This window comes from Nitrospirota bacterium (assembly GCA_015233895.1).
Taxonomy (GTDB): domain Bacteria; phylum Nitrospirota; class Thermodesulfovibrionia; order Thermodesulfovibrionales; family Magnetobacteriaceae; genus Magnetomonas.
This window is the reverse complement of sequence record JADFXG010000001.1, coordinates 230686-288356: the sequence shown is the minus strand read 5'-3', so window position 1 is coordinate 288356 and position 57671 is coordinate 230686. Positions and strand designations below refer to the sequence as shown.

Here is a 57671-nt window from a genome sequence, read left to right as displayed (position 1 = left end):
GCAGTTCATTATGCGCTGGCAGTTGTGATATTAAGTGTATATAGCGCGCGTGTGTGTCCTTACTGTGCAGAGGTTGTCATAGGAAAGCGCCTGGTGTTTTTTGCGGTGTCTTTTGGAATAGCATTTCTTATCAGGACTGTCTTACTAAAACATGGCATCTTAGGCAGCCAGTACATTTCTCAGATAAAACGCCAGATTGTTCTTGACTACGGACTATTCACACTTTCTACGCTCAGCATTGCTTTGTACAACTTCTATGCTTATGCTTTTCCTGCTGTCAGCGGTATAAAAGTTCTTGTTGGCGCATTGGCCCTCGGTTTTTATGCAGCCATTGATCTTGGGCTTGAACGGGAAAGAATTATAAATATGGAGATAAGGCATACCGGAAAGGATATAAAAGTCACCGGAGATTTTATGCAGCTTACCTCAAAAATAATCATCGCTGCCACTTTAAATATGTTATTTATGATGCTTGTTGTCTTTTTGATTATTCACAGGAATTTTGATCTGTTTTCGCACAATGCAGAACCGGTTAATTCCGTTTTTACAAAAGAAGTATTGATTGAAACCGCATTTGTTGTTGTAATCATTCTCATTGAAAACATTAATCTGATAATTTCTCACACAAAGAACCTTAAACTGTTCTTTAAAATTGAAAACAACGTGCTTGAGGCAGTAGCTAACGGCGATTTAAACCAAAAGGTAGCCGTTAGCACAAATGACGAGTTTGGAGTTATGGCCACATATTCCAACAAAATGATAGAAAAACTAAGGGAACGCACAGAGGAATTACAAAAGACCCGTGACGTTACCATATTGTCTTTGGCAAGCCTTGCTGAGACAAGAGACAGTGATACCGGAAAGCACATCCTGCGCACACAAAGATATATCAAAGCAATTGCCATGTATCTGAAAAATAACCACAGATTTTCCGGATACCTCTCAGATGAAATTATTGAACTTCTGTACAAATCCGCTCCCCTTCATGACATAGGAAAGGTGGGAATACGTGATGCAGTGCTTCTTAAAAACGGGAAACTCACCGATGAGGAATTTGAGGAGATGAAAATGCACACGGTCTATGGCAGAGACGCTCTCTTAAAGGCCGAGATGGCAATCGGCTACAATTCCTTTTTGGACATAGCAAAAGAGATAGCCTGCTATCACCATGAAAAATGGGATGGCTCCGGCTATCCTGTGGGTCTTAAAGGAGACAATATACCTATTTGTGGGCGGCTTATGGCGCTTGCTGACGTTTATGACGCCCTCATCACAAAGCGGGTTTATAAAGATGCTTTTTCTCACGATGTTGCCAAAGAGATTATCATAAAAGGACGCGGCAGCCACTTTGACCCCGATGTTACAGATGCTTTCATTGCACTTGAAAAAAAGTTCGTTGCAATTGCAGATAAATTCAAAGACGAACATTAGAAAAGTCAGCCTTCAGGGCAACGCCATTTCCCTTACCTATTTTCTCTCTCCGCTTTGGATTCCATTACAGTCCACGCATAGTTTGAATCAAACACTGTAGCCTCAGGGTTAGGAAGTGTTTTTAGTATTTCAGCTCCGGGTGGCTCAATTATAAGATCTTTCCCCTGATGTAAGAAGTAATCTATTACCTGTCCGGTAAGAGTGTCCATAAGCCAGGCGGTCATTCTGTATCTGTTAGGGAGAAGTTTGGGATTTTCTATCTGGCATAGAAGTTCAACTGCGCCGGGACGCATCTCTAACCCTGCTCTTTCAGAATTAAACGACAGAAAGTCCACTCCGTAGTGGTTTCCTACCTTTACAATGAGATATGATTTGGGAAAACCCGCTGGCAGAGTGCATCTTACAAGGAGATTAATATCGTCTCCAAACTGTACCGACTCCACTGGATTACACTGTGCATCGGTGGGAGTAACTGTGATGGTTTTATCCTGTGGCTCACTGTCTTTTGACGATGTGCCGCTTACAAGGCTGTAGTACAGGTTTATCGCATCATCAGCGCTTGTAAGGGCTGCCGTTTCGCCTTTAGATAACACCAGCACACGGTTACATAGTCTGGCAACTTGTCTTACGTTGTGGCTGATAAACACTACGGTTTTCCCATTTGCTATCAACTCATGCATCTTGGAAATACATTTTACCTGAAACCCGGCATCCCCAACACTTAACACCTCATCAATAAGCAAAATATCGGCATCCACATGGGTGGCAACGGCAAACCCAAGGCGGGCAAACATGCCGCTTGAATAGTGCCTGAGCGGAGTTTCTAAAAATCCGGAAAGTGCGGAAAACTCCACAATGCTGTCAAACCTGCGGTCTATTTCACGTTTTTTCATTCCAAGTATTGCGCCGTTTAGATAAATGTTCTCCCTGCCGGTTAGATCCGGATGAAACCCTGCACCAAGCTCAATAAGCGCTGCAAGCCTCCCCGATACTTTTATTGCCCCCGTGTTAGGCACAAGTATTTTGGCAATCAGTTTTAATAAGGTGCTCTTACCGGCTCCGTTTGGCCCTATTATGCCAAAGGCCTCACCACGTGTGATGTCAAATGATATGTCCTTAAGCGCCCAAAACTCCCCCTGACGCAGTTGGCTGTCCCGCAAAAAGAAACTCTTTAAAGCGCCCGGCAGCAAATCCCTCAGAGAGTTAAATCTCTCACCCTTTTTGAAACTCTTACTCACATTAGAGCATTCTAACGCCGTATCAGACATACTATAAAATCTCCGAAAAAAAGGACTCGGCTTTATGGAAAACCCTTAGGCCTATAAAGAAAATCCCTGCCGACCACAAAACACAATAGCAAAGCCAAAACACATCGGGGCTCTGGTGGTACACGCACACACGGCTTATGCTCTCTAAAATGCTCCCAACCGGATTTAGTAATAAAATGCGTTCCCATTTTCCAAACATGGAGGCATCATAAAACACCGGTGTAAAAAATATCCCAAACGCTAACACCACCTCAACAATGTACTTTACATCTCTGAAAAACAAGTTAGCACACGATAAAAGCAGCCCCGCGCCCACGATAAACATTATATATAATATGAGTAAAACCGGAAACCATAAGGTGTAGATACTTATCCCAACCCCTGTCACTGCAAAAATAAACATAATCACAAATAGTGGAATAAAGAAATCGAAAAGATTAACCAAAACCGAGGACAAGGGTAGTATCTCCCGCGGGAAATATATGTGGACGATGAGCCTTCCGTTTTGAATGAGACTGTTTGTGGCAAACCGGATTGAGTTTATGAATAACGACCAGTGGATGGATTTAATTGCCATAGCAGCAAGCCCCTGAAATTGCAGAGGTTTACCTGTAGTAAGAGAGAAGGCCGCTTTGACGACAAATCCTGAGGCCACAATTACCATAGGCAGAAAAAACGCCCAAAGAAAACCCATCACAGACTGCTTGTACCGGATTTTTATATCTCTCAGCGTAAGCATGTAAAGAAGCTCTCTATATTGAAGTATTTCTTTAAACATTATTACAGTTGAGCAGATAAGTTATTGTGCTTCATGCCTGATACGTGTCGGACAGTTTATTTTCGATTGCGTAACGTACCAGTTCGGCATTATTTTTTAACTGAAGTTTTTCAAGAATATTGCCCCTGTAGGTGTTGATAGTTCTTACACTTAATGACAGCAGCTGTGCAATCTCCCTTGGAGTTTTCCCTGATACTATCATGCCCATTACGTGGAATTCTCTGTTGGTTAAGTATTTATGCAGAGGCTTATCGGTTTTGCTGTCAAGTTCGTATGCAAGTTTTTCAGCAAGAGTTGCAGTTATATATTTGCCGCCGGATGCGATTTTCTTTATAGCCTTAAGCAGTTCCTCCGGCATCGCTTTTTTGGTCAAATAGCCCGAGGCCCCCAGCTTTAGCGATTGTATCGCATACTCCTCCTCCGGGTACATACTGAGCATGAGAACCGGCAGGCCGGGATAGTCATGTTTTATCTGCTCCAGTGTCAGAAGGCCACTCTTGTCGGGCAAAGAAATATCCAAAATTACGATACTGAATTGGAATTTCTTTAATTGTGCGATCGCCTCTTTTGAGGTTTTGGCCTCTATAATTGTCTCTATGGTTGGCTGTCTGTGAAGAATCTTTATAATTCCCTCTCTTACAATAGGATGGTCGTCAACTAACAGAATATTTATCATTGCCCAATTGAGCCCTCGGGAATAAGCAGCTTTACAACCGTTCCCTTATTTGTTTTTCCTTTAATCTCCATTTGCCATCCAAACAAAGCTACACGCTCTCTCATTCCCATAAGTCCAAGGGAATTATGGTCAAATACCTTTTGCCGTTCTATTCCAACACCATCGTCAACTACTTTTACAACAAGCCCGTTATCATTATTATACATGAACACGGTAACTTTATTTGCATTTGCGTGGCGGCATACGTTTGTAAGCGCCTCCTGGTATATACGAAAGAGTGCCGTAGAGGATTCAGCGCCAAAGCTGCCAAGTGAAGATGTGATGTTACTGTTGTATCTGACATCGCACTTAATCCCCGTGCGTTGCGTAAACTTTTTTGCCTGCCAGTCTATGGCTGCAAGAAGGCCGAGCTGGTCTAAAATACTTGGGCGCAGGTCTGTTGCTATGTCGTGCATACGGTCAATTACGGAATCAATTGATTTCTCGATGTCAAGAATTTGGGAAATCATCAGAGAATTATCACCTGAAACATCAGGGACAAGCAGTTCGTCTATGTCTATCTTTAACGACGTAAGGGACTGGCTTATTTCGTCATGGAGTTCTCTGGCAATTCTGGTCCTTTCTTTTTCAATCAGTGACTGGAGGCGGATTGCAAAAGAGCGGAGTTGTTCCTGTGATTTTATCAGTTCATCTTCGATAGTCTTTCTGTAAGCAAGTGCCTCTTGCAGTTGGTAGTTAGTTTCCCGTTGAAAAGTGGAAAGAATGTTGCCGATATTTAATGCCGATATAGCTATAAAAATCCCTCTGATAAACCGCACAGGAAGGTTCGTTACCGAATGAAACCACACGACATTCAAAACACTTGCAGGGAAAAAACTGCCTTTGGGGACAATTAACCCGCACAGTATGCCATAGACAAGGAAAGACAGTGCCAATACCCAAAACTTGTACTTCATATAGGTTGCACCTTTTATTTTCTCATCCTCAGTGTGATAATATATGATAAATCCAGCCCCGGTAAGAACTGAACCAGTTAGCCCCATAAAGTACCTTGACAGAATATTTGAAGTAGTTAAAAAGTTGTCCGATTGAAGTGAAATTACCGCTATCACAAGTAAAACAACTAATACTAACCAGATGTCTAATGAATACTTACGATTGAATTCAGGTTTTATGTTTCGCATACACATTCTTAATCCAAAATCCAGCAGGAAACAGTAGGAAACGATAAGAAACCCCCATCTTGCGTAATCAATCAGTTGAGACCTGCCCTTAATAACAACCCACATGTCAAGCCACTCATTAATACCGTGCAGTACTCCAAATACGCCCAAAAGCCAGATAATTCCACTGATTTTAAAGATGCTGTTTGATTTACTTTGGGTTAAGATGCCATAGCCCATTATAAAAAATGACAGGCCATAGACAAAATAAATTACGTCTAAATCATGTGCAAAATATATCTGTTCCACTACAAAAAGCCCTCCACGATGTAAATTATAACGCTTATACGGGCAAATAGCCATAGGTAATTTACCTATAAAAATTAGGTGTTTTGACTACCTTAAATATATATTATTACGTGTTGATATTGGGCTAATGTTAACCATAAAATAAGTCAGACGCGTGGATATATCCGTCGGATTGGTTTACTAAATACCAAGTTGCGCTCAAAAGAGGAGATTGCCACACACCCTGCGGGGGTTCGCAATGACGGCGTGAGGCTTGTACATGAGCTTCCCTATCTGTCATTACGAGGAGCGTAGCGACGTCGTAATCTCCTCTTTAAATTATAGTTTAGATTGCAACTCGGTATAAGTAGGGCCGTTAATGCAGAGAGAATATTTACTGAAAAGCGCTCTAAAGATGCCGTGTTTCAGAAGCGCTAAAGGAGGTTGGAAATGTCTGTAATAACTATAAGCGGTGCGGCTTACGGTATGAGCAGGAAAATAGCAGAGGGTGTTGCCCTCCAGATGGGATATAAGTGTTTGGGCAGTGAGATAATTACATTAGCCTCGGAGCAGTTCAACTTATCAGAGAGTGAGCTCAGAGAGGCTGTGGAAAATGCCCCTTCTTTTTTGGGAATGTCACTTATTAAACGGGTAAAACTCGCAGCGTATTTACAGTCGGCTTTGGCTAAGTATTTTCTTAAGGACAATATCGTGTATTACGGGCCGGCAGGGGAGGCACTTATCCGAGCAGTGGCACACGTGCTGAAAGTACGAATTCATGCCGACACTGCTATAAGAGTGCAACGAATGCAAACAGTTGAAAACATCACGGAAAATGAAGCCGCAAAAAAACTGCTTAAACTGGACAGGAATCGCCATAAAGTGAATAGTCTTCTATATAAAATCAATGAAAGCGATCAGTCTGTCTACGATTTGGTGGTTGAACTTAAGGAATCAGATACGGAAAGCGTAGTATCCCTGATATCTGATGAAGCACTCCTGCCAAAGTATAAGGCGTCAAACTATTCTGTACACTGTCTTAAAAACATCGAACTGGCCAGTCGTGTTAAGGCCGCACTCATTAATATAGACCACGAGATAGATGTTCGGTCAAATGGCATATTGTATATTCACACTAAGGCAGCTGAAGCAGAGTACAAAAAGCGGGTTAACGATATAAATACAGCGATAGCAGAAATACCCGGCATACACAGAGTTGAAATTACCGTAACCGAGGATGTATTCGCACAGTATGCTTCCAGTATGATTAGGTAATCAAATGTGTTGGCTTTATAAAAAAAGGAGGTAAGGCTTGAAAAAGATTTTAGTAATTGACGACAGTTGGGATATAAATTCCCCCGTGCTGCAATACGCAATAAAAGCATCAAAAGCTGCTGATACCGCAATAATCGGCATATTACCAACCCGGACCGGGGACAGAACGCAATTAAACAAGCTGGAAAGACAACTTAATTCAGTCAAAGAGAGATTTGCACAGGATGGGATAAGTTTCAACTCCTATGTTGTAAGTGTGGAGTCGGAGGTGTTTATAGACAAAGTTAAGGCACTGATGCCGGCAAGTCTTGTACTGGCAGGTGACACCGTTTTTTCAGATGCGCTAAAAAACACCGGAGTGACTTTAAAGACACTAAAAGAAGCACTGTCCTGTCCGGTTACAACTGCCCGCTCGCTAAACGTAGCCCACGCTAAAGCGGATAAACACGGTAGCGTTAACTGGGGCATGTTTGTTGTCTATGCACTGTGTTCGATGGTGATGTACGGTGTACTTTATCCAAGGATTGAGACACTTAACATAAGGTTATTTATGACTATGAGTGTCCCAGGGGCTGTTGCCGTACTGGCTATAGTGGTTGTTCATGCCTGGGTATGGGGAAACACTGTTCATATCCTGCCAAAGATGTTTAACCTTGAAAAATAAATACGGGCTTTATATACACCGTAACAGGAGGAGTTTTTAAATGATAGATCCACATATAATCGAAAGAGCGGGTATGCTGACACAGATTTTAGGTGCTCATCCGTGGTACATGCTGGGTTTGGTTGTGCTTGGCTTTATTGGCGGGACAATTTCAGGGTTTATTGGCTCAGGCGGGGCTTTTTTAATGACCCCGGGAATGATGAATTTAGGCGTACCTGGCGTTATCGCAGTTGCCAGCAATATTGCCCATAAGTTTGGAAAGGCAATGATGGGCTCTAAAAAGCATAGTGAACTGGGTAATGTTGATAAAAAGCTGGGGATTTTCCTGCTCATTACTGCCTCATTAGGAATAAGCCTTGCGGTTTTTGTAAACAAGTTCTTTTTTGTTAAAATGGGAAAAGACGGCTCAGACCTTTATGTTAGTACCTTCTTTGTTGTCGTGCTTAGTATAATCGGCACGTTTATGCTAAAGGACGCTCTGAGGTCAACGAGACAACCTGGCAGCGGGCCATCGGATAAGTTTTTGAAAATATCCAGAAAATTTCAATTTAAACCTATGATACACTTTAAAGTAGCCAATGTGGATATCTCCCTGTATTCTATCCTTGTTGTGGGTTTAGCTACTGGTTATATGGCAGGAACAATAGGTGTGGGAGGGTTTATTGGCGTCCCGGCTATGATTTATCTGTTTGGTGTGCCAACGGCATTGGCAGCAGGCACGGAGCTCTTTCTTGCCGTGTTTACGGGAGGATGGGGTACCTTTAACTATGCCCTCAGTGGGTATGTGGATTTAAGACTGGTGCTTTTGCTGTATGCTGGTTCTTTACCGGGAATATATTTTGGAGCAGTGGCTACAAAAGTGGTAAAAGAACTCTACATCAGGTTGGTTACGGCAGTGCTTATACTTTTATGTGTCGTATCACGGCTGCTTGCAATGCCTGTCAACTGCAAAAATTTAAATTGGATAAACCTCGATGCCTCTACAGTTTCCGCACTTGAGATGGGAAGCAAGATTTTTCTCTTTGGAAGCGGACTTATCGCCACATTTCTAATCCTCTTTTGGACATTCAGGGCAAAAGTAAGGGAAAAAGGTATAGTTGAGGTCAGTTACTCAGCGAGCGTGGAATAAATATGGGCAGACAAGAGGATAAATGCCGCCTTATGGTCATAGACGATGAGAGCATCGTCTGTAAGCGCCTTAAACAGATTATGGAAAAGGCAGGGTTTGAGGTCGCAGTGTTTGGTGATGGTGCACATGCTGTGGAGGAGTTAAACAATAAGCATTATGACATCATACTGACTGACTTTAGGATGGATGGCATGGATGGGATGAAAGTTCTTGTATCGGCAAAGGAAAAGAACCCTGCATCTAAAGTCATTATTCTCACAGGTTTTGCCGAGACTGAAATGGTCAGAGAGGCTTTTAGAAAAGGAGTGTTTGATGTTCTTTCAAAACCCGTTGAGATTGACACAATTAAACAGGTTATCGGCAGGGCAGAAAGGGAACTAAACGAATCAAAAAATGCGGCTGTGGCTGCATTAGGCAGGTAATAAACCAAATGACTAAGGTTATGAAAAAAATCATGGTGGCATTTTCCAGAAAGGAACCCACCTCCGATATGAAACTCTCCCTGAGGGTTGTATATAACCGTTTTCGGCAAATGCTAAACAGCAACAACCATGCGCTTGAGATTATGTCCGATATGGGAAACAAACTCGGCGGTAATTATATCTTTGATATTAACTATATAAAAAAGTCCTATTCCGAGTTTTCCGATACCGTGTTTCAGTCCATCTACAACTTAAACGCTCTTTCTCAGAACAAATACCTATATCTTCACAGGGTGTTTGAAAGGATTAATACCCAGGTTAACAGAATTCTTCAGGATAAGGCGCCGGTGGATTTAAGAGAAACGGTTCTGTTTTACAGAAACATCACATGGGAAATGTCGGATGCGGTAGGAGGGAAAAATGCCGCCCTTGCCGAGCTCGGTAACTACCTTAATCTTAACATTCCGGATGGTTTTGCTATAACAACCGGAGCATTCAGAGAGTTTATGGAGTATAACCATCTTGAGGAAAAAATAGAATCACTGAAAGCAGAATATACATCTGTAAGTAATGGTTTAGATGACGCTTTTTTCGAAAAAGCGCAACAATTGGTTAAGAGCGGCAGGTTACCTGCACATATGGAGGCAGAGCTGGATACGGCTCTGACAAGATTAAGCGGCGGTAGCGGCAAGGTCACTTTTGTAGCAATAAGGAGCAGTGCAGATATGGAGGACTCAGAATTGTCATTTGCCGGAGCGTTTAACACAGTGTTAAACGTGCCTGCTGAGATAGCAAGTCTGGCTGAGGCGTATAAAACTGTAATAGCAAGTTTATATTCTAAAGAGGTACTGGCATACCAAAAACACCATGCACCACAAAGTGACATGATGGCGGCTATGAGTGTAGGCTGTATGAAAATGGTAGAGCCCCACGTAAGCGGAGTTGTATATTCCTCTGACCCTGACAACATTGAAAAAGATATTGTCATTATAAGCGCAAACCGGGGGCTGTGCACGACAGTCACAGACGGCATTGTGGATGCCGATGTGTATATTGTTGAAAAAAATGAGCCTTATAAAATTTTGGAAAGGAAAATCGGCAAAAAAAATGTGATGGCAGTTTGTGACAAAGGCGGAGGCATAAAAAATGTGCCTGTATCCGGGGTTGACTCACAGAGGCCATGTCTCAGTGAAGACAGGATAAAAGCGATTGTGCGCCATGCTGTCATTATAGAAAATTATTTTAAAAAACCTCAGGATATTGAATGGTCAGTTAGCAGCAGTGGTGAGTTAGTGTTTCTACAGTCCAGGCCTCTTAAGATATCCGAAAGCCAGTTGAAAAGGCATGAGGATATTTATACAACCCTGAAAAAATATAATATAATTTTTGAAAATCAAGGCATAATTTCATGCCGCGGCATTGGGGCTGGTAAGGTGTTTGTCTTGAGGCGTATGGAGGACCTTAGAGACTTTAAAAGCGGCTCTGTACTTGTTGCTAAGCATGACTCCTCGCAGTTTATAAAGATAATGCCAAAGGCTGCCGCTATTATTACAGACGTTGGCACCCCAACAAGCCACATGGCAAACATAGCGCGTGAGTTTCATGTGCCTACTATTGTAAACACCGGTACAGCAACCTCTGTGCTGCAAAATGGCCAGGAAATTACCGTTGACGCTGAAGACAATAAGGTGTATGACGGGACAATAAAGGAGCTTATCAGATATAATATCACAGAGGATATTAATTTTGCAGAGGAGAGGGAATTTAAGATTCTGAAAAAAATACTGAGATACATGACTCCTCTTAACCTTACCGACCCTCTTTCTGGTGGCTTCACATCTGAGGGGTGTCAGACATGCCACGACATCCTCAGATTTATTCATGAAAAGGGCGTTGAGGAGCTTACCAATGCAGGCCGTTACAAAGAGATATTACACGACAACGGCGCCGTTAAGCTGGATATACCGATACCAATGGAAATATGTATAGTGGATATTGGCGGCGGGCTCAACGGGGTTAACGGTAAGGCACAGCCTGAGCATATAACGTCTATTCCTTTCAGGGCGATTGCAGAGGGCATGATGTGTCCCAGTGTGTGGCACTCTTCTGCCGATTCAATCGCTGTGCCGGTTGCTGCAAGACGGTACGGCAGGGGGGCTTTGTGCCGCAGCGGAGATAACGTTGCGGTAGTGTCGCAGGAATACGTTAATCTTACACTGAAATTTGGGCATAATTTCACTATGATTGACAGTTACTGTAGTGAAAATATTAAAGAAAGCCATGTCTATTTCAGATTTGTGGGCGGAACTCAAAAAAAATCGCAGTTAGGAGATCTTATAGCCACCGTATTGAGAGAATTAGACATGAGAGTTGATATAAAGGGCTCTGTTATTATAGCCCGCACTGATAACATTTCTCGCCCTGAGATGGAACTTCTGCTTAATTCCTTAGGACGATTAACTGCCTATATTCAACAGTTTGATACCCTTGTCTGTGACGATCAATTAGTACGGCATTACTCCACAAGTTTCCTCCATGGGAGATACCACCTAAGCCAGGCATGATAGGGTATCTTATCGGCAAAGCCGGATCGCTGCTTCGGAGTTTAGGTGGTATAGTTAATAATAAAGATTTTTCAGATGAGCTTCTTATTCCTGACGACGATTATCATAAACTCAGGAGCAGATACTACAGTTATAAGGACCTTCTTTTAAAAAACAACGAGCTTCTAAACACCCTTGCAGTAATTGAAGAGGAAATAGAAAATAAAACAATAACCGTGCTTGCTTTGAAATCATATTTAGCAAGAATCTTTAGCACGTCCTTTAGTTTCATACAGAGTTTGAATGATATGACAGACGACCGTTATATGTTTCTCTTTTCGGTACTTGAACACATTAAGGAAAACACCATGGCTATACTTGAGGATGAACCCATGCAGCAGGCGTGCAACTTTGTTATGCCAATTGAAAAGGTAACGGCAAAAGATATAAAAGACACCGGCGGCAAGGCAGCTAACCTCGGTGAGCTTCTTAACGTATTGAACCTGCCCACTCCACGTGGCTTTTCGATTATGGTATCCGGGTATAAGGAGTTTATGTCTGTAAACGGCCTCAACCGCAAAATCGAATCTCTGCTTGCCCCGCTTTCTATGGACTCATATGAAGAGATTGATTTGGCATCTGAGGAGATAGAGAGATTGATTATGAGTTCCAGTGTGCCTGCGCAGATAGAGGAGCAGATACTGAGTGAGGCAGCAAAGATAGGCAACAATAAGAGGTTTTCTGTTAGATCAAGCGCAGTAGGGGAGGACGGCAAGTCTTCATTTGCAGGGCAGTTTAAGAGCATATTGAATGTGCCTGTGGAGTCTTTGACAGATGCGTATAAGCAGGTCGTAGCCAGTAAGTATGGCAAAACGGCACTCTACTACCGCCTTGCCAAAAACATCATGGACAGAGACATTCCTATGGCGGTGTTAGTCCTTGAGATGGTTAATGCCCGCTCAGCCGGTGTGCTTTACACGCTAAATCCTGGCAGCCCCGATAAGGACGAGGCAATTTTAAGCTCTATATGGGGACAGGGCAGGTATGCAGTGGATGGAACAATCCCCCCTGACGTGTACATCTTAGACCGTAAAACGGACGGTACCATAATCAATAGAATCATAACCAACAAAAGCGTGGAACTGGTGTTGGACGAAAGTAGTAGCGTAAAGGAGGTTCCTGTTCCCGAGGATTTCCGTAAACGTCCTGCTGTGTCTGAGGATGAAATCGAAACTCTGTACGATTTCGGCTGCATAATAGAGAAGCACTTTGAAACTCCTCAGGATATAGAGTGGGCTATTGATGAAAAGGGCAGGGTGGTAATTTTACAGGCGCGCTCCCTGCACGCTAAGAGGGTTTTCTCCCCTGCAAATCCAAGAACTCCCCGTCAGGCGGCAGCATCAGCAAAAAAGGTTATCATAGCAGAGGGGGAGACAGCCAGTCGCGGAGTTGCCTCCGGACCGGTTTACTTCATTGACAGATTCTATCATATTGCAGAGTTTCCTAAAGGGGCAGTAGCTGTGGCAAAGAGTTCCTCTAACGATTATGTGAGACTGATGTCTTTAGCCTCGGCTCTTGTGATAGAGACCGGCAGCCGTACCAGCCACCTGGCAACAGTGGCGCGTGAGTTCGGTATCCCTATGGTAATAAACGTAAGAGACCTTCGAGATAAGCTTAAGGGCGTAAACACTGTAACAGTTGATGCAGACTCAGGGCGTATATATGATGGGCGCACTATAGAGGTTAATACAACAATTGCAGCGGAAAATGCTGTTTCCGATGAATACCTGCAATCAGCATCGGTAATAAAAACTGCGATGCGAAACATCACTCATCTTAATCTTGCCACAATCAGCGAGGCCGATGTTTCAGCAGATGACATCAGCACTGTGCACGACATAATCAGATTTGTACATGAAATATCGGTTAAGGAGATGTTTCGTATAGGGAAACTTACGGAAAGCGGGAGTTCCGCTCAGGAGCTTGTGTCGGCACGGATACCGCTGCGGTTTTATGTTATAGATCTTGACGGCGGAGTGATTGATGAAGCTAAGTTTTTGAAGAGGTTATCTATAGAGCATATAAGTTCAATGCCGTTTAGGGCACTGTGGCGGGGGATGATTCAGGAGGGTGTGCGTTGGTCAGGTCCTGTGGCGATAGATATGGGAGGGCTTGCCTCGGTAATGATGCGCTCTTTTGTAAGCACAGGAGTCACTGAGGAGGGCGGCAAGGTATATGTCATTATTACCGACAGTTATATTAATTTAAGTGTAAAGTTAGCGTATCACTATTCAATAATAGACTCATTTTGCGGAGAGAGTTACATCAACAACTATATCAATTTCCGTTTTAACGGAGGCGGCGCCGGTGTGGACGGAAGAGGCAGGCGAGCGTTATTTATTAAAGAAGTGACGGAGGCATTTGGTTTTAAGGCGGACATTAAGGGAGACCTTGTAATAGCCACACTAAACGGTGCTTCAAAAGAAGAGACGGAGGAAAAACTTGAAATGCTTGGCCGTCTGCTTGGCTGTTCCAGACAGTTGGATATGGCGATAAGCACTATGGAGGCTAAGGACTGGTACGTTAAGGCATTTTTAGAGGGTAATTACTCGTTTACTATGTAATATATTGCTGCAATCTAAACGCCTTTTTTTACGTCTATTTTTTTCTCCTCAAGTTTATTGAGGGCATTTATATATGCCTTAGCAGAGGCAACAACTATATCCGGGTCAGAAGCACTGCCTCTTACCACTCTGCCCCTCTCCTCCAGTGTAACAAAAACCTCACCCAGAGCGTCAGTTCCTCCGGTTATGCTCTTTATCTCAAATTTATTTAATGCGCTTTTTGTATTCGTTAATTCCCCTATTGCTCTGTATGCGGCATCTACAGGGCCGTCCCCTGCGCACTCCTTTTCGCACTCTCTGCCGTTTATTGTAAGGCGTATCAATGCTGTTGGCTTTTTATCCGTCCCGCCTGATACGTAAAGATGCGTAAGACAAAAACCCTTATCCGCTCTGCACGCCTCTTGAGCAACCAAAGCTTCAAGGTCCTCATCAAATATGTGTCTCTTTTGATTGGCAAGCGTTTTAAATCTCTCAAACGCCACGTCCAGGCCCGGCTCGTCTAAAACATAACCCAGCTCCTGCAGGCGGTCTTTGAGGGCATGTCTGCCCGAGAGTTTTCCCAGTATCAGCTTACTCTTAGGAATTCCAACATCCTCAGGCTTTAGCACTTCATAAGTTGACCGCTCTTTTAAAAACCCGTCCTGATGCACACCCGATTCATGGGCAAACGCATTGTCCCCTACTATGGCCTTATTGGGCTGCACCGTCATCCCTGTTATCTTTGACACCAGCCGGCTTGTTTTGTATATCTCACTGGTGACAATTTTAGTGTCAGCGTTAAAAAACCCGGGACGGGTTTTTAGTGCCATCACAATCTCCTCCATGGCGGCGTTTCCAGCTCTCTCTCCTATCCCGTTTATTGTACACTCCACTTGTCCTGCCCCCTTAAGCACAGCAGACAGTGAGTTTGCCACTGCTAATCCCAGATCATTATGGCAGTGTACGGAAATCACTGCTTTATCTATATTTGGTACTTTGTTAAACAGATATTCGATTAACTCACTGTACTCCTCCGGCACTGTGTAACCTACCGTATCCGGTATGTTTACAGTTGTTGCCCCAGCCTTTATAACATCCTCAGTTATCCTACAGAGAAAATCCCAGTCGGAACGGGTTGCATCCTCAGCTGAAAATTCCACATCAGCAGTATATTTCCTTGCGTATTTAACGGCACTTACGGCTGCCTCAAGCACCTCGTTTCTATCCATTTTGAGTTTATACTTAAGGTGTATATCACTTGTGGCAAGGAAAATATGAATTCTGCCGTTATCTCTGCCCTTTATCGCCTCAGCTACCCTGTCAATATCGCCGTTAAGCGCTCTGGCAAGCCCTGCCACAGTTACATCCCGTAAGTCGGCTGATATTTTTTTCACTGCTTCAAAATCACTCTCTGAGGATATGGGAAATCCGGCCTCTATTATATCCACCCGTAAGCGTGCCAGTTGACGCGCTATCTGTGCCTTTTGTTCAACACTCATAGCAGCTCCTGGAGACTGCTCTCCGTCTCTGAGCGTTGTGTCAAATATTTTAATTATTTTGGACATTAGCTGTTTTTTTATCTGTCATTCCCGCCTCCGAGCGGGAATCCAGCCTTTTAATACTTCTGTTAAGGCACATGGATTCCTGCTTTCGCAGGAATGACAAAATAATGATTATCTTTTTGCTCAAGCCGTTGGCTCTGTTGTCTTACCCTTGTCAGGTTTCTTACGGTAAAACAAATACGTATTTTCTATTATCCCCCATGCAAGATAGCTGATTGCAAGGACAAAAAGCGTTATAGGGGGGTGCATGACCACAACAGTAAGAGTGATTATCATGGCAACAAGGAAAAGAAAGGGCTTGCGCTCTCTGAAATTAATCTCCTTTGCCCCATGAAATCTGAGGGTGCTTATCATAAAGAGGGATATTAAAATAGTCAAACCCAATACAAAATAACTTCTGTAAGGATGATTATTAAACATATACTCATAGAAGATCACATACGTTGACAGGATAGTTGCTGCTGCTGGTATGGGCATACCGGTAAAGTGTTTACTTTCAGCCGTAACCATCTGCACGTTATACCGGGCAAGCCTCAGAGCGCCGCAACTAACAAAAAGAAACGACACCGCCCATCCAATCCGTCCAAAAGGTGACAGTGAGCACGTAAATATCATAATGGCAGGAGCCACGCCAAATGCTACGAGGTCTGAGAGTGAGTCAAGCTCTATTCCAAACCGTGATGTGCTGTTAGTCATCCGGGCAGTCCAGCCGTCCAGGCCGTCAAATATGTTTGCTATCAGTATTGCCCAGCCTGCCGTCACAAACTCACCGTTTAATGAAGACACGATAGAGTAAAAACCAAAAAACATCCCTACCAGAGTCAAACCATTGGGTAAAATGTAAACCCCTCTTTTCATAGACTCAGTGCTCTTGCTCCTTCTGTTCTGTCCAGTTGGCTACTACCGTCTCACCGGCTCTAACCATGTCGCCTGTTTTTACTATTATAGCTGTTGAAAGGGGTAAAAACAAATCCACTCTGGAACTAAACTTTATTATACCAAATCTTTCGCCTGTCAAAAGGTGGGTGCCGGGTGTGGCTCTGCACACAGCCCTGCGGGCTACTGAGCCTGCTATCTGCTTTATCAGCATTGTGCCCCTGCTGGTTTCAACTGTGGTCGTTACGTTTTCATTTGTAAGTGATGCCTCATCCATAAAAGCTTTAAAAAAATTCCCGGCATTCCGCTTAACGTTTACCACCGTACCGGTATATGGGATGCGGTTTACGTGGACGTTTAAGGGTGACATAAAGATGCTTAACTTTCTTACATTAGCTTTAAGTGTGGTGTTTTCATAAACTTCTGACACTACGATTACTTTACCGTCTGCCGGAGAGACTATGATATTTTCTCCTTTTGGGACAACTCGTTCCGGGTCCCGGAAAAAATAAAACATAAACACGGTTATATCTATACAAATCAACATCAACACAAGTGAAATCACTATGTGCCTGTTTGCAGTAAACGCAAAAACTGCTGCCACTACAGTAACAACCAAAGCTCCCGCAATAAACGGTATGCCCTCAGGCGCAAATTTCATTATAATTCCTTCAAGTTTATTTATAGAAAAGCTGCATATTTATAATATCGCCGTACTTATTATATTATATAACTGTAGTTAAATGCCAATTTTTGGTTTTAACATAATTTACTAAAAAAAAGTAAGGACTCAATAAAAATGAAATACTCTAAACTACTAATTCCAACGCTTAAGGAAACACCGTCTGAGGCAGAGGCTGTAAGCCACATACTTATGCTTCGCGGCGGATACGTCAGACAGCTTGCTGCAGGGCTTTACGTGTATATGCCCCTGTTTTTACGAGTTATGAAAAAAATCAATAAGATAATCCGGCAGGAGATGGATTCTATTGGGGCTCAGGAGGTTTCCATGCCAGTGCTTCATCCGGCCGAGGTGTGGCAAAAAACAGGACGCTGGTATGACATTAAAGATGAGATGTTTCGCCTGAAGGACAGAACAGGGCGTGACATGTGTCTGGCTATGACGCACGAGGAGATAATGACGTGGCTTGCTAGCAGAGAAATCCGCTCCTATAGGGATCTCCCCCAGATGTGGTATCAGATTCAGACCAAACTCCGCGATGAGGCAAGACCCAAAAGCGGCATACTGCGCACCCGTGAGTTTATAATGAAAGACAGTTACAGTTTTGATGCCGATACGGACGGTTTAAACAAAAGCTATGAGCTTCATGCCGAGGCTTATAAGAGGATTTATGCCCGGTGCGGTTTGAAATTCTATGTGGTGGAATCTGACCCGGGAATGATGGGAGGTGCTACGGCACACGAGTACATGGCGCCGAGTGCGGCAGGTGAGGATGCTGCGGCTATTTGCAGTGCCTGCGGTTATGCCGCAAATGTGGAACTTGCTGAGTCTGTATCGCAATCGGTTGAGTTTGCAGATACTGCATTTGAAGAGGTGTTTACTCCTGAAAAAAGAACAGTGGAGGAGGTCTCAGGTTTCTTAGGGCTTAGAGCATATAATTTTATAAAGACTCTTGTACTGGTTGCTAAAGAGGGCCCGGTGCTTGCGCTAATAAGGGGAGATCAGGAACTTCACGAAAAGAAAACCGAGCGGATAATCGGCGGTTTCCGACCCGCACGAAAAGACGAGATAGAGGGTATTGTCGGAGTTGAGGCGGGGTTTATTGGCCCAATAGGCCATAAAATACGGATAATAGCAGATAACACGCTTAAAAGCGGCATCTATGTAGGCGGAGCTAATAAAAAAGACTACCACGTGCGGGGTGTAAAACCAGGGCTTCACTTTACGGCTGACTACAAAGACATCCACATGGCGCATGAAAATGACGGCTGTCCACTCTGTGGCAAACCACTAACGATAGAGAAGGTTATTGAGATAGGAAATATTTTTAAACTTGGCACTAAATACTCAGAAGCGCTCAGTGCAGTGTATCTTGATAAGGACGGAGTGGAAAAGCCAATAGTTATGGGTAGCTACGGGATAGGTCCGGCACGGATTGCAGCCTCTGCAATTGAGCAAAACCACGACGAAAACGGAATCATCTGGCCTGTCTCTATTGCTCCCTTTAGCGTTGTAATTCTTCCGCTTAATGTAAATGATGCTGCAACCCAAAAAGCGGCTGACGATATTTACAATTTGCTTGCCGCTAACTCAATAGAGGTTTTGATAGATGACAGAGATGAGCGGGCAGGGATAAAGTTTAAGGATGCCGATCTCATAGGAATTCCACTTCAGGTTGTAATCGGCCCTAAGGGACTCAAAGAAAACGTAGTAGAAATAAAAATCAGGAAATCAAAGGAATCCCTGAAAGTGGCTCCAGATAAGGTACTTGAGATAGTTATGGATTTAATAAAAACTCATACCAAGCCGCATTAAATCGTCTAACTTCGTTGGCATGCGTCAAAAGCTCCTCAACGTACTAAAGTACGCCTGCGTCGCTTTCTCCTTGCCGCCTTGTTATACTTCTGAATGCTGCTTGGTACGACATTTAATACTCAATAGTGAGGATTTGTTTTTCTCACATAATAAGCATTATTGTGAAAGCACGTCTTACAGAGGGGTTTTCCGTCTTTTTCAATATGTCTGAGGTCTTGTACAAACTCTCCGCAGAGGGAGCACTCAAGCCTTTTAAGCGGACGTCCCGGCATGTCCTCTGGCGGAATTATTACTGAGACATCCATTACGTCAAAAAGCTCCTCATCTTTCATAATCATGTAAGCCTGAAGTTGGGCTTTATGAATATCAGCTTCATCCGGGAAATACTCCGCCGATTTAAAGCGGGCATCCTCCCTTGCTAAAACTCTTACGGCACGTCCGGTTTTTAAATTAACAAATGTCGCTGCCATTTTGCCGTAGTCCATAAACTTGAGAGTCCGTTTCCCAAGCGTTGCACCCGTTACGGACTGTATTGCATCGGTGGCACAGCGGTCTATTTCCACATAGACGATGAAATCTTTCCTCTGCGCCCCACGAGGGTCATCTATACCAACGGAGTTTAGCCCTAAAACCGACATCCGCACTCCGAGCACCTGGCCAGGACACAGGTGCCCGTGGGTTTTTACCGATTCCTCTAAAAGCGCTTCAAAATTAAAGGTCAAACCCTGATAACCTTTCCTGTTGAGATAGCATAATAGGCTCCCAACACGTTAACTTTTCCCTCTTTAAGTTCCTTAGCGATAACCGGACTTTTAGTGGAAATTTCTTTAGTTACGTTTTTTACATTTTCAATGATGGCGTTATAGAGAACGTCTTCACCTGATTTTGTCTTTTTCTTTGCAGTATGAACAGCGGGCAGGATTTTATCAACAATTGAGCCGATATTTCCATGCACCTTGCCCTTTGCCTGAAGAGCAGCCGTTACTGCTCCACAACCCTCATGCCCCACAACTACAACAATTGGGCTGTGCAAATGTTCAACAGCATACTCTATGCTGCCCAGAGCTATTTTATCTACCACGTTTCCGGCGGTACGTATCACAAATATCTCTCCCAAATCCTCATCAAAGATAATTTCAGGGTCAACCCGTGAATCCGAACACGTCACTACAACGGCAAATGGATGCTGGCCTTTAGAAAGCTCACTTAGCTTAGCGGAGCTTGAGTCATGTTTCTTAAACTCTCCTTTGGTAAATCTCTCGTTACCCTCCATAAGTTTCTTTACATCAGCTTCAAAATCCTCATCTGCAAAAACCAGTTTGGGAATTGAAGCGCAAAAACTAACTGCTGCAACACTAAGCTTAATAAAATCTCTCCTTTCCATTATGAGTCTCCTCCTTTAGTTGTAGTAGCACGACACCACAGCACAATGCTAATTAAATAATTTCAGACTGCTGCAAGTTCAAGTTCAGCCTCAGATGGCACATGTCCTTTCATATCAGTAACCATCGTTAACTCGTCAGCGGAAAATATCTTATCTATATCTAAAATTATAATGAATTCCTCATCCTGTTTACCCATGCCCTCGATATACTCATTGCTTAACTGCGTGCCTATTTTAGGAGGTGGCTCTATTGCCGACTTTTCCAGCTCCATGACCTCCTTAACACTATCAACCATAGCGCCCAGAACTATTTTCTCTCCCTCCATCTCAACCTCTGTTATTACAACACAAGTGTCCACCGCTTTTTTCGTATATGACATCCCAAATTTCTGTTTTAAATCTATAACGGGGACAACACTGCCGCGCAAGTTAATCACTCCGCGCATAAACTCCGGCGTTCTGGGCATCTTAGTAACAGTGGTAAATTCCAGCACTTCACGTATTTTTTCAATGTGAAGGGCAAACACCTCATCATCCAGTTTAAATGTAAGAAATTGCATTATTTCGTTTTCTTCTGCCATTTAACACCTCCGCATTAATATGATTCAAATTCGCTGTCATCTTTGTTATCTGAGGATAACTCAAGCCTTTTCGTTTTTGTTGCAACGGGTCTTGCCTTTTCATGCGTTATGTGCGCTAACTTTGGCGGTTGTTTTTTGGCTTTTGGCGCTGCCGCCGCTCTTCTTTGTTCGCTGGTTCTGAAAAACGCAATTGCAGCCGAAAGCTGCTCTGCCTGAGATGTCAGCTCCTCAGAGGTTGAGGCCATCTCCTCAGAGGCTGAGGCGTTTTGTTGAATTACCTGGTCAAGCTGTGTTATAGCCTTGTTTATCTGATCGGCTCCGACATTTTGCTCATTACTTGCCGCACTGATTTCCTGTACCAACTCTGCCGTCCTTTGAATATCCGGCACTAACTGTTTAAGCATAACTCCTGCTTTTTCTGAGACCGTTACCGTTGTGGATGACAAGGTGCTGATTTCACCGGCTGCTTTCTGGCTGCGTTCAGCAAGTTTTCTTACCTCTGAGGCCACAACTGCAAACCCCTTACCGTGCTCTCCGGCACGGGCTGCTTCAATAGCCGCATTAAGAGCCAAAAGATTGGTTTGTCTTGCGATTTCCTCTATTATGGAGATTTTGCTTGCAATTTCTTTCATTGCATGAACCGCCTCCTCAACAGCCTTTCCACTTTCTTCTGCATCCTTGGATGCCTTTGCAGCCATACGCTCTGTTTGCTGGGAATTATCGGCATTTTGTTTGATGTTGGACGCCATCTCCTGCATTGACGAGGATACCTCCTCAACTGAGGCCGCCTGTTCTGTTGCCCCCTGTGAAATCACCTGAGCCGTGCCGCTAAGCTCCATACTGCCAGTTGACACGTTATCTGCGGATACATTTACCTCTCCCACTATGCTTGTTAATTTTTCAAGCATAGTTTTCATAGCTAAAAATATGCCAGTTTCTTTTTTACCGGACTCTAACCTAATTGTAAGGTCTCCGTTTGCTATGCTTTCCGCTATACTCATAATGTAGTGGGGCTCTCCTCCCAACTGATTCAATAATGTCATAGTTATCCAAAGAGCAATTGCTGTTGCAAGGACTATAGCTATTACAGATAAAGATATGACTAAAGTGCGGGCGGATTTATAGGACTCATCTGCCTGTTTAGCAACAGTATCCAGATGTTCCTCCTGGTGTTTTTTTAACTTTTCAACGGCATCTAAATAGGTAAGCTGCAATGACCTTACCTTAGTTAAGAGTAACTCCTTTGCTTCGGCCTGTTTGCCCTCTGCCGCAAGCTTTAGAAAATCCTCCTGACCAACAACATACACTGCCCTTGCGTCAAGTATGGCCTTTAGTCCAGCCTTGCCCGTTTCACTTTTTACCAGCAGGGTAAGTTTGTCTAAATCTGCAACAATCTTCTTTCTTGCATCCTGCACTTTATCCAGTTCCTTTTGTATCTCCTCCTTCTTTTCCATTATCAGCACATTACGCATATGACGAGCTATCTGAAGGATTTCTATTGTTATTTCGTTGCAATACGCTACCTTAGGATATTCATCTTTAACCACAGCGGACATATCACCGTTAAGTCCGCTAAGCCTGCTTATGCCTACAATTGCTATTATTAAAAGCAAAACTACGACAATCCCAAACGCCAGCCCTAACCGTGTGCCTGTTTTCATGTTTTGAAGCATTTCTCTCCTCCATTTATTTCATTTATTAATACCATAGTATTCCTTTTCCTAAAGTGTTTTGGAAATGCAAAATACTCCTTGGATTATAGACAAATTTATTTATTTTCGCAGGCAAGAATAATGAGGGCATTTATGATTGCAGCAGCAACCGGAGAGCCCCCCTTTTTGCCCAGACAAGTAATAAATGGGTAGTTTTTTTGGGAAAGCATATCTTTTGACTCCTCAGCCTTTACAAACCCTACTGGTACGCCAATAACCAGTGCTGGTGAGAACCTTCCCGCATCTATAATTTCCATAGTTTTTATTAGTGCCGTTGGTGCATTGCCAATGGCAATTATGCCGATGTTTGAAGCACAACCCTCAGACAGAATCAACTCAAAGGCAGCCTCAGCTCTGGTTAATGAAAACTTCATGGCTGTCTCTTCGACCTCTTCATCTGAAATCCTGCACACCACATTACCACCAAATTTACTAAGCGCTTTTTGGTTTATACCGGCTGCAACCATTTTAACATCAACCACAATGTCCAGTCCCCGTCTTATTGCCTCCACACCGCTTTTTACTGCATCAGGATGAAATCTTATTGTATCTTCAAATTGAAAATCACCCGTGGCATGAATTATTCGCTTCACTATTGGCAAATGAAAAGGGTCAAACTCCCTCTTCATCTCTTTACCAATAAGAGCAAAACTGTCCTTTTCTATCATGGGTCCTTTTTTCATCGTTTGTCACCTCAGTTATTTAAAAAACCGCGAAACCTCCGATATTAAATTTGCTACATCAAACTTTATAAGGTAGCCCTCAGCCCCAACAATCTTGGCTTTTTCCTTGTTTTCTGCTCCGCTTAACGATGTGTTTACTATGATTGGAATTTTCTGTAACAACGGGTTGCTCTTGACGTTTTTTGTAAAAGTGAGGCCATCCATCTCTGGCATTTCAACGTCTGAGATTATCAGGTTGATAAAACTCTCGATGGGTTGGTCTCCTATTTTTTTCTGAAAATCAAAAAGAAGGTTGAGAGCCTGCTTACCGTCCACTGCCTCCATTATACTTAAGCCGGTGTTTTCAAGGGTATCTTTTAAAATCCGCCGTGCTACCGATGAATCATCTACTATTAAAACATTGCCGCTTAACTTTTTCTTTTCCATTTTCCGTACATCATCCATTGATATTCCGGCCTTTGGCACCAATGCCCCAATGTCTTGTATAACGCTCTCAAGGTCCAGAATAAGAAGAAGTCCATCGCCCTCATCTATCTTTGTAACTCCGGTTATCTTGCCGCCGTGCTTAGATTGCAAAAGCTGTGGTGGAGGCTTTATCATATCCCACTTAATCCGTCTGATTCTCTCCACATCATGCACTACCATTCCAACCGTTGTTCCAAGCATTTCAAGCACAATCACTTTTGGCCGTATTTCAATATCCGGCAAAACTAACTTCATCCATCGTCCCAAGTCCACAATTGGAATAACCTCTCCTCTGACCTCTGCCATAGAATCAGCGTAATTAGGGGTATCCGGCACCGTTGTTACCTGAGGCATAGGGATTATCTCACGCACCTTTGCTACGTTAACTCCATATATCCTGGTTTCCATCTGTCCGCTTTCACGGTTTGTAAACATTTTAAATACAACCAGCTCCATCTCGTTTGTGCCCACCTTTAGTACTTCAGGTAAAGCACCGATCCCATGCGCCATCAGGCACCTCCTTGCTTACTATGCTGCTTTGCCACAACATAAATACGTTATAACATTCTGATTAAATTGTCAAATATTGTAAAATTATTCCGGTATTTTGTTAAAAAAATAGGCTGCAACAGCTCCAAATGAGACTGGAATCAGCCATGCAGAGAGCAAAGCCGGTAAAATCCCTGAATATCCCAAAGATATTGCCATGGCAAAGAAAATCCAGTATATCAGGCTTATGGCGATAGAAAGCCCCACATTAATTATGTTACCTCCCATCTTAAACCGTGCTGAGATGGCTAAACCCAGAAGCACCATAACCATGCACGTAAACGGATACGAGAGCTTTGCATTTAAGTCAACCAGCACCCGCTGGTTGTTATAACCGGCGGCTTTCAGCCTAAGATTGTATCTGTAGAGGTCTAAAAAGTGCATTTCATCAGAAATCATGACGCTATCGTCATAGATGTTAGTGGTTTTGAAATTTTCAAAATGTAAATCTTTGACTTTTGAAGCACTCATTGTACGGAGGTCATATTTTAACGCATCATCCATAACCCACATGTTATCTTTGAAGTAGCAGCGTTTGGATTTTATTATTTCAACCAGCTTACCGCCATTAGTTACAAACACGCTGACATCATTTAGAGATTTATCCTCCGGCTGATATAAAGCGGCATTAATTATCATATCCTTTTTTTCCATAAACCAGACATCCTCTGTTTTATAAATCAAACGTTGTTTTTTATTTTTAATTTTAAAAAGCAGGTTGTTGGCATAAAAATTAAATTTAGCTGCAATAAGCTCATCAACGGCAAAATCAACAAAAGAAACAAGCAGAGCCAACACAATAACAGGCAGAAACAGCCTCTTTAACCTTCCCCCGGAGGCTTTAACAGCAACGAGTTCACCTAACTTAGACGCCTGGCCAAAGACGATAAGCACAGCCATCAGAACAGCCATAGGGAGCAGATATTTTAAGTACCTTGGCAGTACATAAACCCAGTACAGGGCAAAATCGTTGAAGCCGGGCGAAAACTTGACAAGCTTATCAAGTTTATCAATAACCTCAAACATGGCAATCAAAAAGGAAAGTGCAAGCGAGACTATAAAAATAACCGAGACGGTCTCCTTAACATATTGCCGGATGAGGATTTTCATCGTCTGAGGGCCCTGATAAAGAAGACAGAAGTGAAAATCAGGAGGGCTGTAAGAGGGAGCCATCCGCTTACATAGTGTGGGAGTTTGCCGGTGCGGGCAAGTTTCTCAAAATAAATCAGGCTGCTGTAATACAGCAGAAATACCACCATGGCAAGGCTTAGCTCACCTAGTCTGCCGGTTTTTTTGGAAAGGAACGCAATTGATGGGGCAAGTGCGCTAAGAATAAGCACAATCAGAGGCAGTGCCAGTCTTCTGTGAAACTCTAAAAAAACCTGGACTCTTTCCTCACCCTTAGTCTCCTTAGCTCTCTTTAGAACCTCAAACGGGGTCAGTTCGCTTATCTGGGAGTTGACCTGAGGGGTCATAGTCAGTATCATATTGTAGTTAGCAAAGGTTATTTTTGTTATATCAGTCTCATCAGTAATATACACTTCTCCCTCTTTAAGATTAAACCCTATTTTAGTGCCTGCGTAAACCGATATCTTTCCCTCTTTAGCAAAAATTGTGCAGGGACGGGTGGGGTCTCTCTTATCGTAGATAAAAATCTCGTTAAGTGTGTCTTCAGACGGTTTCTTTTTTACCAGTATAACAACGTCTTTAAAGAGCGAATAGAAATTTCCCTCTCTGATAGCTCTTGGGGATTTTGTGGTAATCAGTTCTGTGATTTTTGTGCGAAGCTCTTTAGCTGTTTCAGGCCCCAGATAAAAGCTGTTAAAGAGGCTTAAAAGAAAACACAGGATACCGAAAGCAAACACTGGTCTTGAAATAGAAACAAAGGACATCCCTGAGGTGCGTAAAATTGTAAGCTCGTTGTCAGACTTAAGCCTCCCGTAGGTAAACAATACTGCTGCCATTAGAGACATAGGGATAGTCAGCAAAAACAGTTGCGGTTGAATCAACACTATAATGCCGGCAAAATCCATCAAAGTTGCTCCCACTCCGGACAGCAGCATACTGAACTTCAGTATCCTCTCCATCATTAGAACCAGATTAAACGCAAGAAGGCTTAACACAAAGTTGTTAAAAATCTCTTTAACTATGTATTTTTCTATGAGTTTGACTTTGAATTCCACAAGTATGATATATTAGCAAAATTTGACTAAAAAAAACGTGACTTTGTCGTAATGTGAATTAACAGTCAAATGAAATTGACACAAAGCCGTAAAATAAGTTAGTCTTTTCCGATGAGTAAAAAACTCTTATTAATAGAGCCGCCTTTTTACAGGCTGTACAAGGATACATACGCACTTGAGATATTTCCTCTTTCTCTTGGCTATCTTTCTGCCACAGTAAAACGTGATACCAACTGGGACGTTATGGCCTATAATGCCGATTTCAACCCAAATGCTGAAATCATGCAGGTCAGTTTTCTGGCTGGCACAGGCTACAGAAATTATTTAAATAACCTAAAAGACACTGAATACAACGTGTGGCAGGAGGTCAAAAAAACAATCTCCTCGTACCGCCCGGATGTGATAGGGATTACTACCAAAAGCCAGAACTTTGCCTCGGCACGCACAGTAGCTAAAATAGCTAAGGACATAAACCCTAAAACCGTGGTAATTGTCGGAGGGCCTCATCCCACAATGGTGGGGAAGGATGTGTTCAAGTGCCAGGATATTGATGCCATTGCTGTTGGCGAGGGAGAAGAGACACTGGTTGATTTTCTGAAAAAATTACAGTCCGGAGAAAGCCTTGACACGGTAAACGGACTAATGTACAGAAAAAACGGGATTATATCGGTGACTCCTCCCAGAGCATACATCCAGGACCTTGACACACTGCCGTTTCCACATCAAAGCGCTAAAGATGTACTTAAAGACTATGACAAGTATCAGCTGTCGGCATTTAAATCTATATTTGCCACACGGGGCTGTCCGAATAACTGTCTGTTTTGCGGCTCTCGCTACCTGTGGAGCACAAAGGTTAGATTTCGGAGCCCAGAAAACGTTGCTGCAGAAATCTCAGAACTCAGAAAACTTGGCCTTAACGTCATCAGATTTGATGACGACACATTCGGTGTCCAACGCAAGTACATATATGAGCTCACTGATGCCATCTCAGCCTGCTGCCCGGACATTAAGTGGGGCTGTGAAATCCATGTCAGGCTTATTGATGATGAAATCGTCTCCAGAATGAAAAAAGCCGGCTGCTTTGTTATTCAAATCGGAATAGAGTCCGGCAATAATGAAATGCTGAAAAAAATCCGGAAAAACATCACCATAGAAGATGCCTATAATGCCTCTAAGCTGATACGGTCGCATGGTATTGAAGTGCAGACATTTTTTATGATAGGTTTCCCGGATGAAACTGAAGAGACTCTGAAAGATACCATTACAGCAATAGAGACAATAGACAGCGATGCCGTCTCTTACAGCATATTCACACCGTATCCCGGCACTGAGCTGTTTACCACCTGTAAGGAGCGCGGCCTTGTGGACGATGACTTTGACGTCTCACTGTATAACCATCAGAGTCCCGCTAACCACTTTTGCTCTCACATATCACATGAGCGGTTTCGGGAACTGGCTCTTGCTGCTGAGAAGATGGTTGACAGACGGAATAATGTTAAGTTGATTAAAAAAGCGCTCTCTGTGGGCACTTTAAAAGCTGTGAAAGACATGGGTTTAAGAGCTGCTGCTTCAAAGGGGTTGTCATTTATCAGAAACTACCTTAACAACCGTTAGAAGGAGTGTCGGCAATTTTAAAAGACACATTCATAAAACGAATCGGTTTCAATGTGCTTACCATATCAGGGGGTGTGGTGGTTGTCTTTCTGACACTGGCGGCTATATTTGCTCCCCTTATATGTCCGTATAATCCTGAGGCGATTGACAGATACCACATCCTGTCTGCTCCGGATATGTCTCATCTTCTTGGCACTGACGATCTTGGCCGTGATGTGTTAAGCAGGATGCTCTATGGCGCCCGGATTTCACTTTCTGTGGGGTTTGTCTCTGTGGGATTAGCCACCTTAACTGGGATAGCGGCAGGTGCGGCAGCCGGATTTTATGGCTCTTTTGTTGACAGGGTAATAATGCGTTTTGTGGATATTATGCTTGCAATCCCTACGTTTTTTTTGATTTTAGCGGTAATTGCCTTTCTTGATTCAACTATATGGAATATAATGGCTGTGATAGGGTTAACGTCGTGGATGGGTGTGGCGCGGCTGGTGAGGGCGGAGTTTTTGTCGCTAAAGAGCCGGGAATTTGTTCTTTCTGCTAAGAGCATAGGAGCGTCTGACCTCAGACTGATAATTAAACACATGTTGCCCAATGCCCTTGCCCCTGTCATTGTCTCAGCGGTGCTTGGCATAGCAGGGGCCATTCTTGTTGAATCTGCCCTTAGCTTTCTTGGTATCGGCGTACAGCCTCCAACTCCAAGCTGGGGTAATATTCTCTCTGCCGGTAAGGATAACCTTGAAATAGCGTGGTGGCTTTCTGTGTTTCCGGGAATGGCTATTTTAATTACCGTTTTAGGATATAACCTGCTTGGCGAGGGTCTGCGTGATGTGCTTGACCCCAGACTGTGGGACGGTCAGAGGTAAATTGAGTAAGGGAAAGGGCTTTGCCCTCTCCCTTAAACCCTCTCCCACAAGGAGGCTAGCCTCCTTGACCTCAGGTTTTTTTATAGCGATTGGATGTTTTAGGATAATGTCTGGTTGGTGCTTGTTGATTTAGAATTTTTTAACCGGCGTTCTGCCGCTTAAAAAGTTTCAATTGCGAGTTTCACCCGCAAAAACAGATTCTATAAATCAATGTTAAACATTAACGAATTATCATTAACCACGCCTGATCCAAAACGGGCGCATGGAAATTTAAAAGCGTTTTTTAAGGAACATCCTCATGTAACAGAATCACTTTCCGATGAAGAGTTACTTAGTACTGCGATGGTCTTTAGTTACAGCCAGTTTCTTTCCGTGTATGCGCTAAAAGAGCCTGAGTCTTTGGTATTTTCTTTGAAAAATGCGGCATGTGATGTAACCAGAGAATATCTGCTGTCGGAGATGGCAGGATTTTTCCCTGACATGGAGATAAATGCAAGGCTTAGAAAATTTAAAAAATGGTATCTACTTTTGATAACGCTCCGCAATGTGACAAACAGAACCGGCACGATAGCCTCTATGAAAGAGTTAAGTGCACTGGCCGATGTGCTTACAGAGACTGCCTTAAAAGTGGTTAAAGAAAATCTGATAAAGCAGCATGGAGAGCCGGAGTCTGATGCGTTTTCAGTGCTTGCTTTGGGAAAACTTGGTGCAAATGAGCTTAATTATAGCTCCGATGTGGATTTTATCTGTGTCTATGGTACAGCCGATGGGTACACTGACGGTGTATTAAATATAAGCGGTATCAAGGCAAACCGGATCAGCAATCATGAGTTTTACAGTAAAGTCGTAGAAGGACTTAGTAAAGCCCTAAATCAAAACACGGCAGACGGGTTTGTATATCGTGTTGACTTGCGGCTGCGGCCACAAGGCAGCAGAGGGGCGCTTGCAATGTCACTGGGCGCATATGAGCAGTACTATGAGTCATGGGGCAGAGAGTGGGAGCGGCTGGCTCTTATCAGGGCAAGGCATGTTGCGGGGGATTTTGCTCTTAGCGCTGATTTTTTTGAAATGGCGCTTCCTTTTGTCTATCGAAAATACATTGATATACGCTCATTTGATGAAATTAAAAAACTCAAAAACAAGATTGACTTCACCTTTGACGAAAAAGACATAAAGAAAGGATATGGAGGCATCCGTGAAATAGAGTTCTTTACACAAGCGCTTCAACTTGTCTATGGCGGACAGTCTCCGATTTTAAGGGAAAGAGGACTTCTCGTTGCTCTTCATAAGTTGACTCAAAAAAACCTGATTGGATATGATGATTACTCAATTTTATGCAATAACTACCTGTATCTGAGAAAACTGGAGCATTGTATTCAGATGTTAGATGATCTTCAGTGCCATTCACTTCCAACCGATAGAGAGCAGCTTGAGGCTTTAGCACGGAAGATGGGATACGTTGGTACAAGAGAATTTCTGGACACACTCAAAAACAATAGGTATCAAGTGCGGCAGATTTACGATTCTCTGTTTGGGACAGCCCAAAAGGCTGTGTCAGATGAGGATTCTGCCACACAGACAGTATTTAACAAACACAAAGCCGGAAAACTTATTGATGAACTAACAGATATGCAAATCCAAAACCCGGAACATATAAACCACAGTATTGCTAAGATACGAGAGACGATGAGTTCCTTTCAAACGCTTCAAAGCAGAAAACTTCAGGACGCTATAATGCCGGTCTTTGCAGAGCTGTCGTTACAATCAGCCAATCCTGAGATGGCATTTAGCAATCTCAGGAGATTTTCAGAAATCCTTGTAGCAACACCGCCGTATCTTGAACTTTTTAATTCAAACCGGTGGCTAATTAATACTCTGGTAGAGATTTTTGCAGTGAGCCCGTATCTGACATCTATTGTAATTGGTGACAGAAAATATCTGGATATGCTTTCATCCGGCACGGAGTTAACAAAACCACTGTCGGTTATGGTTAGGGAGCTATCAGATATGGTTAAGAATACGAGTTCTGTGTCAGAGGCAGTGTCTGCATTTAAGAAAATGGAGGAGCTCCGTATTGGAATTATGTACATGCGAGGAAAGAAAACTCCCGGCAGTACACTTAAGGAACTTAGCCGGGTGGCTGATGCTGTAATGGGAGCAGTTGTAAGAAGCGCTGCGGCTGAGCTAAATCTATGTGTTGCAGGGTTTGGTAAATTTGGCGGCAGGGAACTAACCTTTGGCTCTGACTTAGACATCGTGTTTATAGCAGATGATGCTCAGGATGAACGGATAAATGCGGCATCTCAAAAAATCCTGCGCACACTTACAGCCTATACAAAAGAGGGTTACACTTACAAGGTTGACACAAGGCTGAGAGCAGAGGGTTCAAAGGGACAGCTTGTAAATACTATAAACGGCCTAAAGGACTACTACCTCAATAAGGCGCGTTTTTGGGAGTTACAAGCCCTTGTGAAGGCTCGTCCAATTACTGGAGACTCTAATTTAAGAAGAGAATTTCTAAACATGAAATGGGAGGTTATCCCTCTGCGAGGAGCAGTGATTAGTGCTGTTGAGATAATATCAATGCGGGAGAAAATCAGACGGGAGCTGTTAAAGCCCGATGAGGGGCTTAACATAAAACTTCACAGTGGCGGTATTGAGGACATTGAGTTTCTGAGCCAGTATCTTGTGCTTAAAAACTCATCTAAAGAGCCGTCAATTATAGTGCCGGGGACGGTTATGGCATTAAAAAGGTTAACCCGTCACGGTTTTTTATCTCATGTGGAAACAATAAAGCTAATAGGAAATTACCTTCTATACAGAGAGCTTGAGACGGTTTTGCGGTTGCGTGGCGAAAAAGCGCTTGGGGAAGACACAGCAGCACTGCAGGCAATTTCAGCTGTGCTGGGATTTGTGGATCTTTTGGATTTCAAAAATTCCTTAAATCGAGCGCTTCTTGAAACCTCTGAAATATGCAACAGATACATGGGAGGTTAAGAAGCGCAACTTGGGACTTAATGCCAGTCCTTTATTATAAGGATTAGATTATATACATTAACTATTAACCAATTCCTTAAATGCAGCTTCTTCTTTTATAGAGTTAAAATCTGTTTTATTATTTTTAGCCGCTTCTTTATTTTCTACATTATCAAAAGACATTTTCAATTCATCAAATACTGTTTGAATCATTTGTTTATATGCAGCACCATCTGAATCTTTTAATTTTTCAGCTTGAAGTGAGTAGAGACACGCTTTGTGAAAATGTGCATCAGCAATATTCCTCTTAAATTCTTCTTCTTTTTCAGGAAGTTCGGGTGATTTAGATTTGGCCTTATCAGCATCCATACTCTCTATAAACTTGTTGATAATATCTATAGCTTTTTCATAATTCTTAGCTTGTTTATATAAATTTACCAGTAAAAAATTCATAGATCTATCAATTTTAAGCGATTCGTCCGTTGATAAAACTGTTTCTACTTTGTTTATCGCAAGTGAAATATTAGTAGTTGTTGGTGAGCTTAAAGCGTGGTATCCGAAAGTGCGGGCATCTGAAACGTTAAGTTTAAAATGTAGTTTGTCTTTCTCTGATTTCAGTGTTTCCACATCTTTTATTGCGTCAACTTGTCTCTTTTCAACCTCTTCTATTCTTTTTAATAAAGCGTTGCTAATGGCAGGTAACAGACGATCACTGGCATAACCGCTAACTACAAAAAAACTCAGTAAAAACAACATATTTCCAGTAGTAAATATAGGTTCTTTGGGGAATCTACTTGTTACAAATAAAACCAATAAACCACCAAATGCACCTGCTGCCCCTATAAAACCTCTTACTAACAAATGAATTATGTACATTTTCCTACAAAGCTTTTTGTTGTCGTTAGTTATGACACATGTAGGAGAGTTGCCTTGGGAAACCTCCACACCGCCATTCCCTTTTTGCAAATAAAAACATGAAGGACGCTTATTATTACCAGCATTACTTACTAATTCCAGAAAAAAAGACGCTATTCCACCCATAACCCCACCAAAAAAAACCAGGAATACAATCTTAGCTACATCTCCTAAACCCACACACCTAAGCATAAACAAACATCCCAATGGAAAAAAATTTATATATAAAATCATTTAGATAACACATTTGTCAAGAGCTATTTTAAGCTGATATGTTATATCCTGAAAAGCTCTGTACGCTTGACTTAACAGGTTTATCTCATCTAAAATCAGACACAATAAACCTATGGATCTTCTGATTACAATTAGCTGGAGGTAGTGTAGCACTTGCTTTTTAACTCGTTGCAGTTTCTTGTGTTTTTCCCTGTTGTTACGCTTTTGTATTTCACTCTCCCTCAAAAATACAGAAATCTTATGCTTTTGGCGGCTAGCACAATATTTTATATGGCCTTTGTTCCGGCATACATATTCATACTTGCATCTCTTATCGCTATAGATTTCACCTGCGGGATACTTATAGAAAATTCACCTGTTCAGAAAAAAAGAAGATACCTTATACTAAGCATTGCCGCAACAAGCCTTATGCTGTTTGTATTTAAATATTTCAATTTTTTTGTTAATAACGTATCCTTTGTAACTCATCTGTTTCATGTTGACTGCTCACCTCCGCTTTTAAACATACTGCTGCCACTGGGGCTGTCTTTTCACACGTTTCAGTCATTAAGCTACATAATTGAGGTGTATAGAGGAAATCAAAAAGCTGAAAGGAATCTGCTTATATATGCTCTGTACGTGATGTTTTATCCACAACTGGTAGCAGGCCCAATTGAAAGACCTCAGAATCTCCTGAAACAATTCTATGAAAAGCACACAATAGACTATGTAAGAATCACCAATGGCCTCAAGTTAATGACTTATGGTTTATTTAAAAAAGTTGTTGTGGCTGACAGGCTTGCCGCATTTGTTGACAAAGCTTACCTGTCCCCTCAGCAATATGCCGGAGTGCCTATGATTATTGCCACGGTTTTTTTCGGGGTTCAAATATATTGTGATTTTTCAGGCTATACGGACATAGCGAGAGGCTCGGCAGAGGTAATGGGGTTCAGGCTTAAACACAATTTCAGGCAGCCTTATTTATCGGAATCAATATCTGATTTCTGGAAAAGGTGGCACATCTCACTTACAAGCTGGTTTAAGGACTATGTTTACGTACCTCTTGGAGGCAGCAAAGTGTCAGATATCAGACATTATTTTAATGTGTTTTTGGTATTTCTGGTAAGTGGGCTTTGGCACGGTGCTAACTGGAATTTTATTGTCTGGGGCGTCTTAAACGCTTTCTACTATATTTTTGCATCCCTTACTATTAATTTCAGAAAGAAAATTGTAACTCTCTCCGGTATTTATAAGGCAGAATTTTTTTATCGTTTGATAAGGGTTTTGACAACATTTTCTCTTATAACTTTTTCATGGATATTTTTCAGGGCTAAGAATATATCGGAGGCTTTTCTTATCATCAGGGGGCTTTTTGTTAACATACAAAACATTGTTGATAGCAGCTATTTAACAAGTGTTATCAATGAGATTGGTATTAGTGTAACCAATGTGGTTATTGCTGTGCTTTCTATAGTTTTTGTGACAGGAGTTGACATTGTGCAAAGACATCACGATATAAGAGAGCTGTTTTCAAAGCGGAAACCTGTCCTCAGATGGTCAGTGTATTACGCTGCTGTCTTAAGCATTGTTTTTCTCGGGGTTTTTACAAAACGGCATTTTATTTATTTCTCATTTTAGGCAGCTCAGTTTGGATTCAGATTTGAAGAGATTAATATTAAAAGGTTCATGGTTTATTTTTTCGTCAATTTTTCTATGTGCTCTGACTGTTTTTGTAATCACGTTTTATACTCCATTAGATGACAATGAACAGTTTTTTTCCTATTTAGATTTTTTGGAAAATGGATTTCCAGGATTAATTGAAAAAACTGAAGTCATCTGTTATTTCAAACCAATTTTTGATAAGACACTGGATCAGAGATTATCGCCGGAGTGCTTTGGCCTTGACAAACGGGGTTACCGAAACAGCACTGCTCTGCAAAAAGCTGACATTGTGGCAATAGGTGATTCTCAAACTTTTGGCTACAACGCATCCATTAATAAAACATGGCCGGCACAACTTGCAACTCTAACCGGACAAAGTGTCTATAACATGTCCGTTATGGCATACGGGCCTGTCCACTATCTGGTGTTAATGAATGAAGCGCTGAAACTTTCCCCTAAAACTATAGTAGTTGGAATCTATATGGGCAATAACATGTTAAGCGCCTTCAGGCTTGCATACAATAACGACCTGTACAAATTTTTACGCAAAAAAGAGTACATGGAAACTGGAAAAGATTATTTTGAAGATTTCTCTCATAGGTTTAATGATGTTGTTAAAAAGAGAGATAATTTTTTTATGTTTTATGAAAAAACGCATGTAATGGAATGGTTGAAAAGAAATCTTAACCCTTTAAAACTTTTTCTTACCATTGACCGCTTCAAAGGCAGCGCTTTTGACAGGGGTAAAAACTGGGCTATATCAGACCATAATGAAGGTGCATTTTACGAAAGCAAAACGCTGCGTACGGTGCTTCAGATAAAATCACGCCTGATGTCTATGGATACCGATAATGAATTAGTAGCAAGGGAGGGTCTCAGGATAACAAAAGATGCAATGAAATTGATGAAAGAAAAGGCACAAAAACATAGTGTTAAATTAATTTTCCTGTTAATTCCTACTAAGGAGCTGGTGTATGCCGATCTATGCAAAGTTGACAAAAGGCCGGATAATGATACGTATTTCAGACTGGTGAAAATGGAAACTACTATTACAGGCGATATTTTAGCTTTCTGCAAACAAAATGGCATTCAATGTGTAAACAGCTTCACAAAATTAAGAGAGAGCCTCAGTAAAGGCAATAAAATATACATTGAAAGTGTTGACGGACATCCATCTGAGGAGGGCTATGCAAACGTTGCTGAGACTTTACTGCCATATGTAAGGTGACGCGCCATAAACTAATTCCAATTCTAATTCAATCGTCTAACATTGTTGGCCTGCGTTTACTACTGAATTTAGTCCCTTTTCCTTGCTTTATTTTTTATTTTATCACATCAAAAAATATTCCTTGACATTAAAAAAAACAACGATTTATAATCTACAAGTTATTAGTAAAAGGAATGATGTTGGAGTATGAATTTGGAGGTTGATTGAGTTTTACGACGTTCCCGCTTGGTGGCATACATCCACCTGAGCGTAAAGAGTTGGCATCGGCGGTATCCATAGAAGTAATGCCCCAACCGCAGAGGGTTGTGATACCCCTAAGCCAGCACATAGGGGCACCGTGTAAGGCCTCCGTTGAAGTTGGGCAGGAGGTTAAAGCCGGAGAGGTAATTGGAACCCCTGAGGGTTTTGTTTCAGCACCGGTTCATGCCTCGATAACCGGTAAAGTTACCGCATTTACATCTGTGTTGATGCCAATTGGCCGGATGGTTCAAGCAGTTGTGGTAGAAAGAGCCGCAAACCGCCCTGATGAAGCGTGGCAGCCCGCCGAGGACGATAAGGATTACCTTAAGCGCTCGCCGGATGAGCTGAAAGGAAGAATAAAAGCAGCCGGTATCGTTGGAATGGGCGGTGCTACATTCCCAACGCACGTAAAAATAAGTCCGCCAAAAGAAAAACCCATTGATGCCGTCATTATTAACGGCGCCGAGTGTGAGCCGTATCTTACTGCCGATCACAGGGTCATGCTGGAGTACCCGGAGTCTGTCATAGAGGGTCTTAAGATTTTAATGGCAATCCTTGGCGTTACCAAAGGTTATGTAGGAATTGAATCTAACAAACCCGATGCCATCACTAAAATGCTTGAAGCGGCAAAGGGCTCAAACATAGAGGTACGGACTCTGCAAATTAAGTATCCGCAGGGTGCCGAGAAAATGCTCATTAAATCCATATTAAGCAGAGAGGTACCGGCTGGAGGGCTGCCGATGGATGTCGGCGTTGTTGTCCAGAATGTGGGAACAGCTAATGCCGTCTATGAAGCATGCAGATACGGTAAGCCATTGATTGAAAGGGTCGTGAGTGTTACTGGCGGAGGGATTAAGTCACCTAAGAATTTGAAAGTTAAGGTGGGTACTCCGGTTTCACAGTTGATAGAGACATGTGGCGGGCTTAAACCAACTGCTGGCAAGATTATATCTGGGGGACCTATGATGGGTTTTGCCTTTTACGACCTTAACACGCCGGTAATTAAGGGAACCTCTGGCATTGTCGTGCTTGAACAAAAGGATGCCACAGGGAGCGATAAATTTTATAACTGCATTCGCTGTGGCAGATGTGTTGATGCCTGCCCGATGGGGCTAATGCCTCTGATGTTAAGTCTGTTTTCGGAAAAAGGGCATTATGCTGACGCTAAGGACTATCACCTGTTCGATTGCTTTGAATGCGGCTCTTGTACGTATGTGTGCCCGGCTAAAAGACCAATAGTTCAGCAGATAAAACTTGCTAAGACACAGGTTAAACCTTAAAGATGGGAAAATTATAAGAAAGATAATGGAAGCTGGTAAAGAAAATAAATTAATAGTATCTGTGAGCCCTCACATTAAAAGTAGTGAGAGCGTCGATAAGATCATGTGGACGGTTACGGCAACACTTTTGCCGACATTTGTCATGGGTGTGTATTATTTTGGACCAAAGGCTGTTATTGTAACGCTCCTGTGTATAATCGGTTCACTACTGAGTGAGTATTTTGTCCAAAAACTTGCAGGTAAGGACATATCGTTAAAAGACGGCAGCGCAGTGCTGACAGGTCTCCTTTTAGGAATGAATATGCCCTCAACTCTGCCGTTTTACATACCGCTTCTGAGTTCCTTTGTTGCCGTTGCAATAACTAAGCAGTTGTTTGGAGGGCTTGGCTATAATGTTTTTAATCCGGCTCTTATGGGACGCGCTTTTGCGTTGATTACATGGCCGCGGGCAATGACCACATGGGCACAGCCGATAGCTAATTTTACTGGAATGGACGCTAAGACCACAGCCACTCCTCTGGGGATTCTTAAAGAGCAGGGGCTGGATAAACTATTAGAGGTATTTGGCAGCAAGATGCACCTGTATTCGGAGCTTTTATTAGGCCACAGGGCTGGGTCTCTCGGTGAGACCTCGGTGATAGCGATACTCATAGGTGCAGCGTTTTTACTCCTGAGAGGGTACATTACACTAAGAATACCGGCGGCTTTTTTAGCATCGGTAGCGGCAGGAGCCTGGGTGTTTGGCGGAAAACAGGGGATATTTACTGGTGACCCATTGGTGCATGTTCTTAGCGGAGGCCTTATGCTTGGCGCTTTTTATATGGCAACGGATTATGTCACCTGTCCAACCACTAAGAAGGGGCAAATGCTCTTTGGCGCTGGATGCGGTTTGCTTACTATTTTAATCAGGCTTAAGGCGGGATACCCGGAGGGTGTTATGTTTTCAATCCTAATTATGAATTGTTTCACTCCTCTTATTGACAGGGGTTTTCGTACAGAAGTATTCGGAGCAAAGAAGAAGGCTTAAAACATATGAATACAAAAGAAATAATAAAAATAACGATTAATCTACTGATAATCTACATAGTGGGCGGCGTCCTTCTTGCCGGAGTGTATGCCAAGACCTCGCCTCTGATATTTCAGGCAAATGAAAAAGAGAAAAAAGAAGCCCTCCAACGGATGATGCCTGAGGCCGATAAAATTGAGAAACTTGGCGATTGGCATCCGCATGAAAAACACGCTGAATACTTTGTAGCTAAAAAAGATGGAAAAGTGCTTGGCTACGTTGTTCAGGCATTTGGTAAAGGGTATTCAAGCTACATAAACATTTTGTTTTCAGTTGGAGAGGATTTCGTTATAAAAAATATGGACATACTTAAGCAAGCTGAAACACCAGGCCTTGGTGATGAGGTAAGTACTGAGTCGTTTAAGAAGCAATTTCCCGGTAAGAAATTAGATACATTAAAGGTAGTTAAAGAGGAAACCAAAGAATACGTACAGGCAATAACGGGAGCAACCATATCATCCAGGGCAGTAACAGAGGATGGGGTTAAAAAAGGCCTTGAGTTTTTGCAGGGAGCTCTCAAAGGAGACGGCGGTCATGGAGATGCAAAGCCAACAGAAGAGCACTAATTACTGGAGTCTGCTTTTAATCGGCGTTTTCAAAGAAAATGCCATATTCAGGCTTGCGATAAGCTTGTGCCCTGCAATAGCGGTTACGACGGGGTTAAAAACCGGTACGCTTATGGGCATAGCAGTTGTGTTTGTAACCGTAATGGTTAATATAACTGTCTCGGCTATCAGGGCGTTTATTCATCCTAAAATAAGAATACCGGTTTTTATGTTGATAATTTCAGGCTGGGTCACGGTGGCAGACCTTTCTATGGCAGCTTTTGCACGGGATGCTTACAAGCAGATGGGACTATACATACAGTTGATAGTTGCCTTTGCCTCGATTCTTACCAGGGCTGAGGTGTTTGCCAGCAAACGCAGTGTTGTACCGTCTTTTTTTGACGGTATAGGCAGTGGTGTTGGATTTATGTTTGCCTTGATTTGTATAAGTTTCTTCAGGGAACTCCTTGGCAAGGGGGCTCTTTGGGGAATTGATATAATCCATGCAAAACCGCTTTTAATAATGCTCCTGCCCACGGGCGGCTTTATAGCAACAGGTATTTTAATGGGATTTTTTAACTGGATAGATATTAGGTTCTATGGCGGAAAGGGAGCAGGGGGCGCTGGTGGTCATTAATTTTATTGAGACTTACAAAGGTTTCAGAAAGTGGAGGGCTATGTAGTGGACAAAGAGTTCATGAAATTATTTGAAATATTTATAGCTTCGGCTTTGATAAATAACTTTGTTTTTACCCGGTTTTTGGGTCTGTGTATATTTTTTGGCGTAACAAAGAAGGTTGAGACGGCAGTGGGAATGAGTATAACTTTTACGTCAGTTATGATGGTCTCTGCTGCGCTTAGCTGGCTTGTGTTTAACTACGTGATGGTGCCCCTTGATCTTACTTTTCTGAAGATTGTTATATTTATTGGAATAATAGCCTCATTTGTACAGGCCTCTGATACGATTATGAGAAAGGTAAGTCCGGGGCTTTACTATAAGCTTGGAGTCTATCTTGCCTTGATTTCAACAAACTGTATAATTCTTGCAGTACCTTTAATAAATGCAGGAGATAAGTACAATTTCATAGAGGCTATAACTTTGGGGCTTGGTTCAGGGCTTGGTTTTGCATTGGCTCTCATAATTATGGCAAGTATAAGAGAGAAACTAGAGCTTGCAAATGTGCCGAGACCATTTCAGGGACTCCCAATTGCGTTTGTAACAACAGGGCTGATAGCACTGGCATTTTTAGGATTTTCCGGTATAATAACACAATAAGATGATAGAGACTCTGACACATATAACCGGATTAATATCAAACCTAACACAGTTTCTTAATGATTTTGGGATAGGTCATTTGATAGGACACCTTCCCGTACCGCATGTTGGAGTGGGTGGAGGAGTTGAGGCAAAAGAGAGCGTAGATGTTCTTGCAACGATAAAATTTACGATCATATTTGTAGCAGGAATAGGTGCAATATTTGGGTTAGGGTTGGCATTTGCAGCTAAGAAGTTTTCAGTAAAAATGGATCCAAAGGTAGAGCAAGTGAGGGATATTTTAGCTGGAGCACAGTGTGGCGGTTGCGGCTTTGCCGGCTGTCAGCAGTATGCTGAGGCTGTGGTGGAGCGCCCTGAGGTGTCCTCAACGCTTTGCACGCCGGGTGGCGCTCATGTGGCAGAGCTGGTTGCCTTGATAACCGGAAAGAAGGCGGAAATAACTGAGCCTAAGTATTCAACGATAATGTGCCAGGGCGGGTTAAGTAAAGCCATAAAGAAGTTTAACTACGAGGGAGTGAAGGACTGCCGGGCTGCTGTGCTGGCAGGAGGCGGAGATAAGTCTTGTGCTTATGGCTGTTTGGGTTACGGAACCTGTACGACGGTTTGTCCTTTTGATGCAATACACATGGGGGGAGATGCTCTTCCCGTCGTAGACAGGACAAAGTGTACTGGGTGCGGTCTGTGTGCGTTGGCGTGTCCCAAAAAAGTTATTGAGATACTTCCGGGTAGTAAGGCTGTACAAACTGCTTGCCACAGTAAAGACCGCGGCACTGATACGAGAAAATCGTGTCAGATAGGTTGTATTGCCTGCGGAATGTGTGAAAAGGTGTGTCCGTTTAATGCAGCAGAGGTAAAAGATAATCTCTCCCGCATCAACATAGATAAGTGTAAGGTCTGTGGTCTATGTGTAATAAAGTGTCCGACTAAGGCAATTGTTGATCTTTTACCCGCTAGATCTAAGGCATTCATAGTTGAAAGCAAGTGCATTGGCTGCAATATATGTATGAAGGTCTGTCCGGTAAATGCTGCGTATGGACAATTAAAACAAAAACACACCATTGATGCGACAAAATGTATTGGTTGTGGCATATGCACGGCTAAATGTCCGGTTCAGGCCATTAATGGTACCTTCAATTTCAATGAAGTTTATGAAAAAGCTCAACAAAAAAAGAAGGCTAATACAGAGGTAAGCTCTACTTAGCCAGTGTCTGCTTATTAATGCCGATTTTTTCAGGCGGCTTTCTGAGAAAACCATTAGACCAACCCATGACGGGTTGTTTTCTTATTTAAGAGGGAGATAAACATGGCTCAGGTAAAAATGGGTGATAAAGTGCGTGTGCACTATAAAGGGTACTTGAATGATGGCAGTGTGTTTGACAGTTCATTAGAGAGAGAACCCATGGAGTTTACTATGGGAGAGGGGATGTTGATAGCTGGCTTTGAAAACGGAGTTCTTGGAATGAACGAGGGTGATGCTAAAACGGTTAAAATTTCACCCGAAGATGGATACGGCCCTTACAGAGACGATATGGTGCTTGTAGTAGAAAAGTCGCAGGTACCACCAAATATAAATCCTTATCCTGGGATGGTACTACAAGTTCGCTCCAATGATGGCTCAAGTGTCAATGTGACGATTGCAGAGATTGCCGAAACATCAGTCACCCTTGACGGAAACCACCCCCTTGCTGGTAAAGAGCTGAATTTTGATATAACTTTGGTACAAGTTATTTAATAATACTGCTCCTTCACTCTGGCAGGTTGTTTCACGCCTGCCTTAAATTAGCTATTATGTGAAGGAAATGTTTGTTTTACTTATATATACATTCTTATTAATAAGACTTGTTATTATAGGATTCTGCGAGTCAATCCATTCCCTCAGTAGTATAGTTATCAAAAAAACCGTCTTTATCAAGCGATATAGTTACTGATATTTTTTTGATTTGCTTCAAAAAAGTGTGTATATGTATTGGTCTTATTGTATAACCTATTATCTTATTACCTTCTGTTATTGCTTTCCAGACAAAATATTTTGTGTAATAAGCAAAATAATCTTTCAGTTCATCGGTTGTAAATTTATGCTCCTTCTTTAGCTTTACTAAGTCATTTATTAATTTTGGGATATAAGTATTGTTTATTCGATCTACTTTAAAAAAGTTTATTAAAGCCACTACTGTAAATAATAAAAAGAAGAAATTAATTATATCGAAAACTATCTTTGAATAACATGTTTCGATAAATGTTAAAAAAATATGATCGCTCACTAAAATGTTACGCATTATGCCACCCCAATAAGACGCAAATGGTGTTACAATAAAATTAAGCCAAAGAGGAGACGCATTTGATTTTAATTCATTAAGCATATTTTTTCTCCGTACTCATAATTATGTAATTTGCTAATTCTTGTGGCTTCTCGACAGGAATTGCGTGACCACAATCCGGGATTGTAAAAAGTTCTATAGATGGATATCTAAGTTTTAAATCATTAAAATATTCCAACGGGCTTACTTGATCATTCCCCCCACATATAAATTGTAATTTATGGTGTAGTTTCTGGTAATATTGTTCATCGTCAAATGATAATGCAGCTCTCTTTATTCTGTTTAATCTTGGAATGTTATCTCTTGAAGTAATATTTTCCCATAACTTTTCATATGTATTCCTCTGATTTTTAGTAAGTTTGTTGGGGTAGTGAAAAATTCTGCTTAATTCTTGTGCAAAAGTTGTAAGTTTTAAGCCCATACCTTGAATGCTTGTTTTAGCATATGATGCAACAAGAATAATTTTTGAATAATTTTCACCAAGAGAAAGAGCTATAGAGCCACCTAAAGAGTTTCCGACAACGATAGTATCCTCATTTAAAAAATTGTTGGGTATATTATTTAGAATATTTGCTGCAAGATCGGGGATTGATGAGAAATTGCTATTGAAATAGTGAATTTCAGGGATAAAACATTTATGTCCGTATTCCTTTAAAATATAAGAGGTTTCCTCCCAGTTAGTTGGGTCACCTGCAAGTCCATGTAACAATAAGAATTTCATATTACCTTCCAATTACAGTCTATAAATACATATTGTTAGAGTTAAGAGTTCTATATTATTTTGAAATGCAATTCTTATGCCAAGTTTAACACTTATATAACGTCATGAAAAATAAAGATTAATAGTAAGTGATTCACAAATTATGTGTAAATTATGACACAATATGTGTAATATTTCACACATGTTGTGGTTTATCAGGCAAATTAATTTTGTTTTTCAGTTTAAGGCTTTATAGAGTCTATTAATTATGTTTATTCTAGACAGGTTTATAAATTTTTTGATTAAAGATAGAGATAGATAAGCACGCCGTAATTTGATATTGCAAGCTTATTCCGTGTATAATGATAAGCAATATGAGCAGGCAGAGCAAGGTGTTTTTGTTAAAAGTACCGGATTGGCCTACCGGTGTTTTGATAACAATTATTTTCATCTCGTTGTATTTAGCCGGTTGGGGTCTTTTTAAAACTGTAGATTTTAAACTTTATAATTTCAGCAGTCTGTTAAGAACAAAGAAGTTAATCACACCTGCCAGAGTAATAATCGTTGGTATTGATAACGAGAGCATTGAAAAATTGGGACGCTGGCCGTGGCAGGGAACCCTGATAGCTGACGCCATAAATAAGCTCAGCAGCTACGGAGTAAGAGTAATCGGGCTTAATCTGATATTTTCTGAAAGTGACGTAAACCGAGGTCTTACCGTTATCCGTAAACTGAGGCAAAAGATAGAGAGCGACCCTGCTGCCACTGATGATAAAAAAGTTATGGAAATCCACGATTCCCTTCTTGAGGCTGAGCTGTCACTGGATAACGATGCCACTCTTTCTAAAGCCATAGGGGATGCTAAAAATGTGGTTTTACCGGTTATGTTTTCCTTAGACAAGACTACTGCAATGCTAAAGGTAAAAATTCCGCTCTATCTTGAAAACAACTCTTTAAAATTACAATTTAAAAAAAACTATCACAGTGCTTATGATGTGCTGACACCAATCGATGATTTCGCTATTAAGGCCTCTGCCATTGGCCACCTAAACTTGTTAACGTCAAGTGACGGTGTTGTCAGAAAAGAACCTGTGCTGATTTACTATAAAGAGCATCTGTTTCCCTCTTTCGCTCTTCAATTGGCACTAAAATATCTTCGCTATGACATAAGGAATGCAAAAGTTGGCAAATACCTGCAAATCAAAGAGCTGAAGATTCCTGTTAACGCAAAAAATGAGGTATTTATCAGCTATAACGGAAAACGCAGGACTTTTCCTTATTATACATTTAGTAATCTTATGAGCGGTAAAAACTTATCTGAGGCTGTGTTTAAAGACAAGATCGTTATAATAGGCACTATTGCCCCCAGTATAAGCCCACCTGTTCTAACCCCTCTAAACAGCAAAATTCCTGCCGTTGAAGTGACAGCAAATATGGTTGAAAACATTTTAAACAGCAATTACATAGTAAGACCGGGATGGTTTGTGTATGCTGAAATTGCCTTGATGGTGGTATTTGGACTTTTTGTTTCCTTTGCCATTCCACGTATGAAAGCTGCAATGGTTGGGATAATAACAGCAGCAGCACTTATAGTAACAATCGGAGCCGGCATCTTTTTATTGTCATACTTCGGGTATTGGCTAAAGGTATCATCCCCTGTAGCCCTACTTTTTGTCGGCTATGCAGTTATGGTGTCAAAGCGTTTTCTTATAACTAAACCCGTAGAGGAAATAAAGACTGAGGAAAGTATTGAAACCAATAAGATGCTCAGCCTTTCATTTCATGGCCAGGGACAGTTGGATATGGCCTTTGAGAAACTCAAAGGCTGTCCTGTAGCGGATATAGAAGTAAAGGAGCAACTGTATAGCCTTGGTCTTGATTTTGAGAAAAAACGCTTGTTTAACAAAGCGATAGAGGTGTATGAACATATTTTAACTGGGGGAGCTTACAGGGATTTACATGAAAAAATAAAGAGGCTAAAAACTCCAGGGGACACCGTTATGCTGACCCCAAAACGTATGGATGCCACTGTGATAATGGAAAGTGCTGAGAAAAAACCTACTATTGGCCGGTATCAACTGATAAGAGAGCTTGGCCGTGGAGCTATGGGGGTAGTATATCACGGCAAGGACCCTGTGATTAACCGTGAGGTGGCAATAAAGACCCTCAAATACGACGAAATAGAGGAGGATCAGATAGAGGATGTAAGACAACGATTTTTGAAAGAAGCTGAGGCTGCCGGCAAACTGTCCCACCCTAACATTGTTAAAATCTACGATGTTGGAGATGATAACGACGAATCGTTCATGGCGATGGAGCTTCTGTCCGGAGGCGACCTTACAAGGTTTTGCCAGCAAAGTACGAGACTGCCCTTTGGTGAGGTTTTAGCAATTGTCTCCGGTGTTGCCGATGCGCTTGACTACGCACACGCAAACGGGGTTGTGCACAGAGATATTAAACCAGCCAATATAATGCTATTAGAGAATAAGGAGATTCGTGTAACTGATTTTGGAATAGCACGCGTTATGGAAAATTCAAAAACAGTAACCGGTATGGTTATGGGAACTCCGAGTTATATGTCTCCGGAGCAGATAGCGGGGAAAAAAGTGGACGGAAGGTCAGACCTATTTTCCCTTGGCGTGGTGTTTTATGAGCTTCTTACCGTCGAAAAGCCCTTTAAAGGCGACAGCATTGCTACACTGATGTACAATATTACATCCTCTGAGCCCATTCCGATTAATGAATTAGACCGCAGGATTCCCTCCTGTATTGTCCAGATAATAAACAAACTGCTCTTAAAAAAACCTGAAGAGCGCTATCAAACGGGCAGAGATTTCATTGAAGACCTCAATCAGTGTAAGAAAACAATCATTGCAAAGCAGCGGGCAAAAACTGCCACTCAGCAACCACCCTCAGCCTTGCGTAATATCAAACCGTGATTTTTTAAAGGCTTACTTAATAAATAAGGAATTATAAAACTCAATATTGTATTTTATAACATAATCTGTGTAAATTTAACATATATTATGGTTTGTTAGCCATATTGTTATTTTTAATACACGCTAAGTTTCCAACTTTTTTACATAAAGACATACTATTTTTTCAAAAATACAATTTATTTAAGCTCTGTTTGCATTTTTACTGTGATTTTATGTTTTTTTTGCTGCCGCAATTGACAAAATATTCAAAAGGGTTTTATATTAAAAAACGTGTCATTTATTGTGATTTTGATGAACACGTTTTAGAAAATATTTAAGATAAGAGGCAAAACACATGTGCCGGTTAAGCGCAATAACATCAGGAGAGTATATCTCTCCAATGGAAAATGTACTGTCCCTTGAGACTATGAAAGAGGGACATGACGGCTCAGGAATGGGCCTGATTTTAAAAGACCTCGGCGGAGAGTTTGAAAGCTTCAAAAAATACCCCATTCTCTCCGGAATATGCTCTAAAAGTGGTATGAAGGAGCTTGATAACTTCATGTCTGCGGCTGGTTTTAAGTCTGTCCACTCATGGCATCCGAAAATCAAACCCGTAACCGGAGTTAAGCTAAGGGATTGTTACTTTGCTAACGTTTATGACTATCCTGATGAGTTTCAGGATAAATCCATAACTGAAAAAGAAACGCTGCTTCTTGACACTCGTCTTAAACTCAGAGCTATGGGGCAAGAGGATGAATCCATCATAGTGTTTTCCTTCTACCCGGACATCCTTACTCTTAAAGAGGTTGGTGACCCGTTACAATTAAGTGAATTCTTTGGTCTTGACCACTCATCGCTTAAGGCAAAGATAATACTCGCTCAGGGCAGACAAAACACTAATTATGCCATAAACCTATATGCTTGCCATCCGTTTTTTATTCAGGGCTATGGTTCTATGACAAACGGCGAAAACACTGCCTTCGTCCCTATCCGTGAGTACCTTACAAGCCGTGGGTTTCCGGGCTATATTGGCTATAACAGCGATAGTGAAGTCTTTACTCACATACTGCACTACACCAACAAAGTGCTCGGCTATCCGCTAAAATACTACAAGGACGTTATCACGCCTCTTAAGAAAGAGGAGATAGAAGGCAGGCCGGATAAGGATTTTGTAATGTATATGAAAATGTGTCTCAGGTTTCTCTGCATAGACGGCCCAAATTGTGTGATAGGATTTACGCCGGATGGCTCGTGTTTTATGGTGCAGGATGCTAAAAAGCTGCGGCCTGGGGTTGTGGGCGGAGTTCCGGGCAAATATGCTCTCGTCTCCGAGCAGTGCGGACTTAACAGCGCTATTTCTGAAAGAGACCCATCCACGGATATTTACCCCATGAGATACGATATGGTTATCGTCTCCCCGCAGGCAAAGGAGGTAAGAGTATGGAACCAGCTGCAAGGTTGGACCAAAACCATGAACTAACACTTAAGGATTTCCCTTATATAATAAGATGGCGGGATGACAGGTGTAAGCGCTGCGGGCGGTGCACGGCAGTGTGCCCGATGCTTTCGATTTTCCCTTCAGTTAAAGCTAAACGTACGGTTGGATCATTTGGCCCTGTGCCAAATCCAAAAGTGGAGAGGAGTGTCGAAACCGTAGTAAAACAATCAACAAATATTGCAAACTACTGCACAGGGTGTGCCACCTGCTCTTTGGTATGCCCTAATGAGGCAATAGAGCCGGAGTTTAATCCCGCACACAAATTTTTAACTCATAAAAACACGGGCGGCCACCCATACACACGCGGCGGGCGCCGTAACGACCCACTTGTCTCCACTTTGGATAGACTAAAATTTACGAGAATTTCAATGCTCACTGACCCGGCTCTTGACGCCGGACGGCACGAGTTTAGAATCCGCACCTATCTTGGGCGCATACTGCCCCCCGATGAACTGCCGATTATTGCCGCCGATGATGACAGATTAGCGATGGATAAAAACTCCACAAAATTCATACCGCCCGTAAGAGAGATATACCCTGTCATGATAGGCAGTATGTCGGTTGGCGCTCTGTCTCCTACAATGTGGGAGGGACTGGCTATGGGCATTACGTACCTAAACGAGGTCGAGAAAATGCCGGTGGTTATGTGCTCAGGCGAGGGAGGAATGCCGCTTAGGCTATTAAAATCGAGATTCATTAAGTATTTCATACCTCAGATAGCCTCTGGGTATTTTGGGTGGGACGAAATTATCAGGGCACTTCCTCACATGGTAGAAGACCCCTGCGCTATAGAGATAAAGTACGGTCAGGGGGCAAAGCCCGGTGACGGCGGCCTTCTTATGGCACACAAGGTATTAAAGCTGATATCGGAAATCAGGGGAGTTCCAACCGGGGTTGATCTTCCATCCCCTCCCACACACCAGACAAAGTACTCTATTGAAGAGGCTGTCGCTAAGATGATTCAGTCCATGTACATGGCGTGGGGTTTCAGAGTGCCAGTGTATCCTAAGATATCTGGCTCAAAGACGGCAAAAGCCGTGCTTAATAACCTTGTGCGGAACCCCTATGCTGCTGCGCTTTCTATTGACGGCGAGGATGGCGGTACGGGAGCTGCTTATAACGTGTCAATGGATAAGATGGGACATCCCATAGCTTCAAACATCAGGGACTGCTATCTTGATCTGGTTAAAGCCGGAAAACAAAATGAAATCCCGCTTATAGCAGCAGGCGGCGTCGGGAAAAAGGGCAATCTGGCGGCAAACGCTGCGGCGCTCATCATGCTTGGCGCCTCGGCCGTATCCATTGGTAAATACATGATGCAGGGGGCGGCGGGCTGCCTTGGAGACGAAAATAACCGCTGTAATGTTTGCAACCTCGGACGGTGTCCGCGAGGAATTACCACTCAGGATCCAAAACTCTACAGGCGGCTGGATTCGGAAAAAGTCGCTGAGCGGGTTGTAGAAATTTATAAGTCGCTCGATGTGGAATTAAAGAAGATATTTGCGCCGCTTGGCAGAAGCACAGAGCTTCCCATTGGGATGTCTGATGCAATCAGTGCCGATGATCCGGCTATTGCAGAAAGGCTTGGTATTAGCTATGTCTGTTAGGGAATCAATAACGAGACTGGATGGAAAAGATTATGAGTAAAAAGATAACGATAGAGGGTAAGGCAGATGCCAACAGGGTGCCATCAAGAGTGCTTGAAGAGACCATACAGGAGCATATTGAAGAGGGCGTCAGAGATTTAACCATTACCGCCGATGGGCAACACGGAATAGGCGGGCGTATATGGCCGCGCGGTGAAACAGTCCGCTTTACAGTTAAGGGCTCACCAGGCCAGCGGCTGGGCAGCATGGGAATGTTTGGCACAGAAATTGTTGTACACGGTAGCGCATCAGACGATGTGGGATGGCTTAACTGCGGAGCAAAAATCACAGTTTTGGGTGATGTCACTAATGGCGCTCACAATGCTGCCGCACAAGGGGTTTTATATGTACAGGGTAGCGGTGGTGCCCGCTGCGACACCATGACTAAGCATAATCCTAAGCAGCCTCCACCGGAGTCATGGTATTTTAGAGATGTTGGCGATACATTTGCAGAATTTAAAGCCGGAGGAATTGCAGTCGTATGTGGCGTAAACCCAAAAAACCCGCTCAGCGTTCTTGGTTACAGACCATGTGTTGGAATGGTCGGAGGAGTTGTCTATTTCAGAGGGGCCATAAGCGGCTACAGCGAGGGGGATGTTAAACTCCTTGACCTGACCGATGCTGACTGGGATTGGCTAACTCCAAAGATGAAGAACTACCTTGAGGCGATAGACAGATCAGGTTATTTTGATGAGTTAACATCAGACAGAGGTGCATGGAAAAAGCTGATTCCATACACAGCCGCAGAGCGTTCTAAAAAGAGCACCTTTAAAATGGCAATCAGTGACTTTAAAGCAAACTTTTGGGAAAAAGAGGTTGGGAAAGGCGGCATATTTGCCGAGTACGTAAACCATCCCCTGACTCCTATTCCTTATATAACCACAGGCAGTGACAGAAGATATAAGCCGCTGTGGAGCAATAAAAAGTACGCTCCTCCGTGTCAGGGAAACTGCCCAAGCGGTATTCCAACTCAAAAAAGAGCGGCTCTCATCAGAGAGGACAGGCTTGAAGAGGCACTGGAGCTTATTCTTCAGTACTCTCCGTTTCCGGCAACAGTGTGCGGTGAAATCTGCCCTAACCTCTGTATGGATGCCTGCACAAGGGGCCAACTGGATAAGCCGCTTGATATTAAAGGGCTTGGTAAAGCAAGCCTGAACGTTAAAGCTCCAAAGAAGGAGCCGCCTACCGGTAAAAAAGTTGCAGTAATCGGAGGAGGCGCGGCAGGACTTTCTGCTGCATGGCAACTGGCGCTTAAAGGCCATACTGTGGAACTCTATGAGGAGGCTGATGAGGTAGGCGGAAAGCTTGGGTTGTCTATTCCAAAAGAACGGCTGCCTCAGGACGTGCTTCAACATGAGCTTAAAAGGATAAAAGAGACTGGGATAGAAATTCACTATAAAGCTGCCATAGATTCAGCTAAATTTAATGAAATATATGCAAATCACGACATAGTAATAGTGGCTGTTGGAGCGCATAAACCAAGAAAACCCGCCATCCCTGGCATTGAATCAGCGATAAGCGCTTATGATTTTCTGCGTAGTATGAACACTGGTAAAAAGCATGATCTAACCGGTAAACGGGTACTCATAATAGGAGCCGGAAACGTTGCGATGGACGTTGCTGCACAGGCCTGGCACACAGGTGCCAAAGAGGTTACGGCAGTCGATGTGCAAAAACCTGCCGCGTTTGGAAAAGAGCTTGAAATTGCACAATCCCTCGGCACTAAGGTTGTATGGCCTAAGTTTACAGATAAATTTGTGAAAGAGGAAAATAAGGTCTATTTTACTGACGGTTCAATGATAGATGCTGATGTCGTAATATACTCAATAGGCGACATTCCGGTAACTGATTTTCTCCCTCCGAGTGTTCATACAAATAAGGGCTGTTCTATTGAGGCAGATGAAGCCGGGCATACATCTGATGCTAAGGTCTTTGCCATAGGAGATGTCAAACAACAGGGACTTGCAACGCACGCCATAGGCCAGGGCAGAGTCACAGCCCTTGCCGTGCACACACTTCTTACCGGCGGAGCCTACTACAGACCGGCCCCAGTGCTGCCTATCCCATATCAAAAGATAAAGGATGTCTATTACGAGATATGCAGAGACGCCCAGTTTTCAACTAAAACGGAGGGACACAAGTGTATGTCTTGTGCGGTATGCAGGGACTGCCACATGTGTGAGGCAACGTGCTATGTGGGAGCCATAAGCCGGGTAACCCCGGAGGGTGGCGGCTATGAGTACGTTTCAGATGACAACATCTGCATAGGATGCGGGTTTTGTGCCGGAGTGTGTCCGTGCGGTATATGGGAGATGGTAGAGAATAAGTAAGGGGTCAACCTGGCAGTTAAGGGGTCAACCTGGCAGTTAAGGGGTCAACCTGGCAGTTAAGGGGTCAACCTGGCAGTTAAGGGGTCAGCGACCCCAGGCAGTTAAAGATAATACTAACGATGGTATATTAACAATGCATACTGTTAAAATATGAATTTGTAAAAAGGAGTTTGAAATAATGGCTAGTGCACATAAATTACCCGGCTCACCGTGGAGAGCTATAATTGAGAGCGCCATGTATGCTAACTCAGTTAAAAACACGAATTTAAATGAACTTTACGAGTACGCAATAAGGCAACCAGAGGTTGTAGTAACTACAGAACCCATGTATAAACCTGAAATGTACGGACTTCCATCTGATGCCAAAGTGTTGGTGTCAAATGATGGACGTATTGTCGGGCGTACGGCAAAAGCAAGAAGACTCGTCCGTGAAATGGGTAAAGATAAGGATACGTATCTTGCGATATTAAGAGAAGCCATATATAATTTTAACAAAAAACCATCTTTTGTTCTTGAAGGAATAGTGGGAGTGCACCCGGATTTTATGATGAAAGCCTACCTGATAAGCCCTCAAACAGATGCTAAAAACATGCTTGACTGGGCTTTTAACTTTACTCCGTGGTTGAAACCATGGACAGATACGTATGCTAAATCAAGGGTGCTTGATGAGCCGGACATTATGGTGCTCGCAGATCAGGACTGGAGCAATCCGGATTTCCCCGATGGTCTTATCATAGTGGATGAGATGCAAAACTGTATTGCTATCCTTGGCCTAAGATACTTTGGCGAACGAAAAAAGGCTACGCTCACCCTTGCCTGGACTATAGGAGTAAGGCACAACATGGTGGCGTGTCACGGGGGAATTAAAAAAATCGGTAACAGTACCCCTATCGCTGTATTTGGACTGTCCGGTTCCGGCAAGTCTTCAATAACCAACAGCCATGATCATGAAGGAACACTTCGCTCAGATGAGGTTGTAACGGTAATACATGACGACGCTTTTTTAATTGACCTTGAAAGTAATTTCTCGGTAGCTATTGAGCCAAGTTTGTTTGATAAAACCGATGCAGTTAAATACAACGACCCGGTGATTAAGTATTTCTATTCGGCACAAAATGTGGCAATAACAAAACAGCCGGACGGACAGGTCAAAATTGTATGTGAAGATGCAAGAAACAATAATGGCAGGTGTATTAAGAGCCGTGATATGTTCAACTATACCGACCACTGTGAGCGCCCTGGTAAAGTGATATGGCTTCAGAAAGACCCCAGTCTGCCTCCGATAACTAAGATTAAGAATAATTGGCTTGCCGTTGCAATGGGCGCCTCCCTAAGCACTATGAGGGCAAAAGGGGTGGAAAATGTCGACCCCAAAGAACTTGAGAAGCTTGTTATAGAGCCGTTTGCCAATCCCTTCAGAGTGTTTCCTCTTATTTGGGACTGTCAGCAGTTCTATAAGCTTTTCCAAACCGGTACTGAGTGCTACATCATGAACACGTATGCTTTTGGGTTAGCAGGGAGTTTAATAGATATACCTAAAAACCTGTCGTTATCTATTGTTACAGAGCTAATGCGCGCAACTATAGAATGGAGAGACTGGAAAGCGTTTCCAGGGCTTGCTGTACCTAAAAATGGTAAAGAACTGTTTGGCCAGGATTTCGACAAGAAGTACAAGCCTACTCGTGATGAGAAATATCTTGCGTATCTGCGAAACAGAATGCAAGACAGAATCAATTTCCTGTCAAATAAACGAGAGGGCGGCGACATGGACAGCGCCATAATAGATCCTATAGTGGCGGCACGCTCGGTTATTGACCATATACTGAGTCCGCTGTGACAGTTGTAAGCTAAGGGAAAGGCGCTCTGTGGATCCTATTGAGATACTGAGGACACTAACGATAGCCGCCATACCGATAGTTGTGGCCATAACTTTTCATGAAGCGGCTCACGGCCTTATCGCCTACAAGCTAGGCGACTCTACGGCAAAAGAAATGGGCAGGTTGACCCTAAATCCCATTGCTCATATTGATCTTATGGGAACTGTGATTGTACCGATATTGCTTTTTATTGGCTCAAACGGCGCCTTTATCTTTGGCTCTGCAAAGCCCGTCCCGGTTAATTTCGGAAATCTTAGAAACCCTCGCAGAGATATGGCTTTAGTGGCGCTTGCCGGGCCTGTTATGAATATCATTTTGTCTATAATCAGTGTTTTTTTATTTGCAATTGTGCGCAGCGTGTACAACTCCACTCAGGACGAATTTTTGGCGGCAAAGGTATTGGTTCCCATTTCGCACATGCTGAGTTATAGTTTGAGTTTTAATATATTTATAGCTGCCTTTAACCTGATTCCCATTCCACCTCTTGACGGTGGACGGGTGCTGGTCAGTATGCTTCCTTACAGGTACGCTTATCAGGTTGCAAGGCTTGAGCCTTACGGCACTTTTATCATACTTGGATTGTGGTTTCTTGGGGTTCTTGGTTTTTTAATTACGCCTATTCAGATTTTAATTCAACTTTTAGTACAGATTTTTGTAGAACAGCTCGGGAGGTTTCTGTGAAAGAACGGGTTTTAAGCGGCATGCAGCCGAGCGGCCTTTTGCATATAGGAAATTATGTAGGCGCTCTTAAAAATTGGGTAAAACTTCAGGATGTCTATGACTGCTACTACTGTGTTGCAGATTGGCACGCATTGACTTCAAATTATTCTCAGCCTGCCCTCATAAAAAACTACTCTCAGGATTTGCTGATTAACTTTATAGCCGCAGGCCTTGACCCCAATAAGTGTACGGTGTTTTTGCAATCTAAGGTTATAGAACATGCCGAACTGCATCTCTTACTTAGTATGATGACTCCTTTGGGTTGGCTTGAACGCGTTCCCACGTATAAGGAAAAGCAAAACGAGATACATGACAAAGATTTAAACACTTATGGGTTTTTAGGGTATCCTGTGCTTCAGGCTGCTGACATTTTAATTTACAGAGCTAAGCATGTCCCTGTAGGGGTAGATCAGGTTCCGCATCTTGAGTTTGCAAGGGAAATTGCCCGAAGGTTTAATTTTCTATACAACACAACGGTAATGGTCGAGCCTGAACCGCTTCTGACGGAGTTTCCAAAGGTGGTTGGAGTCGATGGTAGAAAAATGTCAAAAAGTTATGACAATGCGGTATATCTTTCTGACTCTCGCGAGGTGGTTGAAAAGAAAATTAAGACCATGATGACAGACCCTGCCAGAAAGAGAAAAACTGATAAGGGAGACCCCGAGCAATCTCCTGTATACGCTCTCCACAAGGTTTTCTCGACAAAAGAGGAACAAACTTTGGTTGCAGATAGCTGCCGTGCTGCGTCATTTGGTTGTCTTGACTGTAAGAGTATTTTATTGCAAAATATATTTAAGGTTATGGAGCCAATATGGGAAAAGCGGAGAGAGCTTGAAAGCGCTCCCTTAAAACTATCCGGTATAATAGAAGCCGGCAATATTAAGGCACAAAAGGCGGCCTCAGAAACTATGGAAATAGTACGCAACGTCATGAACTTTGCTTGAGAGATGGAGGTGTTTAAAGAATATGCCAATTTATGAATACAACTGTGAAAAATGTAATGAAGATTTTGAACTAATTGTGTTTAGTACCACAGTAGTAAAGTGTCCAAAATGTGAAAACAAAGACGTTAGAAAGAAAATGTCACTTTTTGGAATGGGTGGCAGCAACAAATCGTCATCACAAGGTGATACAGGTGGTGGTAAAGGTTGTAGCGGCTGCTCCTCGCATAATTGCAGCACGTGCTAAACCTGTTTTTTTTAGTTAAATAATTCACTGTTCTCTTTCTCCGTAATTATGAGGAGCGATAGCAACGTGTTAATCTCAGCTGTTTTCCTCTTCCGTCATTACGAGGAGCGTTATAGACGTAGTAATCTCAGCCTTCTAAAATAATGAACGGAATTATGCACATTGCTATAATATCATATAGTTATTTACAAATCCACATACAGGTCGTTCCATTCTGGATTGCTTTCGTTTATGAGGTTCACCTTTTTTTGCCTTGAAAATTTTTTTATTTGCTTTTCTCTTGTGATTGCACTTCCTACTGTTTCAAATAGCTCACAATATACTAGTTTAGAAATGTTGTATTTGCTTGTAAAGCCATCTATCATTTTATTTTTATGTTCGTAGCCTCTTCTTTTCAGGTCGTTTGTAACTCCAGTGTATAGAACAGTATTGTTTTTATTCGTCATAATGTATACATAAAAATGTCTTTCTATATAGTTAAGTTTTAAAGGTTTAAATGATCTTTTCTTATTACTATTTTATTAAAATAATATGAGTTAAATCAATGTAAGTGCTTAATTCCAAGGATAGAAGATTACCTTTATAATTTTAAAAGCTTAGATTGCCACACCCCCTTTGGGGGTTCGCAATGACGGTGGTGTGTATCCTGCGCTTGCAATGATGGCGCATAGCCATTGCTGAGGCATTTCCTCTTCCGTCATTGTGAGGAGCGATAGCGACGTAACAATCTCAGCTGTTTTGATATTGATTGAAAGTAAAGATTGCGACGCTGCGCTCGCAATGACGGCAGGGTGTCGACGGGGGTTCGCAATGACGGAATAAAAAAAAGGAGGCAGCTGAGCTGCCCCCTTAATTGGTTGTTTATTAGACTTAAATTAGTATGCTAAGTCTGTTGAGTTGTCTGTACCTGATGTCGTATTGTTGCCTGTAACATCCATATTGCCTGGTATCCACTGGAGTCCTGAGTTACTGCCATTTGTATTACCACTTGTAGAACCAGCTGACGTAATGGATATTGATTTGTAAACTCTGTAAGTAGTACCGTCATAAGTACCAGCCTCACAGGTATAACCAACTAAGTTACGTTTTGGTGAGGTAGTGCCCTGGAAACATGACATAGACATCTTCTTACAGTCTAAGTTTGAATAGTTAGTTGAGAATGCGTTCCAAGGATTTGCACCAGTACTAGCTGCTACGAAGGTTAACTTTGCGCTGTATGCACCCAATGCTGAGTTAGTTGAGGTGCTGCCGGTAAGGTCAAAGATCTCGGTGTTTGCGGTTCCTATGTAAACGTACTGACCACTAAACGTAAACTGCTGTGAGCTTCTGTAGGTCATGAGAGTGTATGCAGATGCATCATCTGGGAGTATGAGTCCGGTAGATGAGTTCGCTGATGTGTTGGAACCTACCTGCATGACTGTCCTTGATATGTTATCCCACGTGCCACCCATGTTTGAAACTACACAATAAACTGCATTGTTGGTGTTGGTGTGGAGGTAGGGTATTATGAACCTTACATATGAACCGGCATCAACCTTGCCTGCACCATATATGCCCATACCTGTTAAAACCAGTGCCAACAACAAAACATAAACTAAACTTCTCTTCATTAGAATGCCTCCTTAACTTTTAATTTTCCCTAACAACTAAGTTACAAATTATCCTGCTACGCAGGCTTTAATTTAATCTGGACCCTTGCACCCCCTTTCTTATCATATATTTTCCTCTAACCATAATCTATACATCAGATCTTATCCAGTTCCACTATGCAGAACTGTAACCTAAACGCTTATCTTTTGTCAAGAGCCTTGAAAAATAAATTATCATGCTCTCCTTTTTTGGCTTTCTTCAAACACAAAGCTACGA

The 57671-nt window shown here is 42.5% G+C and carries 48 protein-coding genes (1 of these 48 running past the window's edge); 28 read left to right on the top strand and 20 right to left on the bottom strand.

All coding sequences use genetic code 11. The annotated features are described in order from the left end of the window. On the top strand, positions 1–1431 hold the 3' portion of the coding sequence (locus HQK88_01250; GenBank protein MBF0615422.1) for an HD domain-containing protein. Its footprint begins 36 nt before the window's first position; the window shows 1431 of its 1467 coding nt (coding positions 37–1467); its start codon lies off the left edge, out of view; the stop codon is at positions 1429–1431. Between the two features lie 32 nt (positions 1432–1463). On the opposite strand, the gene HQK88_01245 is transcribed toward HQK88_01250, so the two are convergent. The 4 genes from HQK88_01245 to HQK88_01230 are packed head-to-tail and all read right to left on the bottom strand — an operon-like array spanning position 1464 to position 5625. After that, entirely contained in the window at positions 1464–2699 is a 1236-nt protein-coding gene (locus HQK88_01245) for an ABC transporter ATP-binding protein (GenBank protein ID MBF0615421.1), read from the bottom strand. A gap of 1 nt (position 2700) precedes the next feature. Continuing rightward, entirely contained in the window at positions 2701–3477 is a 777-nt protein-coding gene (locus HQK88_01240) for an ABC transporter permease (protein ID MBF0615420.1), read from the bottom strand. A gap of 31 nt (positions 3478–3508) precedes the next feature. After that, positions 3509–4153: a response regulator transcription factor gene (locus HQK88_01235; protein ID MBF0615419.1), complete on the bottom strand. Its 645-nt coding sequence runs from the start codon at positions 4151–4153 to the stop codon at positions 3509–3511. Then, the gene (locus HQK88_01230; GenBank protein ID MBF0615418.1) at positions 4150–5625 is read right to left on the bottom strand and encodes a sensor histidine kinase; all 1476 of its coding nucleotides are present in this window, start codon (positions 5623–5625) and stop codon (positions 4150–4152) included. Before HQK88_01230 ends, HQK88_01235 begins: the two co-directional genes overlap by 4 nt. Before the next feature lie 429 nt (positions 5626–6054). Between HQK88_01230 and HQK88_01225 the strand changes: the two genes are divergently transcribed. Genes HQK88_01225 through HQK88_01200 form a run of 6 tightly spaced genes read left to right on the top strand, consistent with a single transcriptional unit; the run spans position 6055 to position 14261 of the window. After that, the gene (locus tag HQK88_01225) at positions 6055–6879 is read left to right on the top strand and encodes a cytidylate kinase-like family protein (GenBank protein ID MBF0615417.1); all 825 of its coding nucleotides are present in this window, start codon (positions 6055–6057) and stop codon (positions 6877–6879) included. 37 nt (positions 6880–6916) lie between these two features. Continuing rightward, a complete protein-coding gene (locus HQK88_01220; GenBank protein MBF0615416.1) occupies positions 6917–7543 on the top strand; it encodes a hypothetical protein in 627 nt (208 codons plus the stop codon). 40 nt (positions 7544–7583) lie between these two features. Continuing rightward, complete coding sequence (locus HQK88_01215; GenBank protein ID MBF0615415.1) at positions 7584–8672, top strand: sulfite exporter TauE/SafE family protein; 1089 nt, start codon at positions 7584–7586, stop codon at positions 8670–8672. Between the two features lie 2 nt (positions 8673–8674). Then, entirely contained in the window at positions 8675–9094 is a 420-nt protein-coding gene (locus HQK88_01210; protein MBF0615414.1) for a response regulator, read from the top strand. 8 nt (positions 9095–9102) lie between these two features. Next, positions 9103–11658, top strand: coding sequence for a hypothetical protein (locus HQK88_01205; protein ID MBF0615413.1), 2556 nt, complete (start codon positions 9103–9105; stop codon positions 11656–11658). After that, complete coding sequence (locus HQK88_01200; GenBank protein MBF0615412.1) at positions 11655–14261, top strand: hypothetical protein; 2607 nt, start codon at positions 11655–11657, stop codon at positions 14259–14261. The genes HQK88_01205 and HQK88_01200 overlap by 4 nt, the downstream gene beginning before the upstream one ends. Positions 14262–14275: 14 nt before the next feature. Here the strand turns inward: HQK88_01200 and HQK88_01195 are convergent, their stop codons facing one another. From HQK88_01195 to HQK88_01185, 3 genes are all read right to left on the bottom strand, one after another. Further along, positions 14276–15805, bottom strand: a complete 1530-nt coding sequence (locus tag HQK88_01195) for a 2-isopropylmalate synthase (protein ID MBF0615411.1) — start codon at positions 15803–15805, stop codon at positions 14276–14278. A gap of 120 nt (positions 15806–15925) precedes the next feature. Then, positions 15926–16660 carry a CDP-diacylglycerol--serine O-phosphatidyltransferase gene (pssA, locus tag HQK88_01190; protein MBF0615410.1) on the bottom strand — a complete coding sequence of 245 codons (735 nt, stop codon included), beginning with the start codon at positions 16658–16660 and terminating at the stop codon, positions 15926–15928. A 4-nt stretch (positions 16661–16664) separates the two neighbouring features. Next, positions 16665–17339, bottom strand: coding sequence for a phosphatidylserine decarboxylase family protein (locus tag HQK88_01185; GenBank protein ID MBF0615409.1), 675 nt, complete (start codon positions 17337–17339; stop codon positions 16665–16667). Positions 17340–17477: 138 nt separating this feature from the next. Here HQK88_01185 and HQK88_01180 point away from each other — a divergent pair, with 138 nt between their 5' ends. Next, complete coding sequence (locus HQK88_01180; protein MBF0615408.1) at positions 17478–19175, top strand: proline--tRNA ligase; 1698 nt, start codon at positions 17478–17480, stop codon at positions 19173–19175. 119 nt (positions 19176–19294) lie between these two features. On the opposite strand, the gene HQK88_01175 is transcribed toward HQK88_01180, so the two are convergent. From HQK88_01175 to HQK88_01140, 8 genes are all read right to left on the bottom strand, one after another. After that, positions 19295–19813, bottom strand: coding sequence for a formylmethanofuran dehydrogenase (locus HQK88_01175; GenBank protein ID MBF0615407.1), 519 nt, complete (start codon positions 19811–19813; stop codon positions 19295–19297). 80 nt (positions 19814–19893) lie between these two features. Continuing rightward, a complete protein-coding gene (locus HQK88_01170; protein MBF0615406.1) occupies positions 19894–20559 on the bottom strand; it encodes a carbonic anhydrase in 666 nt (221 codons plus the stop codon). Positions 20560–20621: 62 nt separating this feature from the next. Then, entirely contained in the window at positions 20622–21140 is a 519-nt protein-coding gene (locus HQK88_01165; protein ID MBF0615405.1) for a chemotaxis protein CheW, read from the bottom strand. A 14-nt stretch (positions 21141–21154) separates the two neighbouring features. Continuing rightward, entirely contained in the window at positions 21155–22813 is a 1659-nt protein-coding gene (locus tag HQK88_01160; protein ID MBF0615404.1) for an MCP four helix bundle domain-containing protein, read from the bottom strand. Positions 22814–22908: 95 nt separating this feature from the next. Beyond that, the gene (locus HQK88_01155) at positions 22909–23535 is read right to left on the bottom strand and encodes a precorrin-8X methylmutase (GenBank protein MBF0615403.1); all 627 of its coding nucleotides are present in this window, start codon (positions 23533–23535) and stop codon (positions 22909–22911) included. Positions 23536–23550: 15 nt separating this feature from the next. Beyond that, on the bottom strand, positions 23551–24510 hold the full coding sequence (locus HQK88_01150; protein MBF0615402.1) for a chemotaxis protein CheV: 960 nt from the start codon (positions 24508–24510) through the stop codon (positions 23551–23553). Between the two features lie 84 nt (positions 24511–24594). Then, on the bottom strand, positions 24595–25659 hold the full coding sequence (locus tag HQK88_01145) for an LptF/LptG family permease (protein ID MBF0615401.1): 1065 nt from the start codon (positions 25657–25659) through the stop codon (positions 24595–24597). Further along, the gene (locus HQK88_01140) at positions 25656–26732 is read right to left on the bottom strand and encodes an LptF/LptG family permease (GenBank protein MBF0615400.1); all 1077 of its coding nucleotides are present in this window, start codon (positions 26730–26732) and stop codon (positions 25656–25658) included. The genes HQK88_01145 and HQK88_01140 overlap by 4 nt, the downstream gene beginning before the upstream one ends. A gap of 111 nt (positions 26733–26843) precedes the next feature. Between HQK88_01140 and HQK88_01135 the strand changes: the two genes are divergently transcribed. The 3 genes from HQK88_01135 (at position 26844) to glnE (ending at position 32203) form a co-directional block, all read left to right on the top strand. Further along, on the top strand, positions 26844–28346 hold the full coding sequence (locus tag HQK88_01135; GenBank protein MBF0615399.1) for a B12-binding domain-containing radical SAM protein: 1503 nt from the start codon (positions 26844–26846) through the stop codon (positions 28344–28346). 32 nt (positions 28347–28378) lie between these two features. Then, positions 28379–29206 carry an ABC transporter permease gene (locus tag HQK88_01130; protein ID MBF0615398.1) on the top strand — a complete coding sequence of 276 codons (828 nt, stop codon included), beginning with the start codon at positions 28379–28381 and terminating at the stop codon, positions 29204–29206. 210 nt (positions 29207–29416) lie between these two features. Beyond that, positions 29417–32203 carry a bifunctional [glutamate--ammonia ligase]-adenylyl-L-tyrosine phosphorylase/[glutamate--ammonia-ligase] adenylyltransferase gene (gene glnE / locus HQK88_01125; GenBank protein MBF0615397.1) on the top strand — a complete coding sequence of 929 codons (2787 nt, stop codon included), beginning with the start codon at positions 29417–29419 and terminating at the stop codon, positions 32201–32203. Positions 32204–32260: 57 nt separating this feature from the next. Here glnE and HQK88_01120 read toward each other — a convergent pair whose 3' ends face one another. Further along, positions 32261–33289, bottom strand: coding sequence for a hypothetical protein (locus tag HQK88_01120; GenBank protein ID MBF0615396.1), 1029 nt, complete (start codon positions 33287–33289; stop codon positions 32261–32263). Between the two features lie 195 nt (positions 33290–33484). Here HQK88_01120 and HQK88_01115 point away from each other — a divergent pair, with 195 nt between their 5' ends. The 9 genes from HQK88_01115 (at position 33485) to HQK88_01075 (ending at position 42339) form a co-directional block, all read left to right on the top strand. Next, positions 33485–34948 (top strand): MBOAT family protein, encoded by a 1464-nt coding sequence (locus HQK88_01115; GenBank protein ID MBF0615395.1) that lies wholly within the window; start codon positions 33485–33487, stop codon positions 34946–34948. Between the two features lie 22 nt (positions 34949–34970). Further along, positions 34971–36200 carry a hypothetical protein gene (locus HQK88_01110; GenBank protein MBF0615394.1) on the top strand — a complete coding sequence of 410 codons (1230 nt, stop codon included), beginning with the start codon at positions 34971–34973 and terminating at the stop codon, positions 36198–36200. A 203-nt stretch (positions 36201–36403) separates the two neighbouring features. Continuing rightward, positions 36404–37720, top strand: coding sequence for an electron transport complex subunit RsxC (gene rsxC / locus HQK88_01105; protein ID MBF0615393.1), 1317 nt, complete (start codon positions 36404–36406; stop codon positions 37718–37720). A 25-nt stretch (positions 37721–37745) separates the two neighbouring features. Then, positions 37746–38747, top strand: coding sequence for an RnfABCDGE type electron transport complex subunit D (locus HQK88_01100; protein MBF0615392.1), 1002 nt, complete (start codon positions 37746–37748; stop codon positions 38745–38747). A 5-nt stretch (positions 38748–38752) separates the two neighbouring features. Then, positions 38753–39352 carry an FMN-binding protein gene (locus tag HQK88_01095; GenBank protein MBF0615391.1) on the top strand — a complete coding sequence of 200 codons (600 nt, stop codon included), beginning with the start codon at positions 38753–38755 and terminating at the stop codon, positions 39350–39352. Further along, positions 39327–39968: an electron transport complex subunit RsxE gene (rsxE, locus tag HQK88_01090; protein ID MBF0615390.1), complete on the top strand. Its 642-nt coding sequence runs from the start codon at positions 39327–39329 to the stop codon at positions 39966–39968. The genes HQK88_01095 and rsxE overlap by 26 nt, the downstream gene beginning before the upstream one ends. A 60-nt stretch (positions 39969–40028) precedes the next feature. Further along, complete coding sequence (locus HQK88_01085) at positions 40029–40607, top strand: electron transport complex subunit RsxA (protein ID MBF0615389.1); 579 nt, start codon at positions 40029–40031, stop codon at positions 40605–40607. Between the two features lies 1 nt (position 40608). Further along, positions 40609–41808, top strand: coding sequence for an RnfABCDGE type electron transport complex subunit B (locus HQK88_01080; protein MBF0615388.1), 1200 nt, complete (start codon positions 40609–40611; stop codon positions 41806–41808). A 102-nt stretch (positions 41809–41910) separates the two neighbouring features. After that, the gene (locus tag HQK88_01075; GenBank protein ID MBF0615387.1) at positions 41911–42339 is read left to right on the top strand and encodes a peptidylprolyl isomerase; all 429 of its coding nucleotides are present in this window, start codon (positions 41911–41913) and stop codon (positions 42337–42339) included. A gap of 130 nt (positions 42340–42469) precedes the next feature. On the opposite strand, the gene HQK88_01070 is transcribed toward HQK88_01075, so the two are convergent. Together HQK88_01070 and HQK88_01065 are read right to left on the bottom strand one after the other, a co-directional pair. Then, positions 42470–42967, bottom strand: coding sequence for a hypothetical protein (locus HQK88_01070; GenBank protein MBF0615386.1), 498 nt, complete (start codon positions 42965–42967; stop codon positions 42470–42472). Continuing rightward, entirely contained in the window at positions 42960–43646 is a 687-nt protein-coding gene (locus HQK88_01065; protein ID MBF0615385.1) for an alpha/beta hydrolase, read from the bottom strand. The genes HQK88_01070 and HQK88_01065 overlap by 8 nt, the downstream gene beginning before the upstream one ends. A 353-nt stretch (positions 43647–43999) precedes the next feature. On the opposite strand from HQK88_01065, the gene HQK88_01060 reads away from it, so the two are divergent. From HQK88_01060 to HQK88_01025, 8 genes are all read left to right on the top strand, one after another. Next, entirely contained in the window at positions 44000–46564 is a 2565-nt protein-coding gene (locus HQK88_01060; GenBank protein ID MBF0615384.1) for a CHASE2 domain-containing protein, read from the top strand. A gap of 334 nt (positions 46565–46898) precedes the next feature. Beyond that, positions 46899–48026 carry a glutamate synthase gene (locus tag HQK88_01055; protein MBF0615383.1) on the top strand — a complete coding sequence of 376 codons (1128 nt, stop codon included), beginning with the start codon at positions 46899–46901 and terminating at the stop codon, positions 48024–48026. Further along, complete coding sequence (locus HQK88_01050; protein MBF0615382.1) at positions 47987–49651, top strand: 4Fe-4S dicluster domain-containing protein; 1665 nt, start codon at positions 47987–47989, stop codon at positions 49649–49651. Before HQK88_01055 ends, HQK88_01050 begins: the two co-directional genes overlap by 40 nt. A gap of 20 nt (positions 49652–49671) precedes the next feature. Beyond that, a complete protein-coding gene (locus HQK88_01045; protein ID MBF0615381.1) occupies positions 49672–52020 on the top strand; it encodes an FAD-dependent oxidoreductase in 2349 nt (782 codons plus the stop codon). A gap of 178 nt (positions 52021–52198) precedes the next feature. Further along, on the top strand, positions 52199–53857 hold the full coding sequence (locus HQK88_01040; protein MBF0615380.1) for a phosphoenolpyruvate carboxykinase (ATP): 1659 nt from the start codon (positions 52199–52201) through the stop codon (positions 53855–53857). A 154-nt stretch (positions 53858–54011) separates the two neighbouring features. After that, a complete protein-coding gene (locus tag HQK88_01035) occupies positions 54012–54578 on the top strand; it encodes a site-2 protease family protein (protein ID MBF0615379.1) in 567 nt (188 codons plus the stop codon). A gap of 20 nt (positions 54579–54598) precedes the next feature. Continuing rightward, a complete protein-coding gene (gene trpS / locus HQK88_01030) occupies positions 54599–55561 on the top strand; it encodes a tryptophan--tRNA ligase (GenBank protein ID MBF0615378.1) in 963 nt (320 codons plus the stop codon). 22 nt (positions 55562–55583) lie between these two features. Further along, complete coding sequence (locus HQK88_01025) at positions 55584–55805, top strand: zinc ribbon domain-containing protein (protein MBF0615377.1); 222 nt, start codon at positions 55584–55586, stop codon at positions 55803–55805. Positions 55806–55990: 185 nt separating this feature from the next. Here the strand turns inward: HQK88_01025 and HQK88_01020 are convergent, their stop codons facing one another. Together HQK88_01020 and HQK88_01015 are read right to left on the bottom strand one after the other, a co-directional pair. After that, complete coding sequence (locus HQK88_01020; protein ID MBF0615376.1) at positions 55991–56251, bottom strand: GIY-YIG nuclease family protein; 261 nt, start codon at positions 56249–56251, stop codon at positions 55991–55993. 429 nt (positions 56252–56680) lie between these two features. Next, positions 56681–57415 (bottom strand): hypothetical protein, encoded by a 735-nt coding sequence (locus HQK88_01015; GenBank protein ID MBF0615375.1) that lies wholly within the window; start codon positions 57413–57415, stop codon positions 56681–56683. Positions 57416–57671 lie beyond the last annotated feature (256 nt).

Coding starts and splice junctions, on each gene's coding strand:
- HQK88_01195 (MBF0615411.1), bottom strand. CDS start 15,805: ATGTCCAAAATAATTAAAATATTTGACACAACGCTCAGAGACGGAGAG.
- HQK88_01060 (MBF0615384.1), top strand. CDS start 44,000: ATGAGCAGGCAGAGCAAGGTGTTTTTGTTAAAAGTACCGGATTGGCCT.
- HQK88_01025 (MBF0615377.1), top strand. CDS start 55,584: ATGCCAATTTATGAATACAACTGTGAAAAATGTAATGAAGATTTTGAA.
- HQK88_01085 (MBF0615389.1), top strand. CDS start 40,029: ATGAAATTATTTGAAATATTTATAGCTTCGGCTTTGATAAATAACTTT.
- HQK88_01225 (MBF0615417.1), top strand. CDS start 6,055: ATGTCTGTAATAACTATAAGCGGTGCGGCTTACGGTATGAGCAGGAAA.
- glnE (MBF0615397.1), top strand. CDS start 29,417: ATGTTAAACATTAACGAATTATCATTAACCACGCCTGATCCAAAACGG.
- HQK88_01080 (MBF0615388.1), top strand. CDS start 40,609: ATGATAGAGACTCTGACACATATAACCGGATTAATATCAAACCTAACA.
- HQK88_01165 (MBF0615405.1), bottom strand. CDS start 21,140: ATGGCAGAAGAAAACGAAATAATGCAATTTCTTACATTTAAACTGGAT.
- HQK88_01075 (MBF0615387.1), top strand. CDS start 41,911: ATGGCTCAGGTAAAAATGGGTGATAAAGTGCGTGTGCACTATAAAGGG.
- HQK88_01205 (MBF0615413.1), top strand. CDS start 9,103: ATGACTAAGGTTATGAAAAAAATCATGGTGGCATTTTCCAGAAAGGAA.
- HQK88_01120 (MBF0615396.1), bottom strand. CDS start 33,289: ATGCTTAGGTGTGTGGGTTTAGGAGATGTAGCTAAGATTGTATTCCTG.
- HQK88_01050 (MBF0615382.1), top strand. CDS start 47,987: ATGGAACCAGCTGCAAGGTTGGACCAAAACCATGAACTAACACTTAAG.
- trpS (MBF0615378.1), top strand. CDS start 54,599: ATGCAGCCGAGCGGCCTTTTGCATATAGGAAATTATGTAGGCGCTCTT.
- HQK88_01180 (MBF0615408.1), top strand. CDS start 17,478: ATGAAATACTCTAAACTACTAATTCCAACGCTTAAGGAAACACCGTCT.
- HQK88_01200 (MBF0615412.1), top strand. CDS start 11,655: ATGATAGGGTATCTTATCGGCAAAGCCGGATCGCTGCTTCGGAGTTTA.
- HQK88_01240 (MBF0615420.1), bottom strand. CDS start 3,477: ATGTTTAAAGAAATACTTCAATATAGAGAGCTTCTTTACATGCTTACG.
- HQK88_01135 (MBF0615399.1), top strand. CDS start 26,844: ATGAGTAAAAAACTCTTATTAATAGAGCCGCCTTTTTACAGGCTGTAC.
- HQK88_01040 (MBF0615380.1), top strand. CDS start 52,199: ATGGCTAGTGCACATAAATTACCCGGCTCACCGTGGAGAGCTATAATT.
- HQK88_01215 (MBF0615415.1), top strand. CDS start 7,584: ATGATAGATCCACATATAATCGAAAGAGCGGGTATGCTGACACAGATT.
- pssA (MBF0615410.1), bottom strand. CDS start 16,660: ATGAAAAGAGGGGTTTACATTTTACCCAATGGTTTGACTCTGGTAGGG.
- HQK88_01100 (MBF0615392.1), top strand. CDS start 37,746: ATGGAAGCTGGTAAAGAAAATAAATTAATAGTATCTGTGAGCCCTCAC.
- HQK88_01055 (MBF0615383.1), top strand. CDS start 46,899: ATGTGCCGGTTAAGCGCAATAACATCAGGAGAGTATATCTCTCCAATG.
- HQK88_01020 (MBF0615376.1), bottom strand. CDS start 56,251: ATGACGAATAAAAACAATACTGTTCTATACACTGGAGTTACAAACGAC.
- HQK88_01155 (MBF0615403.1), bottom strand. CDS start 23,535: ATGAAAAAAGGACCCATGATAGAAAAGGACAGTTTTGCTCTTATTGGT.
- HQK88_01150 (MBF0615402.1), bottom strand. CDS start 24,510: ATGGCGCATGGGATCGGTGCTTTACCTGAAGTACTAAAGGTGGGCACA.
- HQK88_01095 (MBF0615391.1), top strand. CDS start 38,753: ATGAATACAAAAGAAATAATAAAAATAACGATTAATCTACTGATAATC.
- HQK88_01175 (MBF0615407.1), bottom strand. CDS start 19,813: ATGTCGGTTTTAGGGCTAAACTCCGTTGGTATAGATGACCCTCGTGGG.
- HQK88_01235 (MBF0615419.1), bottom strand. CDS start 4,153: ATGATAAATATTCTGTTAGTTGACGACCATCCTATTGTAAGAGAGGGA.
- HQK88_01065 (MBF0615385.1), bottom strand. CDS start 43,646: ATGAAATTCTTATTGTTACATGGACTTGCAGGTGACCCAACTAACTGG.
- HQK88_01015 (MBF0615375.1), bottom strand. CDS start 57,415: ATGAAGAGAAGTTTAGTTTATGTTTTGTTGTTGGCACTGGTTTTAACA.
- HQK88_01245 (MBF0615421.1), bottom strand. CDS start 2,699: ATGTCTGATACGGCGTTAGAATGCTCTAATGTGAGTAAGAGTTTCAAA.
- HQK88_01035 (MBF0615379.1), top strand. CDS start 54,012: ATGGGCAGGTTGACCCTAAATCCCATTGCTCATATTGATCTTATGGGA.
- rsxE (MBF0615390.1), top strand. CDS start 39,327: ATGCAAAGCCAACAGAAGAGCACTAATTACTGGAGTCTGCTTTTAATC.
- HQK88_01160 (MBF0615404.1), bottom strand. CDS start 22,813: ATGCTTCAAAACATGAAAACAGGCACACGGTTAGGGCTGGCGTTTGGG.
- HQK88_01170 (MBF0615406.1), bottom strand. CDS start 20,559: ATGGAAAGGAGAGATTTTATTAAGCTTAGTGTTGCAGCAGTTAGTTTT.
- HQK88_01070 (MBF0615386.1), bottom strand. CDS start 42,967: ATGCTTAATGAATTAAAATCAAATGCGTCTCCTCTTTGGCTTAATTTT.
- HQK88_01145 (MBF0615401.1), bottom strand. CDS start 25,659: ATGAAAATCCTCATCCGGCAATATGTTAAGGAGACCGTCTCGGTTATT.
- HQK88_01210 (MBF0615414.1), top strand. CDS start 8,675: ATGGGCAGACAAGAGGATAAATGCCGCCTTATGGTCATAGACGATGAG.
- HQK88_01185 (MBF0615409.1), bottom strand. CDS start 17,339: ATGAAATTTGCGCCTGAGGGCATACCGTTTATTGCGGGAGCTTTGGTT.
- HQK88_01045 (MBF0615381.1), top strand. CDS start 49,672: ATGGAAAAGATTATGAGTAAAAAGATAACGATAGAGGGTAAGGCAGAT.